This window comes from Streptomyces inhibens (genome assembly GCF_003389455.1).
GTDB classification, from domain to species: Bacteria; Actinomycetota; Actinomycetes; order Streptomycetales; family Streptomycetaceae; genus Streptomyces; species Streptomyces inhibens.
The window spans coordinates 1-47,127 of record NZ_QUAC01000481.1 but is presented as its reverse complement, the minus strand read 5'-3'; the positions used below and the strand labels follow the sequence as shown (position 1 = coordinate 47,127).

The following is a 47,127-nucleotide window of genomic DNA, read 5'->3' as shown; positions in this document are numbered from 1 at the left end:
CGGGGTGAGGTCGAAGCGCGGCCGGTCGGCGCGGTCGGCCGGGCCGGGGGCGCGCCGGTTGGCGGGCGTGGCGCGCGCCAGCACCCTCTCCGCGACGCGGGTGCCGGAGCCCTGGCGGGCGCTGAGCCAGCCCTCGGCAACGAGTTCGGCGTAGGCGTCGGCGACGGTGTTACGGGCGATGCCGAGGTCGACGGCGAGCGAGCGGGAGGACGGCAGACGGGTGCCGGGGGTCAGCCGCCCGGACCGTACGGCGTCCCGCAGCGCGCGCAGCAGTGCGGCCCGCAGCCCGCCGGGACCGGTGAGGTCCAGATGCAGATCACGCCCGAAAGTTGCCCACGAACTCTCCATGGAAATGGACCATACAGCTGCGCCACTGCCGCCGTAGCGTCGTAGGCATGACGACACAGACGACTCACACCACCCAGAGCACACAGAGCACATCCGCGGCCGCCGGGGCCGCAGCGGGAACGGCGCACCGGCACGGCCCCCGGATCCACTGGGCGAAGCTGGCACCCGATGTCTTCAAGGCCATGATCGCGCTGGACGCCGCGGCGAAGAAGGGCCTCGACCCGACGCTGGTCGAGCTGGTCAAGATCCGTGCCTCGCAGATCAACCACTGTGCATTCTGCATCGATATGCACATCAAGGATGCGCGCAAGGCCGGGGAGACCGAGGAGCGCGTCTACCTCCTCAACGCCTGGGAGGAGGCCACCGGCCACTACACCGAGAAGGAACAGGCCGCCCTCGCCCTCACCGAAGCCGTCACCGTCCTGACCGACGGCTTCGTGCCCGACGCCGTCTACGAGCGGGCCGCCGCCCACTTCGACGAGCCGGAACTGGCCCAGCTGATCGCCCTGATCACCACCATCAACGCCTGGAACCGTTTCGGCGTGTCCACCCGTATGAGCCCGGGCCAAGTGTGACCGGCGTGACCGCGGCACCGGCCACCACTCAGCGCTTCCCGTTCTGGAAGCTCTCGCCCGAGATCCACCGGACGCTGCTGGCGCTGACCACGGCCGCCAAGCGGCAGCTCGACCCGGCGCTGGTGGATCTCGTACTGATCCGCGCCTCGGCGGTCAACCACTGCGCCTTCTGCATCGATATGCATGTGACGGATGCGCGCAAGGCCGGAGAGACCGAGGAGCGCATCCACCTCCTCAACGCCTGGGAGGAGGCCACCGGCCACTACACCGAGAAGGAACAGGCCGCCCTCGCCCTCACCGAAGCCATCACCGTCCTGACCGACGGCTTCGTGCCCGACGCCGTCTACGAGCGGGCCGCCGCCCACTTCGACGAGTCCGAGCTGGCCCACCTCATCGCCCTGATCACCACCATCAACGCCTGGAACCGCATCAATGTGACGGTCCGGGTCCCCCCGGGAGGCACCTCATGACCGGCTCGGCCACTCTGCGCGCCCTGCACCACGGACCGCACCTGCCGCTGGTCCTGCCGGGCCCGTGGGACGCGGCCAGCGCCAAGGTGTTCGCGGACGCCGGATTCCCGGCGCTCGCCACGCCCAGCGCGGGGGTCGCGGCGTCCCTCGGATACGAGGACGGCCGGACGCCGGCCGACGAGATGTTCGCGGCCGTCGCGCGGATCGTACGGGCCGTGGACGTGCCGGTCTCGGCGGATGTGGAGGCCGGATACGGGCTGTCCGCAAAGGAGTTGGTGGGCCGGCTCGCGGACGCCGGTGCGGTGGGCTGCAACCTGGAGGACACCGACCCCGCCACCGGCGCGCTCCGGGACCCGCGGGAACAGGCGGACTGGCTGGCGCAGGTGCGGGCCGAGGCGGGCGATGCGCTGGTGATCAATGCCCGGATCGACACCTATCTGCGGGGTGTGCAGGACACGGAGGAGACGGTGCGGCGCGGCCGGCTCTACGCCGAGGCGGGGGCCGACTGCGTCTATCCGATCCTCGCCCCGCCGCCGCTGCTGGGTGAACTGGCCGCCGGTATCGGCATCCCGGTCAATGCCGTGGTGACCCCGGACGGCCCCACACCGCGCGAACTCGGCGCCCTGGGCGCTTCGCGGATCACCTTCGGCCCCGGGCTCCTGCATCAGGCCATGGCGGCCGTGGCGGGGATGGCGGAGCGGCTGCGGGAGGAGCTGTCGGCGGAGGGCTGACCCTGGTCCGGACGGTCCGGACGGCGGGCGGGGCGGGTGAAGCGGGCGAACAGGGGACGCCCGCCCCTCACCGCTCCCGCCCCGCCGCTTACCGCTCCCACCTCACCCCTCACCGCTCGTCGGTCCCGGGCACCTTCGCCGTACTGATCGCGATCCGGTTCCAGGTGTTGATCGTGAAGATCAGCGCCAGCAGCCGGGCCAGCTCCGTCTCGTCGAAGTGCGCGGCGGCCCGGGCGTAGACGTCGTCCGGCACACCGCCGTGCGACACCAGCGTCACGGCCTCCGTGAGCGCCAGCGCCGCCCGCTCCTTCGCGGTGAAGAAGTGCGCCGCCTCCTCCCATACGGCGACCATGTGCAGCCGCTCCTCGCTCTCCCCCGCCTTACGGGCATCCGTGGTGTGCATGTGCAGGCAGTACGCGCACTTGTTGAGCTGCGAGGAACGGATCTGGACCAGCTCGACCAGGGCCGGGTCGAGCCCCTCGCGGGCGGCGGCATCGAAGCCGATGAGGGCCTTGAAGGCCTTGGGGGCGGCCTTGGCGAAGTTCACCCGGGGGCTGCGGACCGCTGCGTCGCTGCTGTGCTCTTGATTCGTCATGCCTCGAATCTATGAGCCCGGGCGACCGGCTGTAGGGTGCATTTCCATGCCGGAATCATGGGTCAATCTCGCGGAGAGTCTGGGCGCCGATCTGCATCTGGAGCTGACCGGACCGGGCAGCCGCCGCGCCGTCCTCATCCGCGCGCTACGGGACGCCGTACGGTCCGGACGTCTCGCCCCCGGCACCCGTCTGCCGCCCTACCGCTCGCTCGCCGCCGACCTCGGCATCGCCCGTAACACCGTCGCCGACGCCTATGCCGAACTCGTCGCCGAGGGCTGGCTCAGCGCCCGCCAGGGCTCCGGCACCCGCGTCGCCCAGCGCGCCGAACCGCCGGCACCCACCCGCGCCCCGGCCCGCCGCGCCCCGAAGCGCCGCCCCACGCACAACCTCCTCCAGGGCCAGCCGGACGCGGCGTCCTTCCCGCGCACCGCCTGGCTGGCCGCCGCCCGCCGTGCGCTGACCGCCGCCCCCAACGACGCCTTCGGCCCCGGCGACCCCCGCGGCCGCCCCGAACTGCGCCGCGCCCTGTCCGACTACCTGGCCCGCACCCGCGGCGTACGCACCGACCCCGAGCGCATCGTCATCTGCTCCGGCTTCGCCCACGCCCTGCGCCTGCTCTTCCCCGCCGTCCTCCCCGGCCCCCTCGCCGTCGAGTCCTACGGCCTCCCCTTCCACCGCCACCTGCTGACCACCGCAGGCATCCGCACCCACCCCCTCGCGATCGATGAACACGGCGCGAACACCGGCGAGTTGTCCGCTCTCGACGGCATACGCGCGGCGCTGCTCACCCCCGCCCACCAGTTCCCCACCGGCGTCCCGCTCCACCCCGACCGCCGCGCCGCCGCCATCAACTGGGCGCGGGCCACCGGGAGTTACCTCCTGGAGGACGACTACGACGGCGAATTCCGCTACGACCGGAAGCCGGTGGGCGCCCTCCAGGGCCTGGACCCCGAACGCGTCCTGCACCTCGGCTCGGTCAGCAAAAGCCTGTCGCCGGCCGTCCGCCTGGGCTGGATGGTGCTCCCCGGCCGCCTCGTGGACGCCGTACTGGAGGCAAAGGGCGAACGCGAGGCCTGGGCGGGCGTCACCGACCAGCTCACCCTCGCCGAGTTCCTCACCTCAGGTGCCTACGACCGCCATATCCGCCGTATGCGCCAGCGCTACCGCCGACGCCGCGACCAGCTCGTCGACGCCGTGACGGCCCAGGCCCCGCACCTCACCGTCACTGGCATCTCCGCCGGCCTGCACGCCGTCCTCCAACTCCCGCACGACGCCACCGAGTCCGACGAACGCACCGCCCTGCGCGCCGCCCACTGGCAGGGCCTCGCCCTCGACGCCCTCTCCGACTACCGCCACCCCGACGCCACCATGCCACCCCGCCACGGCTTGGTCATCGGCTACGCGACCCCACCGGACAGCGCCTTCCCGGCCGCCCTGGAGACACTGTGCCGGGCGTTGCCGCCGGGGGCGTAGAGAGGCACCGGGGGCGTAGAGACGCGGGATGCAACCCCGGTACGCGGCGTTCGCTCACTCATTGTCACTGCCCGCACTTACCCTCGATCGTAGCGCTGCGCATACGCACAGTGATCGACTCGGCGTGGAGGTAGGCAGTGACCGAAGACGCGCTTGACCAGGACGTCGATGCGGAGGACGACTCCACAGCGGTGCTCGTGACCGTCGGCCGCCAGCTCAAACTCTGGCGCGAGGCGGCGGGGTTGAGCCCGGCCGAGTTCGCGGCGGCCATGGGCTACGGGGACAACCTGATCTACAAGATCGAGCGTGGTGCGCGCATTCCGCGTCCCGAGTTCCTCGACAAGGCCGATGAGGTGTTGGACGCGGGCGGAAAGATCGCCGCGATGAAGAAGGACGTGGAGGAGGCGCGGTACCCGAAGAACCTGCGGAATCTTGCCAAGTTGGAGGCCGGCGCCGTCGAGCTGGGCGCGTACAGCACTCATACGATCCACGCCCTGTTGCAGACGGAGGAGTACACCCGGACGATCTTCGGCATGCGACGTCCGCTGCTCTCCGAGGAGATCATCGAGCGGGAGGTCGGCGCCCGGATGGCTCGCCAGGAGATCATCGACCGCACAAAGCTCGGGACCGTCTTCAGCTTCCTGCAGGAAGAGGTGACGCTCCGGCGGCCGATCGGAGGGACCATGGTGCTCCGCCGTCAGCTCGAACACCTTCTGAGCGTAGGGCAGTTGCGGAACGTCGAGATCCAGGTGATGCCGACCGACCGCGACGATCACGCCGGACTCGGCGGCTCCTTCCGGCTGTTCAAGCTCAAGGGCGGTGAAACCCTTGGCTACGCCGAGGTGCAGCAGCTCACGCGCCTGGTCTCCGAGCCCAGGGACGTACAGTCCCTGGAAATGCAATATGGGAGCATGCGAGCGCAGGCTCTCACACCACGGGAGTCACTGTCCTTCATCGAGAAACTGCTGGGAGAGACATGAGCATCGAGCCCGAGCTCGCATGGTTCAAGAGCAGCTACAGCAGCAACGAACCCGGCTCCGACTGCGTCGAGATAGCAGCCACCCCCGAGACGGTCCACGTCCGCGACTCCAAGAAGCCCCACGGCCCCCGGCTCGCCTTCAGGCCGGGGGCATGGACCGACTTCCTCGCGTACGCGCCTGCGCCTACGGTTACTGGTTCGCGAACTTCTGACTGATGCCGTCGAAGACGCGCTGTGCCTCCGGGCCCAGGTGCGGGCCGGCCAGCCAGGTGTGGGCGTTGGAGCTGATCGACGTGTTGGACACCAGCGTCAGCTTGCCGCCGCGGTTGACGAACCAGCCGCCGCCGGAGGTGCCGCCGGTCATCGTGCAGCCGATGCGGTGCATGGCGGGCGTGCCCTGCTCCATGACGAGGCGGCCGGGGCGGGCGGGGCAGTTCATCATGAGGGCGCCGTCGTACGGGGGCGCGGCCGGGTAGCCGAAGGCGTCCAGCGAGCTGAGCTGGTCGGCGGAGGGGGAGTTGAACCAGACCTGAGCGGCGGCGCCCACGGTCTCCTGGAGCGACTTGCCGCCGCCGTTCTCCGGCTTCACATGCAGCACCGCGAAGTCGTAGGCGGAGCCGCCGTTGCCCCGCTCCTCGCTGCCCATGTTGATCCACTCACCGGAGGTGGTGATCCAGTCGGCCCAGAACCGGCCGTACGGCGTGATCTGCTGCGAGGGCGTGCCGCCGACCTGGTTCATCGGCACGCCGTTGTCGTTGTAGGACGGCACGAAGACGATGTTGCGCATCCAGCCGCCCTGCTTGCCGGAGTGCACACAGTGGCCGGCGGTCCACACCAGGTTGGACTTGCCAGGGTGCGCGGGGTCCTCAACGATCGTGCCGGAGCAGACCATCGGGCCCTTGGGGCTGTCGAAGAAGATCTTCCCGACCGGGGCCATGTGCTGGTGGTAGGGGCGGTCGACCTGCTCGGCGGTGATCGGCCGCGGCTCGGGGTCGGTGGCGTCGAACTCGCTGCCCGCGCCGGTGGCCTGCACACCGATCTCGGGGGCGGCCTTGGCCTTCGCCAGCCGGTCCGTCTTCCAGTGGTCCTTGATGATCGGGTTGACGAAGTCCGATGCCTTACGGGCCCACTCGTCCCAGTTCTGCCACCCGCCGTCCTTCCACTGCTTCAGGTCGTCGAGGCTGGTCGGCACGCCCTTCGGAAGCGTGAGTCCCCCGTCCCCCTGCCCCTTCTGGTCGGCGGCGGCCGAACTGCCGGGCGCGGCGGCCTTGTCGTCGCTGGGGCCGCAGGCGGTGACGGTGACCGCGAGCAGCGCGGTCAGTGCCGCGGCCACGGCGGTGGAACGGCGGATGGCTGACATGGAGCGGAGTCCCCCTGATACGTGGCGGCGCGGAGCGGGCGCCGCGCCGTTATTTGTCATGTCCCGCGTGGGGCTGCGCTCTACTATGCCGTCACGCCAGGGCCGCCGGGCGACCAGGGGTCGGCGGCCCCACGAACGACGGGACGGGGCGCGGACGATGGGCGACGCGGCGATCTTGGTGCGTACGGAGCGGCTGGCGCTCCGGCGGTTCACGCCGGACGACGCGGAGCGGCTGGTCGCGCTGCACGGCGACCCGGACGTCATGCACTTCCTCGACACCGGGCGGCCGGTGCCGCGTACCGAGGTGCTGGAACGGACGCTTTGGGAGTTCATCGCGGGGCCCGGCCTGCCGGGAGATCCGGTCGGCGCACTCGGGGTGTGGGCGGCAGAATTGGCCGCCAACGGGGAGTTCATCGGCTGGTTCTCGCTCCGGCCGACCACCCCGGGGCACGTGGCGGAGGCCGAGCTCGGCTACCGGCTGCGGCGGGCGGCCTGGGGCCGGGGGTACGCCACCGAGGGCGCCCGGGCGGTGATCGCGTACGGCTTCGCGGAGTTGGGCGTACGGCGAGTGACGGCGACAACGATGACGGTCAATACCGGATCGCGCCGGGTGATGGAGAAGGCGGGGCTGCGCCACGTCCGGACGTTCTTCGAGGAGTGGCCGGACTACATCGAGGGCGCGGAGCTGGGGGATGTGGAGTACGCGGTGTCGCGGGGCGAGTGGGAGCGCCTTGGCGGTGGCCAGGGAGTGGCCAGGTCCTGTCCGGCCGAGCAGCTGAGGCTTTCGCGACGCCACCATGACGTCACCTCGAAGCGAGAACTCGGTAGCGAACTCGGGCCGTCACAGACGACCATGCAACGCATGAGTGACGAACCCGCGCGATGGACCCAGGCAACCGTCTACCCCGACATGTGGACCGATCCGGACGACGACCCCCGCAACAGCGCAGGTCCCAGTCCGGACGGTGAGCTCGCGACGCTCCAGGACTTCCTGACGAACTACCGCATCACCCTGCGGATGAAGTGCGACGGCCTGGATGCGGACCAGCTGGCCCATCGATCGAGTCCGCCGTCGACGATGTCGCTGCTCGGCCTGGTTCGGCACCTCGCCGAGGTGGAACGGGACTGGCGCAACTGGATCACCGACGGTGACCCGCTGCCAAAGCTGTACGGCAAGCGTGACGCGGACTTCGACGGAGCCGTCGCCGAGCAGGCAGTGGTCGACGCTGCGTACGTGGATCTGGAGCGCGAACAGACCGCGACCGACGCCGCGCTGGCCGAGCACCCGGACCTGAGCAAGCGTGTGGGGAAGGACAAGATCGCAGTCCGGGAGCTGATGGTGCACAGAATCGAGGAGTATGCCCGTCACTGCGGACACGCCGACCTGCTGCGCGAGCGCATCGACGGAAGGGTGGGCCAGTGACGAGGGCCAGGGTTTACACCCGCCCCTACCAGCACGTCACCTCGAAGTGAAAGCCTCAGAAAGCGTTGAAGGTTGAGTACTTCCTAAGACCGGGAGAGGTACCGAAGAGCCCCCGGCCTCAAGGTCCGGGGGCTCGGTGGTGTCACGCGTACTCGCGGGCGCGGAGCTAGCGTTCTCCGGCGGCTGGAACCTGGCCAGCCTTCACCGCACCCAGGAAACTCGTCCACTGGCTTGGTGGGCAGAACAGCGCTCCCCCATCCAGCTCCTTGCTGTCACGCACAACGCGGCCCCCGTCAGCGGTGTGCGCCACCTCCACACAGTCGCCCTGTTGGTTCGAATAGGACGGCTTCCGAAACTCGCTGACGATCTCAGGTTTCACGATCCCTCTTCCATGATCTGGAGGCCAGGATTCTTGCGTCTCACGCCTTGGGGAAGTCGCCCCGCTGAACACCGCCAACGAAGGACGTCCATGCGGCGGTTGAGAACCCGAGCGTCGGGCCGTGCGGCTCCTTGCTGTCCCTCACTGGGACAACGCCGGCGGCCTTCACGTAGGTGGGAGCCCACTCCAGACAGTTGCCTCCCTCTGCGCTGCTGTAACTCGACTTGATCCACTGAGTCGGACCGATCTTCACGACAGTGTCTCCATCTGCTTGGCGATCAGGCGCGCGCTGTCCCGAGCCGAAAGGGCGTCGCTCGTGAGTTCATCGTAAGTACGAAGCGCTGTTCGCACGTGATCAGGATCGTCAACGATGCCAGCTGTTCGGTAGTTCTCCACACAAACGGTAGCCACATGGCTTGGCGAGGTGAGGAGGGTTACGGGCCAGTCAGCGAAGAGGTGCGCGGGCGCGTCCCATGGAAGGATTTGGATGCGGACGGTTGACCGCTCCCCGTCCTTCAGCAGTGCCGCGAGTTGGCGGCGCATAACATCCGGCGGGCACAAACGGCGCCGTAAGACTGACTCGCACAGCACCGCACGGACATCCGGGGGCGCATCCCCGTCGAGTATTGCTCGCCGGGTGAGTCGGTTCGCGATGAACGCCGTCACCTCGTCGTCACTGGCTCGCGGTGCACCACCCGTGAACACGGCACGCGCGTAGTCGGCTGTCTGGAACAAACCCGGGACGATGGTTGGCGACCACTCACGGATCACCACAGCCGAACGCTCCAGTGCCATGCGACGCCGGTACATGGACGGAAACGACTGGGCCACTGCCTCCTCGTACAGGCGCTTGAACGTCCCATCCGTCGCAAACACCTCGTCCAGGAGAGCCGGCAAATCCGGCGGGATTGGCCCTTTGCACGTCTCCACACGGCTGATGCTGCTCTTTGAAGTGCGCACCATCCGCGCCAACTGCGTCTGGTTCAGCGGGCAACTGGGATACAGCTCCCGCGCACTTCGACACTCCTCCGCGAACTGCCTGCGCGGGTCCTGAGTGCCCGCTGCGCCTTTTTCTCCACCCATAACTCCCCCTGACCAGCGGCCTGGTCACGTGCCACGACGGTGACGTCACTAGCGGTCAACGGCCTATGCGTATGCCAGCCTGACCAACACCCAGGTTGGGCGCGGAACCCCTCTCACAGTAGCGATTCTTACCCCACTCTTGTCACCAACCGCACACGACGTTGAGCGGTGAGTGACCTTGACGCTCCGTCACGCGTACCCAGGGGATAGCTATGTCCGCACGCGGTCGACCAGTTGCAGAACCACTGACACACGCCCCGCCGCTTACTGCGGTCCACCTCTTCCCCAGCGCCGACCAGAGCGCCGGCCGGGCGCGTGAGGCGTTGCGTCCTCAGCTTCAGGACTGGGGCCTGGCCGGCGAACTGGCGGACTCCGCCGAGCTGTTGCTTTCGGAGTTGGTCACCAACGCCGTGAAGGCGGAGGCACCGCCCGGCGCTGAGGTCACTGTCCGGTTCGAGCTGTCCGCCGGCCGTCTGCGGCTGGAGGTGCAGGACGCGAGCGACGAACTACCTGTGATGACCCATCCCGAGGAGGACGCAGAATGTGGGCGCGGCTTGGTGCTGCTGGACGCCTTGGCAAGTGGCTGGGGCGTCACCCCGGACGGCATCGGAAAGGCCGTGTGGGCGGAGCTGGCCGTCTCCGACGCTTCGGCGCTGCGCCTGCTGTCATCGGTGCACCGGCCGTGACGGGCCCGGCGCCTGCGCTCTATCGCGCTGTGGCTCAGGCGGGGCGGCCGGATGACTCTCCCATCGACCTCGGCGGCCGGGTGTCACACTCGCCACACAGGGTGCTGGGGTGGCTCCGGACGCGAGCGGAGAGCCTGGCGGCGCACCTACAGGCACCGTACGACGAGACGGAATATGAGTGGCTGGACGACTCCGCCGCATACCAGTGGGCTTTGGATGGCCTTGCAGCCGGCATCCCATACACCCTTGAGGCGCTTGACGAAGAGGGATGCAGGTACACCCTCGTTGCTCGCACCGACCAGACGGCCCGCATGCCTCGCTTCCGTGTGCCCTGTGGACAGGGGACGGCATGACGAGCGACGTAGCGCCAGCGCTCACTTGGCCCGGCTTCTGGTGCGAGCGGTACGCCTATTGGCCCCAGCAGATCTCTTGGGCGACCGTCGCCACTCAATGCGGGGTGCAAGCGGTGCGGCACATCAGTGCAGATGCTCGAAGGACGGCGTTCAACCTCCCCGAAGGTGAAAGGCAGCGCGCGCTGAGGTGTGTGGACAGCGGGGAGCGTCTGGGCTCGATGGCTGCACTCTGCCGAAGCGAGCCGTGCGGCCTTGCTCTCGACTGCACCGGCGGGGCCTGGGTGGAGTGGTCGGTTCAGCCGGTCGTGTTTCTCTCCCTGGTCAGCCGCAACCGCTGCCTGTCGCGCCCCCGCAGAGAGGAACAGCCGAAGGGGTTCGGCGCTCCTCTGGTGCCGCCGGCCGGCACTCCCTGGACGAGGCAGGGGCCGCCGTGCCGCTATCCGGCCGTCCCTGCCGATCTACTCCCCTGAGCCCGCTCCCCCGGCTCAGGGGAATGCGGCGGGCCACCCACCCGCCGGCGGGGTCCTGGTCGAGCGGTTGAAAGCCGTCCAGGGCCAGGACCCCGCATCACCCACATTCACAGAAAGGAGTCGAACGTGGAACCCAACGATCGGTACGTTTACCGCCTGGCTGAACCGATGGCGCTGCCCGCGGAGTGGGATACCCCGCAATTCAAAACGGCCTACACCCGTCGTCTGGCGGAGCGCATAGCCCGACAACGGACGCTGGCCGGCTGGACGAGGGCGCGCCTCCAGGATGCCCGGAACTGGGCAACTGCCAGGGCGTGGACCGTCGAAGAGGCGTGGTATCGCCACATCACGCACCGGGAGTTGTACCGGGAATTCGACAGGCTCTCGCGCCACTTCCACCGCTCCGCGCAGAAGAACCAAATGCCCGCTGATGACCTGGTCCTAGCCCTCCAGCACCTTCACCAAGAGGTGGAACGGGCGGCAGGGAACGGCCAATGGGATCCCAATTGCACACCGGGCGCCAGTACGCCGCACCCCGCGGCATAGGCCCGGGATACGCGGTCGGGGGTCTGCTGGCTCCTCCGTCGGCACTGCGTGACCTAGTCAGCCCTATGGCGGCCGTCCGGGTTAGGGCCGCGTCCTTTTCGAATTGAGAGAGAAAGAACTTGTCACCGACTTACCGCGTCGGCGCGATTGTCACGAGTAGCAACAAGCCTGCCCAAGGTGCGAATACGTGGGTGAAGGCGAAGAACAAGGAAGAGGCGGAGGGGATGGGTAAGCGCAAGATCCAGAAAGCCAACCCAAACGGACGCGTCACCGTCGCAAAGGTTGAGGAAACGGGGAGCTGATCGCATGCACACCAACGCAGAATTCATCGATCCGCCCGGCCGCCGAATTGGCGCCCTGGCGCTCATCCGCAATGCCGCCGGCGCGGTGCTCCTGGTGGAGAAGCGCTACCGGAAGGAGGCTGGGAGCGAGCGACCGTGGGGCCTCGTCGGCGGCTGTGCGCGTCGGGACGAGGATCTGCTCGACGCCTTCCGGCGGGAGGTCCATGAGGAGACCGGGCAGGACGTTGAGCCGGGGGACGTTCTGACCATTCACCGCATGCCCGCAAATGGCGAGTCCGAGGAGGGGTACAACTTCGTCTGTGACGGAGGAGTCATGGATGAGAACGCAGAACTCCAGCTTCCTGTACGTGAGTTGAGCGCGTACCGGTTCGTACCGGTGAGTGAAGTCGCCGACTACGCCGAGCCGTACACGGTCGCACGGATTCGCGCGGCGTTGGAGGCCCTGGAGGGGGGGCGGGATGCGCTACCTCGTGGGGCATCCGGCATAGGTCCGAAGTTCTCCCCGCTTCGGCAATGCGCCAAGGCGGGTCCGGCATCACCGACTCAAGAGGGGTAGCAATGACGATCGTTGCAGAAGAGCCGGCAAGCACTACGCAGGACAAGCTGCGCGTGGTGGCTTTGGAGATCACAGGGGCCTGTCAGCTCCAGTGCACGCAGTGTTTCGCGCAGTCCGGGCCGGATGGTACGCATGGCGCCATGACAGCGGTGGACTGGCGGCGCGTGATGGGCGACGCAGCGAAGCTGGGCGCGCGGGAGGTTCAGTTCATCGGTGGTGAGCCCACCGTCCATCCCGCGTGGGTGGAGCTGGTGGAGTACGCGCTGAGCCTGGGCCTGGTGGTGGAGGTCTACAGCAACCTCTTTCACATCAAAGCCGCGTGGTGGGACGTGCTCAGCCGGCCGGGAGTCCGGTTGGCCACCAGCTACTACAGCGACAGTGCAGAGGAACACGAGACGATCACCACGCGGCAGGGGAGCTACGCCCGGACGCGCGCGAACATCGCGGAGGCAGTGCAAAGGGGCATCCCCGTACGCGCGGGCATCGTGCGGGTACTTCCTGGCCAGCGGGTACAGGAGGCCCGCGTCGAACTGGAGGCCCTGGGCGTTACGTCGATCCGCACGGACCGTACCCGGCACATTGGCCGCGCTGTCCCGGCGGCAGCCGCCCCGAAGCCGGAGGAGCTGTGTGGGCGGTGCGGGCAGGGGCAAGCGGCCGTCTTGCCGTCGGGCGACGTAGCGCCCTGTGTGATGTCTCGGTGGATGACCACGGGCAATGCCCGTACTCAACCACTGGCCAAGATCCTGGATGGGGACCGGTGGGAGCGGGCACTCCACGAGGTCCCCGCTCGGGCCGGTGCGGACCCCTGCGACCCGCAGTGCAATCCGGCGTCCGACGGCTCCGATTGCGCGCCGGCGGAGCAAACAGCCTGTGACCCCGCATACGAGTAAGTGAGGCAGCAGTGGTGATGGACTGGAAACCGTACGCCGAGCGTCTGGCGGCCAGCGTGACTCCGGCGGTATCGCGGTGGCGTGAGCCGGTCGCCTCCACTCCGCGGCATGTCTTTGTGCCTCGGTGGTGGGACCTGGACCAGCGTGCGCTACGGGAGGGCTCCGCCGATGAAGCGGCGTGGCTGCACGCGGCCTACTCGGACACGTCACTGGTGACCCGGATCGGCGCTCTTCACGCCGATTCCGCCAGTCCCGCAGACCGGCCCACCGGTGTTCCCACCTCGTCCAGCACGCTGCCGAGTCTCGTGGTGCGCATGCTGCGTCATGGGCACCTGTATGACGGGGCGGACCTCTTCGTGGTGGGTGCCGGCTCCGGCTATACCACCGCCGTGGCCGCGCAGCGGCTCGGGGACAAGCACGTGGTGGCTGGGGACGTGGATCCATATCTCACGGAAGTAGCCATGGACCGGCTGGACAGCATCGGGCTGACGCCACAGGTGGTCACTTGCGACGCCACCACCGAAATCCCGGGAGAGTTCGACCGCATCGTCTCCATGGTGGCGTTGCCCAACCTGGCTGCCGTCCTGGCCGCGCTGCGTCCCGGTGGTCGGCTGGTGACCACTCTTGCCCGTGTTCCGATCATCGTCACCGCTGACAAGGGCGATGACGGAACCGCCCGCGGAGTGGTCGAGTGGGACCGAGCCGGCTTCATGAGCACCCGCTCGGGTGCCGAGTTGCCACCCGACTTGCGCGAGTCGTTCACGGCCGTGCGAGACCGCGAAGGCGAGGCCGTATCGCAGGGTCGCTATCCCGTGCTGAATGTCTCTGCGGCATGGGATGTGCGAGCCATGCTGGAGTTGTCCGTCCCCGGTGTTGAGGCCCACTACGAGGAGCAGGGGGTGCAGCGGACGGCCTGGCTTGTCCATGCGGACGGATCGTGGGCCAGGGCATCAGCCACACGGCTGGAGCCTCCCACGGTCCACCAGGGCGGCCCCCGCCGGCTGTGGCAGGTCCTGGAGCGCATCCGCAATCGGCTCAACGCTGAGGGCGGCCTTCCCCTCTACGGCAGCCACGTGCACATCACGCCGGATGGCGTATGCCATTTCTCGCGCGGAAAGTGGTCAGCCTCCTTCGGCTGACCTTCGTCTACCGGCCCCGGCCGTCCGCTCACCCGGGACTGCCCTTGCCGAGCGTCCTATCGCCGGGCCGCCACCCTGGGGTCGCGGTAGACGGCATTGTCCGGTGCTCCCGATGCCCCGTAACGGAACTCCGCGATCTGGTCCGCGGTGGGATACCACTGCTTGTCGCAGCGCTGGCACCACCAACGCCAGTTGTCCCAGTCGGTGTTGGTGTTCGTGGTGTCCTTCCACAGCCGGTCGTCGCACTCGGGAGTGGGGCATGTCGGCGGCAGGGGCATGACGGGCCGGACCTTTCGTCGGTGGCGCGTCATAGCCTGCGGTGTCCGCCCCCGCGCGCTGCCCCTGTTCGTCGCCCGCCACCCGAACGAGCGAGGGCGATGCACCAGCCGGAGGCCGACGCCCAGGCGCGGCAGCGGGCAGTCGCACGTACCTGTTGTGCGACTGCCCGCGGCTGCTCTCGCGTGGGCTACTTCTTGGGCAGCCAGCTCTTCCAGACGTCCGGGTGCTTGTCCGCCCACTTCTTGGCCGCCTCATCGGCCGACAGGCCGCCCGAGGCAATGGATTCGGAGACCTCGTTCTGGTCGTCCTTGGTCCACTTGAAGTTCTTCAGGAACGCCGCGGCGCTGCTGCCGCTCTTGGCGAAGTCCGTGTTGAAGTACTTCTGCAGGGGGGTGGTGGGATAGGCGCAGTCGATGGACTGCGGATCCTTGGTGCCCTTTTCCGCGCAGGCGTCGGTGTACTTGGGGAGTGCGACCTCCACCATCGGCACCTGGTTGAAGAGCCACTGGGGCTCGTACCAATACGTCAGGAAGGGCTTTTTCGCCTTGGCGAACTGCTGGATCTGGGTGATCTGGGCCGCCTCGGAGCCGGCGAAGACGACCTCGTAGTCCAGGCCGAGATTCTTCACCAGCGCCTTGTCGTTGGTGACATAGGACGGCGAACCGTCCATCAGCTGGCCCTTGTTGCCGCTTTCCGAGGTGCGCAGCTGCTTGGCGAACTTGTTGAGGTTCTTCCAGTTGGTGACCTCGGGGTGCTTGTCGGCCCAGTACTTGGGGACGTACCAGCCGATGTGGCCGGTGACGCCGTTGCCGCCACCCGCGGTGATCGTCTTCTTGTCCTTGACGTAGCGCTGTTCCTGGTCGGGGTGGCCCCAGTCCTCCAGGATCGCGTCGACCCGGCCCTGGCTGAGGGCGTCCCAGGCAGGGATCTCGTCCACCTGGACGGTGTCGACGTGGTAGCCCAGCTTGTGTTCGAGCAGGTACTTGGCGACCGCGACATTGGACTGGGCGCCGACCCAGGTCTGTACGGAAAGGGTGACGGACTTGGAGCCCTTGGCCGCCGCGAACGGCGAGGACTGCTTGGTCATGTCCGCCTTGCCGCAGGCGGAGAGCGAAAGGGAGAGCAGCACCGTGCCGGTGAGCACGGTCGTCCCGAGGATTTTTGTGCGCGTACGGGACATGGTCAGGCTCCCTTCCCCGTCGTACGGCGTTCGGTGGGCTGGGTGACCCGGTCGAGCATCAGGCCCAGGCACACGATCGCCACACCCGCGACCAGGCCGAGGGCCAGGTCTCCGGTGGCGAGGCCGGTGACGACGTCGTAGCCGAGGGCACCGCCGCCGACCAGACCGCCGATGATGACGACGGCGAGGACGAGGACCACGCCCTGGTTGACGGCCAGTAGCAGAGCGGGCCGGGCGAGCGGAAGCTGCACCTGGCGCAGGATCTGCCAGCGGGTGGCGCCCAGCGAGCGGGCCGATTCCACGGCCGCGGGCTCCACCTGGCGCAGGCCCTGGGTGGTGATGCGGATGACGGCCGGCAGCGCGTAGACGACCGCCGCGGCGGCGGCCGGGGCGCGGCCCACGGCGAACAGCGCGACCACCGGGATGAGGTAGACGAACTGCGGCATGGTCTGCATGACGTCCAGGACCGGCCGCAGGATCGCTTCGAAGCGCTTGCTGCCGGCGGCGAGGATGCCGACGCCGAAGCCGATCACCAGGGTCACCGCGAGGGCGGCGAGGACCTGGGAGAGGGTGTTCATGGACGGCTTCCAGACGCCCAGCACACCGATGGCGGCCATCGCGAGGACGGCGGTCAGGGCGGTGCGCCAGGTGCCGATGAGCCAGGCCAGCGCGGCGACGATGAGCAGCGTGCCGTACCAGGGCAGCGCGGTCAGGCCGTCGCGCAGCGGGTTGAGCACCCAGTCGGTGAAGTGCGCGGCCCAGTCGGCGGTGCCGCCCACGACGGGGACGCCGGAGTAGAGGTGGTCGACCATCCACTCCTTGAAGTCGTTGACGGGGCGGGCGATGTCCAGGGACCAGGCGCCCGGCCAGACCAGGGAGCCCGACAGGCGGCCGACGAGGGCCAGTACGGCCGTGACGGCGGCCACCCCGGCCCAGACCGGCCAGCCGCGCTGCCACTTCGGGCCGGTGGCGGGGGTGTCGGCGCCGAGCCGTTCGCCGGCCGCCGCGGTGGTGCGGTCCATGACGATGGCCAGCAGCACGATCGGGACGGCGGCGGCGAGTGCGGCGCCGACGTCCACCGAGGCGAGCGCCTGGTAGACGCGGTCACCGAGGCCGGCCGCGCCGATCATCGAGGCGATCACGACCATGGACAGCGCCATCATGATCGTCTGGTTGACGCCGAGCAGCAGCTCCTTGCGGGCCAGCGGGAGCCGGGCGGTCAGCAGCCGCTGCCGGCCGGTGGCGCCGAGCGAGGCGACCGCTTCCAGCACACCGGGGTCCGCGCCGCGCAGGCCGAGCGCGGTCAGCCGCGCCATCGGCGGAGCCGCGTAGATCACGGTGGCCAGCAGCGCGGCCGGTACGCCGATGCCGAAGACCAGCACGACGGGCAGGAGATAGGCGAAGGCGGGCAGGACCTGCATGGTGTCCAGGACCGGGCGCAGCAGCCGGAACAGCCGGTCCGAGAGACCGGCGGCCAGGCCGAGCAGGGCGCCGACGAGGACCGAGGCGGCCACCGCCACGACCATCAGGGCGAGCGTCTGCATGGTCGGGACCCACATGCCCAGCAGACCGCTGACCACGAAGGAGATCAGTGCGGTCGCGGCGATGCGGACACCGGCGACGCGCCAGGCGATCAGCGTGACGCCGGCCGTCACGCCGGTCCAGCCGAGCGCGAGCAGCAGCAGATAGACGCCGCGTACGGAGATCACCACGGCGTTGCTGAGGTGACCGAGGAAGTAGACGAACAACGGGTGGCTGTCGCGGTTGTCGATGATCCAGTCGCTGGTCCTGCCGAGCGGGCCGGAGACATCGACGGTCAGCGACGACGGCCAGGCGGCGCCGTACTTGGCCTGCAGCAGCGGGACGATGACCGCCGCGGCGACGGCGAGCAGCAGGAGCTTGGCCAGGCCGCGGCGGTGCAGCAGCAGTTGCACCGGGGCGGGCTTGGCGGTGTCGAGGTACCTCTGGGAGATCGGGGGCGTACCGAAAACACTCATGCGCGCCCCCGCTTCACGGTGCCGGTGGGCACATTCATCGCGGCGCAGCGCTGGGCCTCGCGCCAGTGGCGCAGCCAGGCGGCGCGCAGCCGGGCCCGCGGCGTGGCCGCGGGCGCTCTGGCGCCGACGGCGCGTACGGCGCCGCTTCGGGTGGTGGCGGCGTACATCAGGCAGCCACCTCACCGTGCTGCGGCTGGTCGATCCGGGCAACCACCTTGAGCAGACAGGCGTGGTCGACGATGCCCAGGCAGCGGCCGTCGTCGACGACGCGGGCCGCGCCGCCGGAGCGGGCGACCGCCTCGATGGCGTCGGAGATGAGGGTGTCGGGGCCCAGCGCGGGGCCCTGCTCGGCCTCGCCGTCCTCGGCCGGGCGCATCGCGCGGCGTACGGTCAGCACCTGCTCGCGCGGTACGTCGCGGACGAAGTCGCGGACATAGTCGTCGGCCGGCGAGCCGACGATCTCCTCGGGGGTGCCGAGCTGGACGATCTGGCCGTCGCGCATCAGGGCGATCCGGTCGCCGACCCGCAGCGCCTCGGCGAGGTCGTGGGTGATGAAGACCATGGTCCGCCCCTCCTCGCGGTGCAGGCGGACGACCTCTTCCTGCATATCGCGCCGGATGAGCGGGTCGAGCGCGCTGAACGGCTCGTCGAAGAGCAGGACTTCGGGGTCGACGGCGAGTGCACGGGCCAGCCCGACGCGCTGCTGCTGACCGCCGGAGAGCTGCCCGGGGCGGCGCTTCTCCAGCCCGGCCAGGCCCACCTTGTCCACCATCTCGGTGGCCTTCTCGCGGCGCTCGCTCTTGCCGACGCCCTGGATCTCCAGGCCGTAGGCGACATTGTCGACGACGGTGCGGTGCGGCAGCAGGCCGAAGTGCTGGAAGACCATGGCGGCGCGGCGGCGGCGCAGATCGCGCAGCGCGCCGCGGTCCATGGCGCGCACATCCTCGCCGTCCATCTCCAGATCGCCGCTGGTCGGCTCGATCAGCCGGGTCAGACACCGTACGAGGGTGGACTTGCCGGAGCCGGACAGGCCCATGACGACGAAGACCTCGCCCTTGTGGACGTCGAAGGAGACATCGCGGACGGCGGCGGTGCAGCCGGTCTGCTCGCGCAGTTCCTGGGCGCTGAGCTCGGTGACCGAGGAGTCGTCGGGGATCTTGTCGGCCTTGGGGCCGAAGACCTTCCAGAGGTGGCGGACGGAGAAGACGACCTCGCGGCTGTCCTCCGCGGTGTCCACGGCTTTGCGGGCGTTGGGTATCTCGGATGCGCCGGCGGCGGTCGTAGCCATCACGCATCACCTCCTTGGGTCGGGACTTCACGGAGCAGTTCGGCGCACTTCTCCCCCACCATGAGCACGCCCAGCATCGGGTTGACGGCCGGCATCGTCGGGAAGACGGAGGCGTCGGCGATACGGATGCCGGACAGGCCGCGGATCTTCAACTCGGGGTCGACAACGGCCAGTTGGTCATCGGCGGCACCCATCTTGCAGGTGCCGGCCGGGTGGTAGACGGTGTGCGCGGCCTTGCGTACCAGCTCGCTGATCTCCGCGTCGTCGGTGACCTCGGGCCCGGGGAAGACCTCCCGCTTGAGCCACTTGGCGAACGGCTCGGCCTGCGCGACCTTGCGGGCCAGCTTGATGCCGTCGACGAGGGTGTCGCCGTCGTAGTCGACCCCGTTCTCGTCGCACTCGAAGTACCGGAAGTCGAGAGCGGGCTTGACCTCGGGGTCCGCGGAGGTGAGGTAAAGGCGGCCGCGGGAGCGGGACTTGGGGATGTTCGGGGTCATCGACACACCGTGTTCGGGGCGCTCGTAGCCCAGCCGCTCGGGGTTGTCGGTGAACGGGATCTGGTAGAAGTGGAACATCAGGTCGGGGCCCTTGTGCTCCGGGTCCCGCTTGACGAACAGGCCCGCGTCGGAGTCCATCGCGGAGTTGTCCGGGATCGGACCGTCGGTCTCCCAGACGATCACCGACTCGGGGTGGTCGATCAGGTTCTCGCCGACGCCCGGCAGGTCGAGCACGCAGGGCAGTCCCAGCGCCTCCAGGTCCTTCTTCGGACCGATGCCGGAGTGCATCAGCAGCCGCGGGGTGTCCACCGCGCCGGCGCACACCAGCACCTCGCGGGCGGCCTCGACGTAGATCTCCTCGCCGTCCTTCGTACGGACGTGTACGCCCGTCGCCCGGGTGCCGTCCAGCTCCAGCTTGTGCGCCCAGGTCTCCAGCATCAGCGTGAGGTTCGGGCGGTCGCCGGCCTCCATGTGCGGGTGGAGGTAGGCGACGGAGGCGGAGGAGCGCTTGTTGTTCTCCGGGTGGTAGGAGAGGTCGAAGAAGCCGACGCCCTCCTCGAAGGGCCGGTCGTTGAAGCCGACGACCTCGGGGACCCCCAGGGCGGTCTTGGTGGCCTCGATCCAGTCGGTGGCGATCTGGTTCTGGTCCTTCTTGGCCACCCGCACGATGTTGTTGCGCAGCTTGCCGAAGTACGGGTCCATCTCCTTGGCGCCCCAGCCGGCCGCGCCCGCCGCCTCCCACTCGTCCCAGTCGGACGGCAGCGGCTTGAAGGAGATCAGGGTGTTGTGCGAGGAGCAGCCGCCGAGCACCTTGGCGCGGCTGTGCAGGATGTGCGAGTTGCCGCGCGGCTGCTCGGTGGTCGTGTACTCGTAGTCCAGCTCGCCGCCGAGCAGGCCGAGCCAGCGGCGCAGCGTCAGTACCTCGTCACGGTCGAGGTCGGAGGGGCCGCCCTCGATGACGGCGACGGTGACGTCCGGGTCCTCGGTGAGACGGGAGGCGATGACGGAACCGGCGGTGCCGCCGCCGACAACGACATAGTCGTACACAGGCATGGGGTGCTCCTTACTGCAAAGCGCGTGGTGCGGGTGGTGTGAAGCGGGGTCGGGTGTCAGCCCGCGAACCAGCGCACCGGCTCCGGCCGGAGGTTTTCGTAAATGTGCTTGCTTTCGCGGTATTCGTCCAGACCTGTGGGACCCAATTCACGTCCGATGCCGGATTTGCCGAAGCCGCCCCACTCCGCCTGCGGGAGGTACGGGTGGTAGTCGTTGATCCAGACCGTGCCGTGCCGCAGCCGGGCGGCGACCCGGCGGGCGCGCGCGGTGTCGGCGGAGAACACGGCGCCGGCCAGGCCGTACTCGGTGTCGTTGGCGAGCGCGACGGCCTCGTCCTCTGTGGCGAAGGTCTCCACCGTCAGAATCGGGCCGAAGGTCTCTTCCCTGACGACCTTCATCTCGCGGTGGCAGCCGTCCAGCACGGTCGGCGGGTAGAAGTAACCGGTGGCCGGCCGCACATCGGAGGGCTTGGGGCGGGCGCCGCCGCACCGCAGCTGGGCACCCTCGGCCAGCGCGGAGGCGACATACGCCTCGACCTTGTCGAGCTGCTGCTGCGAGACCAGCGGACCGCACTCCACGCCGTCCTCGGTGCCCCGGCCGAGCTTGATCTTCTCGGCGCGGCGGGCGAGTTCGGAGACGAAGCGGTCGCGCACCGACTCCTCGATGATCAGCCGGGCGCCGGCCGAGCAGACCTGCCCGCTGTGGATGAACGCGGCGTTGAGGGCCTGGTCGACGGCGGTGTCGAACCCTTCCTCGGTGGCGCAGGCGTCGGCGAAGACGACGTTGGGGTTCTTGCCGCCCAGCTCCAGCGCGATCTTCTTGGCGCCGGAGACCGCCGCCGCGCCCGCCTTCGTACCGCTGACGAGGCCGCCCGTGAAGGAGAACAGATCCACATCCGGGTGCTCGGCCAGCCGCTGGCCCACCGGCACGCCCGCGCCGGTGACGATGTTGGCGACACCGGCCGGCAGCCCGGCCTCGACCAGCAGCTTGATCAGGTGCACGGTCGACAGTGGGGTGACCTCGCTGGGCTTGATCACAAAAGTGTTGCCGGCCGCGAGGGCCGGTGCGATCTTCCAACTGGCTTGCAGCAACGGGTAGTTCCACGGCGTGATGAGCGCACAGACACCGACCGGCTCATGCACGACCACGCTGTGCACATCCGGCGAACCGGCGTCGACGACCCGGCCGCCGCTCTCGTTCATCACCACATCGGCGAAGTACCGGAAGGCGTTGGTGACGTCGTCGACGTCGACCCGGCCCTCCTCCAGCGTCTTGCCGGTGTCCCGGCTCTCGATGAGCGCGATCTCCTCGCGGTCGCGCTGGAGCAGGTCGGCGACCCGGCGCAGCAGCGCGGAGCGCTCGGCGACGGCCGTACGGGGCCAGGCGCCGGCGCCGCCGTCGAAGGCCCGCTTGGCCGCGGCGACGGCCGCGTCGGTGTCCTCGGTGCCGCCCTCGGACACCACCTGGAGCGTCGTCGCGTCGGCGGGGTCGAGGACCTCCCGCGTGGCGCCGGATGCGGCGGGGAGCCACACCCCGTCTACGTGAATGGTCTCGATTGACGACACGTCGTTCTGCCTTCCGGTTACCGAGTTGTTCCCACTGGTGCAACCACTGGCGTCACCAGCAACAGGGAGCCCTCCCCGGAAGCGCCGTACCTATGCCCAAACATTCATGGAAAGTGACCCGACTCACTCAATGTGCGACCGGATGTCCCGGTACGTACCCTGAATAGCTGTATGTCCATCGCTGTACGTCCCCTCCGCACCGGAGGTGCCGAGATGACCAGCAGACGCCGTGCCGCCACCGCCGCCGTAGCCCTGAGCTGCGGCGCGGCCCTGCTTGCCGGGGCCGCCTCTACGGGCGCCGTGGCGGCGGCCGACGACCCCGACGGCGAGGGCGACCTCGCGGGTAAATCGGCCCAGCAGATCGCCGACACCGCGCTCCACGAACTCCTCGCCGCGCAATCCCTGCGACTGCGCACCCGGACCACCGGGGAGCCCACCCAGCTCGATCTCACCCTCGACCGGGCCGGCAACTGTGCCGGCACCATCAGCAAGGGCCCGCTCGGCCGCATCGAGATCATCAAGCGCGGCACCCAGGTCTGGCTGAAGCCGGACGCGACCTTCTGGAAGAGCCAGCTGCCCGGCAGTGAGGGCACCACGGCCGCCGACAAATACAAGGACACCTACCTGCACGGCACCACCAAGGGCGACGCCATCCTCCAGAGCCTGGCCGACGCCTGCGACCTCAAGGCCTTCCAGAAGTCGGCCACGAGCCACGGCAAGTCCTCCTCCGCCACCCCGTCCCCCTCCCGCACCCCGTCACCCACCGCAACCGCCACCCTCACCAAGGGCCGGCCCACCACCCTCGAAGGCACCCCGGTCCTCCCCGTCGTCAAGAAGGCCAACGGCGCCGTCCAGACCGTCTACGTGGCCATCAACGGCAAGCACTACCCCCGCAAACTCACCGCCGAGGTCGACCACGAGACCGGCACCATCCTCCTGAGCAACTACGACACCCCGGTCTCCGCCAAGACACCCGCCCCCGGCGATACGGTCGACATCTCATCGGTGAAGGAGCTGCAGGAGGGGCAGGAAGAGCCGAACGCGTAACCCACACATACGACGCGTGACCGTTCGTACATTCGTATCGTTGAACCGTGCGGCTGCCCGCAGGCGCGAGGCGGCGGGGAGGAGCGGCACGATGACCATCAGCCTTGAGCGAACCGACAGGATTGAGATGGCCGAGCCCAATGAGCCGACCTTGGACGAATTGTTCGAGCGGCTGGAGCAGTCCGTCCCCGAGGGCTACAAGTTCGAGATCGTCGGGGGGGCCGTCCACATGTCGCCGCAGCGAGCCACGCACTGGGAGACGATCTTGGATATCGTCGAACATCTGCGTACGCGGTATCCGAAGAAGCGCGTGTTGTCCGACGTCCGCATCGACTTTCCCGGCCGTCTGAACGGATTCGCCTCCGATGTGGTGGCCATGGCCGAGGATTACGCCAAAACCGAGAAGGGCCGCTGGCGCTACCAGGACATCGATTTCGTCGCCGAAGTCATCTCCGAAGGCACCGCAGCCAACGACTACGGCCCGAAGAAGGCTGTCTACGCCGCCGCCGAGGTACCGGTCTACGTGATCGCCGACCCCTACATCGGCCGTTGCCGCGTCTTCACACGCCCGCAGGACGGCAACTACAAGGACGACGTCACGCTCGTGTACGGCCAGCCGATCGATCTCACCGACACGGTGGTCGGCATCACCATCTCCACCGACGACTTCCCCCGGGACTGACCCCAGGAGCAGACCTTGGCCCAGGTCTTCGCGGTGTCACCCGCACTGCCGAACAGGAGGAGCCGTGGGCGGCGGTCCGGAAGACAATGCAGGCATGGCTGATACAGCGGCGAAGGCAGTGCTGGAGGGTGGCCCCGAGGAGTTCCCCGAGCGGATCGTGCCGATCGATCCTCCCGGGACGACCGAGCTGAAGATCCCGTTCCGCGCCGGCTATGAACACTTCCGGGCCACCGACCGGCAGGAGGACACCCCCGAGGGCCCGCTTCCCGTCTACGAGTGGTGGGAGCGTACGGAGCTGCCCGGGTAGCGGCCGCGCCGCGGCCCGCCCCGTGCGGGCCTCAGCCCGTGGGGGCGAAGGCCCGCAGCGCGATCTGCTGGGTCCGTTCCTGCTTCGGCCAGTCGGCCTCGGTGCCCAGGACGAGTACGGCGAACTGGCGCCCGTCGTCGACGGTGAAGGCACAGTCGACGACCTTGACGCGTTCGCCGACGCGGTCACTGTCATAGGCGTAGACCAGCTGGGTGGCGTCCTTCCCGGGAGCCGGACCGGACAGCGGTTCGAGGCTGATCTTCTGGTATCCGGGGTTGCCGGACAGCCCCTGTGACGCCTTCTCCAGGGCCTGGCGCGGGGTGGTGTCCGGTTCGCTGATCTCGAAGATCTGCACCAGTCCGCGGTCGTCCGGCGCGGTGTAGAACACCCCGGTCTCGCGCTCACTGCGCTGCCAGTCGCTCGGCACGGCGATGGTGAAGCCCTTGACGTCGTGGACGAGGCGATAGCCGTCGGGGAGTTCGGTGGCGGAGGGGGCGGTCGCGGTGCCGTCCGTGGCGTGGGTGGAGTCGCCGGTTCCGCCGGTGGGCGGGGTGGCGTCCGTGGTGGCCGCGGCGGAGGCCCGGGTGCCGGAGGGTGGGCGGGCGGCGGCCGAGGCATCGCCGTGGTGGCCCCACAGCAGATAGCCGCCACCACAGGCCGCCGCGATCACGGCCACGGCCGCACCGGCGACGAGGGCGGTACGGCGACGGGTGCCGGGTACGGGCCCGGGCCCGGGTGCCGGGGTGAGGAGCGGATCCGGTGCGGGGTACGGGCTGGGGTGCGGGCCGGGGTACTGGTCGGGGTACGGGCCGGGGCCGGCCGTGCCCGGAGGCACGCCCGTAGGTATGCCCGTAGGTATGCCCGTAGGTGTGCCCGTAGGTGTGCCCGGTTCCGTGCCCGTGGGTGCGCCCGTGGCGGGTGCGAACGCCGGCCGGGGCGGCATCGGCCCCGTATAGGGAGCGGGCGGCGGCGTACCGTCCTCCCAGCTCTGGGTCTCGTCGTTCCAGCGGCCACTGCTACCACCCGTCATCGTCACCCTCCCACCAGCGCGGCGACCGCCTCACCGACGGCCGCCCCGGATGCCAGCAGACCCACGACGGCACCGGCGTCGGCCAGCGCGGCCCGCAGCCGGGCCAGCCGGCCGGGGCCGGCCGCCCCGGTGTCGGCGATCTCCGTCTCGGTGTCGGCCAGTTCGGTGCGCAGCGCCAGGGTCTGCGGGTTCTCCACCACGACGGCCAGTTCGCCACGCAGTGCGCGGACGGCACGCAGCAGCTCCGCCTGCGCCGGGTCCGCCGCGGGGGTGCCGGTGCCTTCGTAGTTCGTCACCGTGTTGTTGTTGCCGATGGCGAACGCACCCCGCACACTGCCGATGTGGTTGCCGCTGCCGCGTTCGTCAGCTGTTGCCACGATTGTTCCCTTCGCCCGGCGCGGTGCCGCCCTGGTTGTTGGTGATGGTGTTGTTGTCGCCGATGCCGACCGCCCCCTGAGCGGACTCGACGTAGACGCCGCCGTTGGCGACGTGGATGACCCGCTGCTCGAACTCGTCGGTCTGGTAGCCGGCTTCGCGCAGTGCGGTGGTCACGCCCGCCGCCACCCGCTGCTGAATGGTCGTCAGATAGCGGGCGACGTCCATGTCCTGGAAGAGGGATGCGTCATCGGACGAACCGAGCTCGCGCACGGAGGCTCCGGGGCCGTCGGGCAGCGACGCTCCGTACCCTCCGGTGCCCAGGTGCCACACCGGCAGCAGACCGCGCAGCAGCGTGACCACCGCGCGTCCCGCGGAACTCGGTGTGCGGTTCAGCGCCCACACGGCCTTGCCGAACGGGTTGAGGTAGCGGTGCAGATGGGCGAGCCGGTCGGCGTCCTGGAAGTCCTGCCGCAGCGGCCACAGCACATGCGGCGCGACCTCCAGCATCAGCATCCCGCCCTGGGTGTGCACCCGCACGAAGACCGTGGTCACGATGCCCTCGCTCCAGCCGCCGACCCGGATGCGCAGGAAGTGCCGCCGGGTCTCCCCGCCCTCCTCCACCGCGCCGGCCCGGTGCACCTCGAAGGCGTCCGGCGCATACGGCGCCGCCTCGCGGGATCGCAGCCCCTCGGCCGGGAGGAAGACACATTCGTCGATCTCCAGCCCGCGCAGCCGGTCGCGCACCGCGGCCGCCGACTGCGGTGAACCGTGCGGAGACGGCACCCGCAGCGCCGCCACCAGCGGGACGATGCGTCGCAGGATGGCGCTGTTGTCCAGCGGCGCGGCCGTGCGGTCCGCGCGGGGCCGCAGCTCCACGGACAGCGACCAGGTCTTGTACGGGCTACCGGCACCGCAGAACGGATCGGCGGCCCGGTACATCACCAACGGCCCGTGCTGCTCGATGCGTACCCGGCCCCGCAGCCGGTGGAAGCGGATGCCTTCGGCGCGCTCCGCGGGGTCGGACATGACGTCGGGGAAGCGCGCCTTGGACAGTTCACTCGCGAGCACCCTGGCGAACTGCCCACGTTGCAGCGCGACCACCACGGCCACCAGCAGCGGCAGCACGAGGGTGACCCAGGCCTGCACGAGGAGGGAGGTCTCGTAGCTGCCGCCCAGGGACGAGGTGTCCAGGCTGCCGATCTGTGGGCCGCCCTGCCACCCGCTGTCGCCGAAGGAGCCGTTGTCCGGTCCGTCACCTGTCACGTAGCGCAGCAGCGCCGTCGGGAAGACGAATACGTTCGCCGGCCCATTGCCGCCGCCCACCTTGATGACCAGCACCAGGAGGAAAAAGGTCAGCGTCAGCCGGCCGTACCAGCGCAGCACGAAGGAGAGGAACCGCGCGATCCACCGGGGAATCGGCGCCCGGCGGATGGCTCGGGCGAGGGCCATCAGCACGACGGGGAAGAGGTAGAACAACGCGAGGCCCGAGGACAACGGGACGGCCACGATCCACAGCAGCAGGATCGTCGCCGCCCAGGCCAGTTGGAGACGCCGGGCGCGCAGCGCGTGGGCGAGGACCCGGGCCGCGTCGATGCCCAGGGAAGGCGCGGCGAACCGTTCTTCATGGACGTACAGCTCGTCGATGACCGCGTCACGGAACTCGTCGTCCATGTAGGTGCCGGCGCACAGCAGCCGGGTGGCCTCGCTGGCGCCCGGCGGAGTCACGGGGAACGGTGGCGGAGCCGGGGCGGTGCCCGGTCCGGCCGGCGCCAACCCCGAAGGCTCGTCGGGTTCGCCGGGCTGCTCGGGCACGTTTGTCTGCGTCACCGGTCTCCCCCAAGACACAACAAGCCACCGCTGCGGTCCGGTTGCGCGGGCACGAGGCGCCGGCAAACGGCCGCTGCTCGGAAGCCGCAGCATAGGGGAGAACGACACTCCGTGTCAGCGCGATTACACAGGATTCAGGCGAAGCGGTGAAACAGCCGAGCCCGCACGGCCGTTGTGGACCGTGCGGGCTCGGGATGGTTGCGGTGCCGCCCGTGGTGGGCGGCCGCGGCGGTGGCTCAGCCGAGGAGGCCGAGACCGCGGACGGCCTCGCGCTCCTCCTCCAGCTCCTTCACGGACGCGTTGATGCGCTCGCGGGAGAAGTCGTTGATCTCCAGGCCCTGGACGATCTCGTACTTGCCGTCCTTGGTGGTGACGGGGAAGGAGGAGATCAGGCCCTCCGGGACGCCGTAGGAGCCGTCCGAGGGGATACCCATCGAGGTCCAGTCGCCGTCGGCGGTGCCGTTGACCCAGGTGTGGACGTGGTCGATGGCGGCGTTGGCGGCCGAGGCGGCGGAGGACGCGCCACGGGCCTCGATGATCGCCGCACCGCGCTTGGCGACGGTCGGGATGAAGGTGTCGGCCAGCCACTTCTGGTCGCCCACGACCTCGGCGGCGTTCTTGCCGGCGACCTCGGCGTGGAAGATGTCCGGGTACTGAGTGGCGGAGTGGTTGCCCCAGATCGTCAGCTTGCGGATCTCGGAGACCGGGGTGCCGGTCTTCTGCGCGAGCTGCGAGATGGCGCGGTTGTGGTCCAGACGGGTCATCGCGGTGAAGCGCTCACGGGGTACGTCCGGCGCGGCGGCCTGGGCGATCAGCGCGTTGGTGTTGGCGGGGTTGCCGACGACCAGGACCTTGATGTCGTCCGCGGCGTGGTCGTTGATGGCCTTGCCCTGCGGCTTGAAGATGCCGCCGTTGGCCTCCAGCAGGTCGCCGCGCTCCATGCCCTTCGTACGGGGGCGGGCGCCGACGAGCAGGGCGACGTTCGCGCCGTCGAAGGCCACGTTCGGGTCGTCCGAGATGTCGATGCCCTGGAGCAGCGGGAAGGCGCAGTCGTCGAGCTCCATGGCGGTGCCCTCGGCGGCCTTCAGACCCTGCGGGATCTCCAGGAGGCGCAGCTTGACCGGCACGTCCGCGCCGAGCAGATGACCGGAAGCGATGCGGAAGAGGAGTGCGTAACCGATCTGGCCGGCTGCGCCGGTGACGGTGACATTGACGGGAGTGCGGGTCATGGCGATCTCCTGCGCGGTGTTTTTCCGGGGGCAAGCCCCTGGACCACCATGGGTGGCGGTGGGTGTCCCTGCCCAGCTATCGAGGTCTCTTGGTATCGAGAGACCCGGCCGTCAGGCTATCGGACCCCCGCCCACAGCAAGCGACGGGCCGGTGTGGAACACCTCACCGGGTGCTTCGGGGCGTCCGTACGGCGGTCTCCACGCCGTACGGGGTGCGGCGGCCGCCCGCTCAAGGAAGGGGAGCGCGGGCGGCCGCCGAGTTGTGCCACACCCGTGGGGGGATATCGGTCGCATGCCCGGGATCCCGGCGGGCATGCCCCCTGTATTTCGGACGACTTCCCCGGACGGCGATTCCCGGCCAGCGGTGCGCGCCGGGCGGGCGCCGGCTCATCGGCCCGTGCGCTAACGGGCCGCCCCCGCGGCCGGACCGGTGGGCGTACCGGGGCCGGTGGGCGTGCCCGGGCCGGTGGGCGTGCCCGGACCGGCAGCGGTTGCCGGCACCGGCCGGGCGCAGCCCTTCACGCCCGCCATGGTCGTCCCGCAGGCCGCGACCTTCGCAGGGTCCCCCGCCACCTCGACCATCGCGGTGTACGCGGTGCCGTTCCGCTCGACCCGCGCCGTGGCACTGTGCCCGCCCGCGCTGATGGTGGCCTGGTCGCCCGGCGCCGCGCCGCTGATCCGGGCCCAGGCCGTATGGCAGAGGGAGCTGTAGCGGACCTCTATCACCGCACCGCCCGCCAGACCGCGCGACGGGCTGACGGCGCGCGGCCCGCCGCACCCCATCGCCTCCGGGTCCTTCCCCACACAGCCGGCGCCGGCGCAGCGCACCCCGGCGGGCAGCACCGGCTGCTTGCTCGGTGCGGCCGCCGGCGCGGGCGCGGCGGTCTTCTTGCCGGCATCGGTGTCCGGATTCAGCAGCAGTACGGCGGCGACGGCCACCAGCAGCGCGCCGGCCGCGCCGACGGTGAGCATGACCGCCCGGCTCCGGCGGGCGCGCCGGCCCTCGTCACCTGCGGCAGGCGCGGCCGCCGGGGAGGGAGCCACAGCCGTGGCCGGGGGCTGTGCCGCGGTCTGCGCCCAATCGGGAAAGTCCGCCGGCGACGGCAGTTCCCCGCTCCTCTGGTGCGGCACCGGCGGAATCGGCTGCGGCTCCGCGACCCGTACGGACTGCGCGGCCCCGGCGGCCTGCGTGGACGGCGCGTCCTTGGCGGAGTCCGCGGACCGCGCGGCCCTGGCGGCCTTCGCAGGCTTCGCGGACGGCTGCGCCTCCGCCGGCTCCGTGTCGAACTCCCCCAGAGCGGCCCGCGCCTGGGCCACCCGTATCGCCTCCATGGTGACGTCGTGCCGCATCTCCGACCGGCTCCAGGCGCGTTCGGCCAGCTCCCACAGCGTGGTGAGATGGCCGGGGTGCGTCCCGGTGGCCTCGGCGAGCGCGATCACGGCGCGCTGGGGCGGCAGCAGCCGGCCGTTGAAATAGCGCTCCCACGACGTCTTGCTGTAGCCCGTACGGTCCGCGACGGTGGCGACACTCAGTCCGTTGCGGTCCACGAGCCTGCGCAGCTGGCCGGCGAACTCCCGCACCTGCGGATCCAGTTCCTCCGGAAGCGCCTTCCAGCGAGGCATTGCCTCCCCCTATCCCCACTCACCCACGACAGCGGCGGCTCCCCCCGGCCCGCCCTACTTGCTACCCACAGGGATGCCCCTGGCCGGACGACAGTTCCCTTCCAACGGGTGCACAGGAGCACTCGGCCGTGCGTTGCACATCCGCGCGCGCCCCGCGCACCCAGCAGTGTGACATTTCCGCCGGAGCTCCTACGACTTCCGTATGTATCCCGATAAGAACTGGCCAGGATGGCGCACGGGTATGCACACGGCCCGCGCCCCGGCGGCTCGGAGGCCTGGCACGGGCCCCGGCCGTCGCGACCGCCGCCCCCGCGTAGAAGGTCGCGCGGAACAACCGCGACCTCAAGCACTACGGCGGCGCCTTCAACTCCCCGCTGTCGTAGGGCGCTCGGTCACACAGCGGCGGCCCGTCCTCCCCGGGGGAGAGGACGGGCCGCCGTCTTTGCCGTGCCGCCGTCCGGCGTGGTCGTGGCACATTTCACACCGACGCCGTCGGTGACTCAGCGCACGGTGAAGTGGACGATGTCGTCCAGGAACGGGATGTGGATCCACGGCTTGGGCTGCACCATCAGCGCCAGCATCACGATCACAAAGCCCAGCAGCCCGTACGTCGCCATATCGGTGAAGCGGGAGCGCACGGCGAGCATCCCCACCGACGGCAGCGCCCACCGCAGCGCCGCGCCCGCCAGCAGGGAGAGCCCGATCACCAGCGTCCCGATGCGGAACGCGTCGAGCGCCACGAGCAGCAGCCCGGCCGCGACGCCGCCCATGACGGCGAGCAGCGGCCACTGCCGGGCGGGCGCGGGATAGCCGCCCGAGGCGGCCCGCCCGCCGCCTTCCGGGCGGGCGGTGTCGCGGGTCAGTGTCGGGAAGCGGCGCGAGGTGCGCTGCGGCTCGGAGGCCCCGTCCGAATGCGCTTCGGCACCCATGGCTGGCAGTCCCTTCCGGTGTCCGGATCCGTCTGTCAAAGACAAGGGTCTCAGGTTCCCGCGCGCTCAGCCGGCCGCGCGCTCGGCGGCCTCGACGACATTGACCAGCAGCTGGGCGCGGGTCATCGGGCCGACACCGCCCGGGTTGGGGGCGACCCAGCCGGCGACCTCGGCGACGCCGGGGTGCACATCGCCGACGATCTTGCCGGCCTCGTCGCGGCTGACGCCGACGTCCAGGACGGCCGCGCCGGGCTTGACGTCCTCGGGCTTGATGATGTGCGGCACACCGGCCGCGGCGACGATGATGTCGGCCTGCTTGAGATGCGCGGACAGATCGCGGGTGCCGGTGTGGCACTGGGTCACCGTGGCGTTCTCCGACTTACGGGTCAGCACCAGCGGCATCGGGCGGCCGATGGTGATGCCGCGGCCGACGACCACCACATGCGCGCCCTTGATCTCGACCTCGTGCCGCCGCAGCAGCTGGACGATGCCGTACGGGGTGCAGGGCAGCGGGCCCTCGATGCCGAGCACCAGCCGGCCCAGGCTCATCGGGTGCAGCCCGTCGGCGTCCTTGGCCGGATCCATCAGCTCCAGGACGCGGTTGGCGTCGATGCCCTTGGGGAGCGGGAGTTGGACGATGTAGCCGGTGCAGGCCGGGTCCTCGTTCAGCTCCCGTACGACCGCCTCGATCTCCTCCTGGGTGGCGGTTTCCGGCAGTTCGCGCTGGATCGAGGCGATGCCGACCTGGGCGCAGTCGCGGTGCTTGCCGTTGACGTACCAACGGCTGCCCGGGTCGTCGCCGACCAGGAGGGTGCCGAGGCCAGGCTGCACGCCCTTGGCCTTCAGCGCCTCGACGCGGGTGGCGAGCTCGGACTTGATAGCGGCTGCGGTGGCCTTGCCATCCAGAATCTGGGCAGTCATGCCTCCATCCTCCCGGATGAGGGGGGCCACGTTCCAATCAGGGCGCGCGGGGCGTCGCGAAGGCGTCGTTGGCCGGAATTGATCATTGCACTTGGACAACAGCTAGCAACCTTGACTGGACAGAGTGAATGCGCAACTAGAAGGATTAACGCGCAGTGCCGCAGGCATCGTCGGGGGCGGGCCAGTGAAACAACCTGTTTTTCCTCCGAGTCACGCCGCGTCGTCCCCCACTGACCCAACGGAGGAAAACAGCAGATGAGCTTTGGCGACCCGAACAACCCGTACGGCCAGCAGCAGCCGCAGGCGCCGTACGGTCAGCAGCCCCCGGTGCCCCCGCAGGGCGGTCAGCCGGGCTACGGCTACCCCCAGCAGGCCCCGCAGCAGCCGTACGGCTACCCGCAGCAGCAGGCCGTCCCGCCGCAGCAGCCCTACGGCGGCTACCCGCAGCAGGGGGCTCCCTACGGCCAGCCCGGTATGCCGGGGATGCCGATGGGCTACGCGAGCTGGGGCTCGCGCGTGGGCGCTTACCTCATCGACGGCCTGATCGTGGGTGCGGTCCCGGGCGTCCTGTACATCGTCGCCGGGGTCATGGCGGCCAGCTCGGCGTCGTCGGCGAGCGAGAACGCCTCGTCCTGCCCGCCCGGCGACATCCAGTGCATCAGCGACGCCTACAACACGGCCGCGGAGAGCGCCACGCCGGTCGGCTCCATCATCATGATCGTGCTCGCCGCCCTGATCGCCCTGGCCGGCGGCCTCTTCGTCATCGCCAAGGAAGGCAGCACGGGCCAGAGCCCGGGCAAGAAGGCGATGAAGATCAAGCTGGTCAAGGAGACGACCGGTCAGCCGCTCGGCTTCGGTATGGCCTTCGTCCGCAAGATCTGCCACTTCCTCGACTCGCTCGCGTGTGACATCGGTTACCTGTGGCCGCTGTGGGACGACAAGTCGCAGACGTTCGCCGACAAGATCGTCGGCACGGTGGTCGTCAAGACCCAGTAAGTCGCTCACGGGCCTGCCGGCAATGGGCCGGCCCGATGTGCACCACTCCTCGAAGGCCCCCTCGCAACAGCGCGATCGGGGCCTTCGCGGCGCTGTACGAGCAGCGGGTCCCCACCCGCGGATCACGACGGAACCCTGGTGGCCTACCGTCCCCTTACACCACTGATATCCGCTCAAGAAGCTTGAAGGACACCGCTCGTGAGCTATCCCAACCAGAACCCCTACGGTCCGCCGCCGGGCCAGCAGCCCGGTTACGGCTATCCCCAGCAGCCGCAGCAGCCGTCGCCGTACGGCCCGTACCCGGGCGGTGGGATGCCCGTCATGCAGCCGCAGTACCCGACGATGATGCCCGGCGGGGTCAAGGCCGCTCGGGTGATGCTGTTCGTGCTCGCCGGCCTGAACCTCGTCGGCCTGGTCCTCGCCGTGATGGGGCTGGGCGGCGTCACCAGGGCCGCGCACGAAACGTCGTCGTACGCCGGTGACGACGACATCCTCGCGATGAACATCGGCAAGGGCCTGCTGATCGCGGTGATCGTGCTCATCGTGATCTTCACCGCGGCCGCGATCACGCTGGCCGTGCAGTTCGCCAACGGCGGCGGCGGCGTCCGTGTCGGCACCATCATCTTCGGCGTCGCTACCATCATGATGAGCCTGTTCAGCTTCCCCGTGGGCCTGGTCCACACGGTCCTGGGCATCCTGGTGCTGGTCTTCGTCGCCAAGGACGACGGCAACGCCTGGTTCAGCCGACCGCGTTACTGACACCGCGAGCGTCCCCCACCACGAAGGCCCGCACCGAACACACCCGGTGCGGGCCTCGCGCTCTCCTCAAGCGGTGGCCGCTCAGTGGAAGAAGTGCCGGGTCCCGGTGAAGTACATCGTCACGCCGGCCTTCTTGGCGGCCTCGACGACCAGCTCGTCGCGGACCGAACCGCCCGGCTGGACCACGGCCTTGACGCCGGCCTCGGCCAGCACCTCGAAGCCGTCGGGGAACGGGAAGAAGGCGTCGGAGGCGGCGTACGAGCCGCGCGCCCGCTCCTCGCCGGCCCGCTGCACGGCCAGCTTCGCCGAGTCCACACGGTTGACCTGGCCCATGCCGACACCGACCGTGGCACCGTCCTTGGCGAGCAGGATCGCATTGGACTTCACCGCGCGGCAGGCCCGCCAGGCGAAGGCCAGCTCGGCCAGCTCGTCGGCGGGCAGCGCCGCGCCGCTGGCCAGCGTCCAGTTCGCCGGGTCGTCGCCCTCGGCCTGCAGCCGGTCGGTGACCTGAAGGAGGGCGCCGCCGTCAACGGGCTTGACCTCCACCGGGTTCGACGGCGCGTCGGGGCAGCTCAGCACGCGGATGTTCTTCTTGCGGGCGAGGATCTCGACCGCGCCGTCCTCGTAGCCGGGGGCCACGATGACCTCGGTGAAGATCTCGGCGACCTGCTCGGCCATCGCCACGGAGACCGGGCAGTTGACAGCGATCACGCCGCCGAACGCGGACAGCGAGTCGCAGGCGTGCGCCTTGCGGTGCGCCTCGGCGACATCCGCGCCGACCGCGATACCGCAGGGGTTGGCGTGCTTGATGATCGCGACGCAGGGCTCGGTGTGGTCGTACGCGGCCCGGCGCGCGGCGTCGGTGTCCGTGTAGTTGTTGTACGACATCTCCTTGCCGTGCAACTGCTCGGCCTCGGCGAGGCCGCCCTCGCCGTTGACGTACAGCGCGGCGCCCTGGTGCGGGTTCTCGCCGTAGCGCAGGACGTTCTTGCGCTCGTAGGTGGCGCCGAGGAACTCGGGGAGACCCGACTCGTCGGCGGCTGCGTAGTCCTCGGCGAACCAGGAGGCCACGGCGACGTCGTATGCGGCGGTGTGCCGGAACGCCGCCGCGGCGAACCGCTTGCGCAGCCCCAGCGTGAAGCCGCCCTCCTTGACCGCCTGGAGGACCGCGGCGTACGCGCCCGGGTCCGTGACGACCGCGACGGAAGGGTGGTTCTTGGCGGCGGCGCGGACCATCGACGGACCGCCGATGTCGATCTGCTCGACGCACTCGTCGGGAGTGGCACCCGAGGCGACGGTCTCCTTGAACGGGTACAGGTTCACGACGACGAGGTCGAACGGCTCCACGCCGAGGTCGGCCAGCTGCTGCCGGTGGTCGGCCAGCCGCAGGTCGGCGAGGATGCCGGCGTGCACCTTGGGGTGCAGGGTCTTGACCCGGCCGTCGAGGCACTCCGGGAAGCCGGTGAGCTCCTCGACCTTGGTGACCGGCACCCCGGCGGCGGCGATCTTCGCGGCCGTCGATCCGGTCGAGACGAGCTGGACGCCCGCCGCGTGCAGGCCCTGCGCCAGCTCTTCCAGCCCGGACTTGTCATAGACGCTGACCAGTGCGCGGCGGATGGGCCGCTGGGTGCCTTCGGTGGCGGTCACGAGATACGTACCTTTCGTCCCTCAATGCGGTAGCCGTGCCGGGCCAGACGCCCCACGACCTCGACGAGCAGCGATCGCTCGACTTCCTTGATGCGCTCATGCAGCGCGGATTCATCGTCCTCGTCCCGGACCTCGACCACGCCCTGGGCGATGATCGGGCCGGTGTCGACACCGTCGTCGACGAAGTGGACGGTGCATCCGGTGACCTTCGCGCCGTACGCGAGCGCATCGCGCACGCCATGGGCACCGGGAAAGCTCGGCAGCAGCGCCGGGTGGGTATTGACGGTGCGGCCGCCGAAGCGGGCGAGGAACTCCTTGCCCAGGATCTTCATGAAGCCGGCCGAGACCACCAGATCGGGCTCGTACGCGGCGGTCGCCTCGGTGAGCGCCGCATCCCAGTCCGCGCGGCTGTCGTAGTCCTTGACCCGGTGGACGAAGGTCGCGATCCCCGCGGACTCGGCGCGCTCCAGGCCCGCGATCGCGCCACGGTCGGCGCCGACGGCCACGATCTCGGCGCCGTACGCCTCCGGGCCCTGCTCGGCGATCGCGTCGAGCAGCGCCTGGAGGTTCGTACCGGAACCGGAGACGAGCACGACAAGGCGCGCCGGGCGGCCGACGGGGGTCTCCCCTGTGGGGGGCAGGTCGGGCTGGACGGGGGGTGGGGAGGAAGCCACGGCGGGGCTCTTTTCCGATCTCGCGTGCTTTGTGTGGTCGTACAAGGCCGCGGGTACCGCAAATCCGGGGAACCCTACGAAGGCGCCGACCGTCAGCAACGATACCGGCACACCGAGCGGCCCCCGCGGGACGGGGGCGGGCACGGAAGGTAGCGTCAGGCGTAAGACTGCATGCAGTTCGTGGTAAACGGGCGCCGGTCACGATGGCCCGCGTTCGGACGAGACAAGGGGAAGACGCACTCCAGATGACGGACCGACGCCGCCGCGCGGCCCTCCTGCTCCTGCTGCCCGCCACCGCCCCCGGGATGGTGCTGCTGCCGCGTGAGCGCAAGCCGTCGTCCTCGGAGTCCGATGCACCGGGTTCCGCGGGTTCCGCGGGCTCCGACCGCGACAATCCCTTCGCACCGCCGCCGGCCGACGCCCCCGACCAGGAGTGGCGCCCGCGCCACCCCGCCCCGTACGGCCAGGGCCAGGGCCACAACGGCGACGAGGAGCAGCCGCCGCAGGACGAGCCGACGCCCAGCTGGGGCAGCCAGTGGAGCCCCCGGCAGCCGGGCCGGCAGAGCGGCGGCTTCGGCTCCCGGCCGGGCGGCCGCAACAACGGGCAGCAGGGCGGCGGCCCGGGCGGCGCCGGCGGGCCAGGCAATCTGCGCTGGGACCCCACCGACCCGTCGCAGCGCCGGGCGCGCTATGCGCTGCTCGCCGGCATGTGGGCGTTCTTCTTCGTGCTCTTCAGCCTGCCGGAGATCTCGCTGCTGCTGGGCGTGCTGGCGATCTACTGGGGCATCAGCTCACTGCGCGCCAAGCCGAACCCGGCGAAGGCGGCCGCCGCGGCGACCACCGCCGCCATGGAGGGCCGCCCGGCCCCCACCGAAGGTGCCCCCGCCCCAGGGCACCCGGGCGCCCCGTCCGCGCCGGGCAGCACCCGGCCGCAGGTCACGGCGGCGATCGGGGGGCTGGTGACCGCCACGCTCGCGCTGATGATGGTGGCCGCGACGTTCACCGTGCAGATCGTCTACCGCGACTACTTCACCTGCGTGAACGACGCGCTGACCCAGTCGGCCGGCAAGTCCTGCGAAAACCTGCTGCCGAAGGAGCTGCGGCCGCTGCTGAGCACGCAGCAGTAGCCGGGCTCAGTTGTCGGGAGCGGGGGCGGCGGCTGGGGCGGGGGCGCTCCCCGGCCCGGTGGCCGCCAGGTTGTCGGCATCGGGGGCATCGGGGGCATCGGGGGCAGGGGCGGTGACAGGGGCAGGGGCGGTGGCAGCGGCGGCTTGAGCGCCGGTGTCCTTCTCGTCGCTCCCGGCCGTCCCCGCACGCCGCCTCGCGCGGAGCCGCCAGGCCCGTAGCCCGAGCGCTCCGGGGATGCCGATCAGGGCCGTCCAACCCGCCGCCGTGAGGCCCGTACGCCACCATTCCGGGCCGAAGGCGGCGAGCGTACCGGTGCCCAGCGCGCCTCCGGCGAGGGCCGCGAGCGCCGCCATGACGGCACCGCACACGGCAGCCCCCATGCCTGCCACACAGGTCGTCGCCCACCAGGACCAGGGCCCGCCCGGGGGGCCGGGTGCCGCCGCGGAACGGGCGGCAGAGCGGGCGAGCAGCGCCCCCGCGACCATGGGCACCACGGCCACCGCCCAGGTCAGCGGGTTCCCCGGGCCCGCGTCCGGCAGCCCGCCGAGCAGCGGCAGATGCGGCAGCACCGGGTGGCCCGTGGCCCCCAGCGGTCCGACCGTGCTGCCCGCGCCGAGCGTGAAACCCGGCCCCAGGCCGTAGGCCGCGCCCCAGACGGCCGCGTTCGGCAGCAGTACGAGGCAGAGCAGCAGCACCGTGGCGCGGCTCGCCCAGTCCGGCGCGAGCTGGAGGAGGTCCTGGCGTACCCGGCCGGCGTGCAGCCCGAGCGCGAGGAGGGTGAGCAGCGCACCGGAGACGAGCAGGGCGCCCAGGGCGGCGCCGGCGGCCCGGCGGGCGGCGGTGAAGCGGGGGCCGCCGAGAACGGTCCGCAGGCCGCCCGGCACCGCGGCCCGGGCCCGCAGGACCCAGGCGGGCAGCAGATCGGCGCCGGCGTGTCCGTGGATGCGCCAGGCCGTGCCGGCGAGAGTGGCGACCGCAGTGGCCGGTACGTACAGCAGCACGCTGGCCGGCTCGGCGGTCAGCCGCCCGGTCGACGTGTAGAGCAGCGCACCGGCCGCGACCAGCAGATAGCCGGTGAGCAGCGCGCCGAGCAGGGTGCGCGGGGTGACCGTCCGGGCGGTGCCGGCGAAGGCACCGGCAGCGGGCTCCGGGAGGGCGGCGGGCGCGGTCGCCAGGGTGTGGCGGGCGGCCCGGTGCAGCAGCCAGACCGGAAGTACGGCGAGCAGCAGCGGTGTCACGGCGACCGGGGCCGGGGTGCCGGAGTGGGTGGCGGTGCGCACCAGGTCGCCGCCGTGCGCCAGCAGCCACAGATCGGCGGCGAGATGCAGGGCCCGGGACGGGCCGCTGTCGGGGTAGGGGGAGGCGACCCACAGCAGCAGCACGGCGACCGTCAGCGCGCCGAGGCCGAGTCCGGCGGCCGTCACGCCGCCGAGGAAGGCCGCGCCGATCGCGGAGGAGCGCTGCGCGGCGGTTCGGCCGTGCGAGGACAGGGTCGGGCCGCGATCGGTCAACTGGCTCACACGGCCATGCTGCCAACAACACCCTTTTCATCCCTGCACTGGGCAAATGCCCGACGTGTCGCGTGTGCTGCGTGTGTCGAGCTGCATCTGGTGATGCGGGTTTTCCACACTCTCCGTATGACCCAGCGTGAGCAGGCCGCCGCCGCCTTCGACGATCTCCACACCCGGCATGCCGCCGCCCTGATCCGGCAGGCGTATCTGCTCACCGGGCGGCCACGGCTCGCGCGCCGCGCCGTGGAGAGCGGGTTCCGGCTGGCGTGGCAGCGGTGGCCGGAGGTCGCGGTGGATCCGGATCCGGCGGGGTGGGTGCGGGCGGCCGTGTACGAGTACGCGCTGACGCCGTGGCACCGGCTGTGCCCCTGGCTGCGGCCCGCCCGGAAGCCGAAGAAGACCGGCGGGCCCGCCGAGCCGGCCGGCCGTGCGCTGCTGGAGGCGGTGCTGAGCCTGCCCGCTCCGTACCGGCGGACGCTGCTGCTGCACGACGGGGTCGGGCTCGGGCTGTACGAGACCGCGGCGGAGATCGAGTCGAGCACGCCGGCCGCGGCGGGGCGGCTGACGCATGCGCGCGAGCGGGTCGCCGAGCGGCTGCCGGAGCTGGGGCTCGCTGCGCAGCCGCCGGTGCGGCAGGGCGAGATCCTGCATGCCCGGCTCGGGGAGCTGGCGGCCGCGCAGCGGGCGGAGCCATCGCCGGCGCAGCGCGTACGGACCGGCAGCGAGCACAGCGCCCGGCGGACCACCGGGGCGGCGTTCGGGGTGACCGGGCTGTTCACGCTGGTGGCACTGGTCATGGTGGTCACCACACCGGACCACTACACCCGGCCGCCGCAGCGGCCGCTGGCGACCGCGCCGCACTCCCCCGTGTCACCGGCCGGGCACGGCGCCGGAGCGACAGGCGCAGGCACGCATGAAGGCACACGCGCAGGCACCCACGCAGGCGCGCGCAAAGGCGCGAAGAGACACGGCGACGCGGCCGGGCACGGCACGCCCCGGGAGGCCCGGCTCACCCCCGACGTCCGTTAGCCCCGCCGTTGGACCCGTTAGACCCGGCAGATCCGCCGGACGAGCCACCGAAACGGACGCGGGCCCGCACCCCACCAGGGGTACGGGCCCGCGTCCGTATGCCATCTGCACTGCGCCGCGGGACGGGTCCGGCGGCGCGGGGAGGCGCAATCAGCCGACGAGGATCTCGCGGGCCAGGCGCGCGGTCTCCGACGGGGTCTTGCCGACCTTGACGCCGGCGGCCTCAAGGGCCTCCTGCTTCGCCTGGGCGGTGCCGGAGGAGCCGGAGACGATGGCGCCGGCGTGGCCCATGGTCTTGCCCTCGGGCGCGGTGAAGCCCGCGACGTAGCCGACGACCGGCTTGGAGACGTTGGCCTTGATGAAGTCGGCCGCACGCTCCTCGGCGTCGCCGCCGATCTCGCCGATCATCACGATCAGGTCGGTCTCGGGGTCGGCCTCGAACGCCGCGAGGGCGTCGATGTGCGTGGTGCCGATGACCGGGTCGCCACCGATACCGACGGCGGACGAGAAGCCGATGTCACGCAGCTCGTACATCATCTGGTAGGTCAGCGTGCCGGACTTCGACACCAGACCGATGCGGCCGGGCTTGGTGATGTCGCCCGGGATGATGCCGGCGTTGGACTGGCCGGGGGTGATCAGGCCGGGGCAGTTCGGGCCGATGATCCGGGTCTTGTTGCCCTTGGAACCGGCGTACGCCCAGAAGGCGGCGGAGTCGTGCACCGCGATGCCCTCGGTGATCACGACCGCGAGGCCGATCTCGGCGTCGATCGCCTCGACGACGGCGCTCTTGGCGAACTTCGGCGGCACGAAGATCACGGAGACATCCGCGCCGGTCTTCTCGATCGCCTCGGCGACGGAGCCGAAGACGGGCACCTCGGTGCCGTCGAAGTCGACCTTCTCGCCGGCCTTGCGCGGGTTCACGCCGCCGACGATGTTGGTGCCGTCACCGAGCATCAGCTTGGTGTGCTTCATGCCAGTGGCACCGGTCATGCCCTGGACGATGACCTTGCTTTCCTTGGTGAGGAAGATAGCCATGGTTGTAGTGTCCTCGTCCTTTACTTAGCAGCCAGCTCGGCGGCCTTGTCGGCCGCGCCGTCCATGGTGTCCACGCGCTGCACGAGCGGGTGGTTGGCCTTCGACAGGATCTCGCGACCGAGCTCCGCGTTGTTGCCGTCGAGGCGCACGACCAGGGGCTTGTTGACATCCTCGCCCTTGGACTTGAGCAGCTCCAGGGCCTGCACGATGCCGTTGGCGACCTCGTCACAGGCGGTGATGCCACCGAAGACGTTGACGAACACGGACTTGACGTCCGGGTCGCCGAGGATGATCTCCAGGCCGTTCGCCATGACCTCGGCGGAGGCGCCGCCACCGATGTCGAGGAAGTTGGCGGGCTTGACGTTGTTGTGGTTCTCGCCGGCGTAGGCGACGACGTCCAGGGTGCTCATGACGAGACCCGCGCCGTTGCCGATGATGCCGACCTCGCCGTCGAGCTTGACGTAGTTGAGGCCCTTGGCCTTGGCCGCAGCCTCGAGCGGGTTGGCTGCGTCCTTGTCCTCAAGAGCCTCGTGCTCCGGCTGGCGGAACTCGGCGTTCTCGTCGAGGGACACCTTGCCGTCGAGGGCGATGACAGCGCCGCTCGCGACCTTGGCCAGCGGGTTGACCTCGACGAGGAGCGCGTCCTCGGCGACGAAGGTCTTCCACAGGGTGACCATGACCTCGGCGACCTGCTCGGCGACGTCGGCCGGGAACTTCGCCTGGGCGACGATCTCGCGGGCCTTCTCGATCGTGACGCCCTCGTTGGCGTCGACCGGGACCTTCGCGAGCTCCTCGGGCCGGGTGGCCGCGACCTCCTCGATGTCCATGCCGCCGGCGACGGAGGCCATGGCCAGGAAGGTCCGGTTGGTGCGGTCGAGGAGGTACGAGACGTAGTACTCCTCGGCGATCTCCGGAGCGGTCTCGGCGATCATCACCTTGTGGACCGTGTGGCCCTTGATGTCCATGCCCAGGATCTGACCGGCCTTCTCGACCGCGTCGTCCTCGCTGGTGGCCAGCTTGACGCCGCCGGCCTTGCCGCGGCCACCGACCTTCACCTGTGCCTTGACGACCGACTTGCCGCCCAGTCGCTGGGTTGCCTCGCGCGCCGCCTCAGGCGTGTCGATGACTTCACCGGCCAGCACCGGTACACCGTGCTTGGCGAAGAGGTCCCTCGCCTGGTACTCGAACAGGTCCACGCGCGTCCGTCCCTTGTCTTCTCAGAATCGCCGTAGTGATCGCGGTTCGTTGTCTGCGATGGGCGTGCCGCGAAGGGCAACGTGACGGCGCTGTCACAGGGGAGGCGTACACGGAGACCGGATACGCGGCATGTCCGTCCCGCAGGTTATCGCCGCAGGACCTGAGGCTCTAAATCGCAGATCACACTCCGGCGGTGATTACGGTCACAGATCTTTTGGCCAAGTTACGCCTCTCCCGGATTTCCGCATGTTGACGGCCGGTTTTCGGTGACCTCTCGGGTAGCCCGCCGGCTCCGGTGCCACCCGGCGTGCACCTCCGCTTCATGTGCCGTTCGAGAGCGCCTCCTGGTACGCCCCAGTGCGCCCGGTCTCACGTGATTCCGGTTCCGCCAATGAGGGAATCCGTTTGAGAAGAAGGTGCGCAACACCGTCACAGCACCTCCGCAGCCGGTGTCCGGAAAGGTCTCTTGACCCTCAACTACCCGCAGCGGAAACTGCGTTGAGCACTTAGACATACATACGCATCAGGAGTCACAAGCTTCGCGCTTGGTCCCGTGCAGGTCGGTCGGAAGATCGCTCCGCACCGGGTGCAGACGGGGGAACTTGATGGGTAGCCGGGGGGATGCACGACCGCGGGCAGGGGGCGGCCGTGGGCTCTTCCGCACCCGCCGCTCCTCCCCCTTTCTCGATTTCTTGGTGTCCTCACACTGGTGCCTGAAGGGATTGGAGGGGGAATGCCGACACATACGACCTATCCCGGCGTTTATGTCGAAGAGCTTCCCAGCAGCATCCGCAGCATCACCACCGTCACCACATCCGTGACCGCATTCGTCGGTCACACCCGGCGCGGCCCGCTCAACCAGCCGGTACAGATCACCAGCTTCGCCGACTTCGAGCGCCGCTTCGGCGGTCTGACCTCGCAGAGCCCGGTCGCGTACGCCGTCCACCAGTTCTTCGGCAACGGCGGCACGGTCGCCGTGATCGTCCGGGTCGCCAAGGCCGGCAGCGGCAAGGAAGCCCACGTCACCCTGGAGTCGACCGAGGGCCACAGCCAGTGCCCGGTGCTCAAGGTGCACGCCAAGGAGCCGGGCGTATGGGGCTCCGGCCTCCGGGTCGCCGTCGACTACGACACGCCCACCCGTCGCCCGACCACCACCCCCGCAGGAGACGCTTCGCGCCGCCCCTCTTGTGAGGCGACCTTCAACCTCCAGGTACTGGACGCGCACGGCACCGCCCGCGAGTCCTTCTCCGGCCTGTCCATGGATCCCGGCCACGGCAAATACGCCGAAACGGTGATCAACGCGGGCTCCGCGCTGATCCGCGTCCAGGTCGTCGGCGAGGGCCGCCCGGACCCCTCCGGCACGGTCTCCAAGGCCTTCCACCACGAACTCCCCGATCTGAACGTCGACGTGACGGTGAAGATCGGCGAGGTGGAGCGCGAGTTCACGCTCTACGACCCGGACTGCGACGGCGAGGCGCCGTGCAACGTCACCGAGCTGGCGCTGCTGCTGGAGCACAAGCTGCGCGCACTGCCGGACGCCCCGGGCAAGCACGCCTTCGCGGGCGCCGAGGTCACCCCCTTCGGCCGCCGTATCCAGGTCGTCGCCGGGTCCGTCGACCCCGACGACGTGGTGCGCTTCCTCGGCGAATGCGCCAACGACCTGGGTCTGGAGGCCTCCGTCAACCCGCCGGTCTTCCCGCTGTGCGGCGGCGAGGACGGCGATCCGCCCGGACCGCTCGACATCATCGGCAGCGAGGCCCGCAAGAGCGGTCTGCAGGCACTGCGCGACGTCCACGACGTCAACCTGCTGGCGCTGCCCGAGCTGGCCTCGTACGCATCCGTCGACGACATGATCACGGTGCTCTCGGCGGCCGAGCGGCTGTGCAAGGAGCGGCGGATCTTCCTGCTCGTCGACGCGCCCGCCACCTGGGGCAGCGTGGACGCCGCCCGCGCCGGCATCGCCGCCTTCGCACCGGTCCGCGGCAACCACTCCGGCCTGTACTTCCCGCACCTCCAGCTCACCGACCCGCTCTCCGGCCGACTGCGCTCCTTCCCGCCGTCCGGCGCCGTCGCCGGCGTCATCGCCCGTACGGACAGCGAACGCGGCGTATGGAAGGCACCGGCGGGCACCGAAGCCCGCCTGGCCGGGGTGCACTCGCTGACCGTCAAACTGACGGACCGCGAGAACGGGCTGCTGAACCCGCTGGGCATCAACTGCCTGCGCACCCTCCCGGTGGTCGGCCCGCTGATCTGGGGCGCCCGCACGCTCGACGGCGCGGACGCGCTGGAGAGCGAGTGGAAGTACATCCCCGTACGGCGCCTCGCCCTGCATGTCGAGGAGAGCCTGCTGCGCGGCCTGCAATGGGTGGTCTTCGAGCCCAACAACGAGCAGCTGTGGCAGCAGATCCGCCTCAACGCCTCGGCCTATCTGCACTCCCTCTTCGAGAAGGGCGCGTTCAAGGGCGGCACTCCGCGCCAGGCGTACTTCGTCAAGTGCGACAAGGACACCACGACCGACGAGGACATCGAGCGCGGCATCGTCAACGTCGTGGTCGGCATCGCGCCGGTCAGGCCCGCGGAGTTCGTGATCGTCAAGATCCAGCAGATGGCCGGCCAGTTCGACGTCTAGACACGCGAACGCGAAGGACGTGAACGCAAAGGACGTGAAGGACGCGAAGGACGTGAAGGGCATGAAGGACGTGAAGGAATCCGATGGCTGAGTTTCAGATCAACGCCCATCGCTTCGACCCGTACAAGAACTTCAAGTTCCTGGTCCTGTGGGACGGTCGTACGGTCGCGGGCATCAGCAAGATCAGCCCGCTGAAGCGCACCACCGAGGTCGTCAAGCACCGGCACGGCGGCGACCCCAGCTCACCGCGCAAGTCCCCGGGCCGCTCCGAGTTCGAGGGCATCACCCTGGAGCGCGGGGTCACCCACGACCCGGAGTTCGACCGCTGGGCCAACAAGGTCTGGCAGGTGGGCGCCGGCCTGGGTTCCGAGGTGTCGCTGGCCGACTTCCGCAAGGACCTCGTCATCCAGGTCCTCAACGAGGCCGGGCAGGTGGCCGTCTCGCACAAGATCTACCGCTCCTGGCCGAGCGAGTACCAGGTCCTGGGCGAGATGGACGCCAACGCCAACGCCGTCGCCATCCAGAGCCTGAAGCTGGAGTGCGAGGGCTGGGAACGCGACTACGAGGTCCCGGAGCCGGAGGAGCCGTCGTTCACGCATCCCGCCTAAGACGACTTTGCCCAGACCAAGGCGACCTTACAGATAGTGATGCATTCCCGGGAACTCATCACTCTCCGTAATCGTTGCCGGGGTATGAGGAGGCGTCACGAGGCGTCATGGGGCGTCACGAGGGGCACGCACGGGCGAGAGCACAAGGCGAACGCATGGGCGCGAGCACAGAGCAAACGCACGGGCGCGCGAGCACAGAGCAAACGCACGGGTGCGAGCACAGAGCAAACGCACGGGTGCGAGCACAAGCCGAACGCACGGGCACGACCACGAGAAAACGCATGGGCGCGAGGCGGAGGAACGGCCGGACGACGCAAGGCAGGCGAACGGCCGGACGACGCGAGGCAGAGGAACGGCGGGACGAGGTGAGGAATGGCGGTCACCGGGCCCGCTGAACTGCTGGCCACCTGGGAAGCCGGGCTGGCCCAGCAGGCCGGCGGCCGGGCCCTGTTGCTGCACCGGGCGGCCCGCCCCGAGGCGGGCACCGACGCGCTGCTGTCGGTGCCGCTCGGGGAGCGGGCGGCCGATCTGTTCGCCCTGCGCCGGGCGCTGTTCGGCGACCGGATGCAGGTCAAGATCGACTGCGCCGATCCGGACTGCGGCGAGGCCATGGAGTTCGAGCTCGACGCGGGTGAGATGGGTGCGCGGCCGCGGATGCCGGAGGGCGGACTGCGGGTCGAGGAAGGCGGGTGGGCGGTCCGGTTCCGGCTGCCCGCCCCCGCCGACCTCGCCGCCGTCTCCGCTGCGGCGGTGGACGCGGAGGACGCCCGGCGGCTGCTGGGCGCCCGCTGTGCGCTCTCGGCTCTACGGGGCGGACGGCCGGCGGCCGGCGAGGAGCTGGCCCGGCTGCCGGATCCGGTGCTGAAGCGCTTCGCCGAGGCGGCCGAGCAGGCGGATCCGGCGGCCGAGGTGGTGCTGAACATCGCCTGCCCGGAGTGCGGCGCGGCCACCCCGGCCGAGCTGGACATCGCCGCGTACCTGTGGACCGAACTGGACGCCTGGGCCCGCGATGTGCTCCTGGACGTCCATCTGCTCGCCTCGGCCTACGGCTGGAGCGAGCCCCAGATCCTGGCGCTGAGCCCGCTGCGGCGCCGCTACTACCTGGAGCTGTGCGCAGATGCCTGACCTGGCTGACTACTTCGACCGGCTGCTGGCGCGGCATGCGCCGGTACCTGGGGGCGTCGGGGGTGCCTTTTCGGAAGCGCCCGGCAGCGGCCGTACGGGCGGGGCGACCGGCGGGGCTATGGGCGGGGCTCGGCGCGCGCTCGTACAGCCCCGGCTGCCGGGCCCGTTCGAGCGCGTGGAGGCGTTGCGTGGCGCGGCCGGGGACGGGGACGAGCCGGCTCCGCTGTATCCGCAGGCGCCCCGGACGTCGTTGTTCGACGGGGAACAGGTCCGGTACGAGCGGGAGATCAGGACCACGGAGCGGCAGACCGTCGTACGGACCGAGGCCCTGCGGCCGGACGCTTCCGACCTCGTCGAGCCGGCGATACGCCCCACGGCACCGCTGTTGCGGCCCGCGGCGGCGGTTGATCCCGGGCCGCGGCCTGGCGTGGCTGGGACCGTACGGCCGCAACGGTGGGCGGGGGCGGGGACGTCCGGCGAGGACGGGTCCGCACGCCCGGCGGCGGCCACGCCGGCCCCACCGGGCAGGAACGCCGCTTCCCGCTCGCCGGTCCCGGCGCTGCGGCCGCGTACCGACGCGGTGCCCGCGGCCCGCAAT

48 protein-coding genes and 1 pseudogene are annotated in these 47,127 nt (G+C 70.2%); 24 read left to right on the top strand and 25 right to left on the bottom strand.

Annotation, left to right across the window (positions count from 1 at the left end; genetic code table 11):
- Nucleotides 1-348 (bottom strand): GntR family transcriptional regulator (locus DY245_RS42555; RefSeq protein ID WP_147318440.1); only part of this gene is annotated, 348 nt, incomplete at its 3' end.
- A 47-nt stretch (nucleotides 349-395) separates the two neighbouring features.
- Here DY245_RS42555 and DY245_RS42550 point away from each other — a divergent pair.
- From DY245_RS42550 to DY245_RS42540, 3 genes are read left to right on the top strand one after another with little or no spacing between them, the layout of a single operon-like run.
- Complete coding sequence (locus DY245_RS42550; RefSeq protein ID WP_128512475.1) at nucleotides 396-923, top strand: carboxymuconolactone decarboxylase family protein; 528 nt, start codon at nucleotides 396-398, stop codon at nucleotides 921-923.
- Entirely contained in the window at nucleotides 920-1,393 is a 474-nt protein-coding gene (locus tag DY245_RS42545) for a carboxymuconolactone decarboxylase family protein (protein WP_425329525.1), read from the top strand. Before DY245_RS42550 ends, DY245_RS42545 begins: the two co-directional genes overlap by 4 nt.
- Nucleotides 1,390-2,124, top strand: coding sequence for an isocitrate lyase/PEP mutase family protein (locus DY245_RS42540; RefSeq protein WP_128512473.1), 735 nt, complete (start codon nucleotides 1,390-1,392; stop codon nucleotides 2,122-2,124). Before DY245_RS42545 ends, DY245_RS42540 begins: the two co-directional genes overlap by 4 nt.
- A 109-nt stretch (nucleotides 2,125-2,233) precedes the next feature.
- Here the strand turns inward: DY245_RS42540 and DY245_RS42535 are convergent, their stop codons facing one another.
- Nucleotides 2,234-2,719, bottom strand: a complete 486-nt coding sequence (locus DY245_RS42535; protein ID WP_128512472.1) for a carboxymuconolactone decarboxylase family protein — start codon at nucleotides 2,717-2,719, stop codon at nucleotides 2,234-2,236.
- Between the two features lie 46 nt (nucleotides 2,720-2,765).
- On the opposite strand from DY245_RS42535, the gene pdxR reads away from it, so the two are divergent.
- The 3 genes from pdxR to DY245_RS42520 all read left to right on the top strand — a co-directional run bounded on the left by pdxR (nucleotide 2,766) and on the right by DY245_RS42520 (nucleotide 5,388).
- A complete protein-coding gene (pdxR, locus tag DY245_RS42530) occupies nucleotides 2,766-4,193 on the top strand; it encodes a MocR-like pyridoxine biosynthesis transcription factor PdxR (protein WP_128512471.1) in 1,428 nt (475 codons plus the stop codon).
- Nucleotides 4,194-4,330: 137 nt separating this feature from the next.
- Entirely contained in the window at nucleotides 4,331-5,173 is an 843-nt protein-coding gene (locus tag DY245_RS42525) for a helix-turn-helix domain-containing protein (RefSeq protein ID WP_128512470.1), read from the top strand.
- Nucleotides 5,170-5,388: a DUF397 domain-containing protein gene (locus tag DY245_RS42520; RefSeq protein WP_128512469.1), complete on the top strand. Its 219-nt coding sequence runs from the start codon at nucleotides 5,170-5,172 to the stop codon at nucleotides 5,386-5,388. The genes DY245_RS42525 and DY245_RS42520 overlap by 4 nt, the downstream gene beginning before the upstream one ends.
- Here the strand turns inward: DY245_RS42520 and DY245_RS42515 are convergent.
- On the bottom strand, nucleotides 5,363-6,532 hold the full coding sequence (locus tag DY245_RS42515) for a trypsin-like serine peptidase (protein WP_128512468.1): 1,170 nt from the start codon (nucleotides 6,530-6,532) through the stop codon (nucleotides 5,363-5,365). The genes DY245_RS42520 and DY245_RS42515 overlap by 26 nt on opposite strands.
- On the opposite strand from DY245_RS42515, the pseudogene DY245_RS42510 reads away from it, so the two are divergent.
- Nucleotides 6,522-7,148: pseudogene (locus DY245_RS42510) on the top strand (GNAT family N-acetyltransferase); the annotation flags it as partial. The gene DY245_RS42515 and the pseudogene DY245_RS42510 overlap by 11 nt on opposite strands.
- A gap of 237 nt (nucleotides 7,149-7,385) precedes the next feature.
- A complete protein-coding gene (locus tag DY245_RS42505; RefSeq protein WP_128512481.1) occupies nucleotides 7,386-7,955 on the top strand; it encodes a DinB family protein in 570 nt (189 codons plus the stop codon).
- A gap of 166 nt (nucleotides 7,956-8,121) precedes the next feature.
- Here the strand turns inward: DY245_RS42505 and DY245_RS42500 are convergent, their stop codons facing one another.
- The 3 genes from DY245_RS42500 to DY245_RS42490 all read right to left on the bottom strand — a co-directional run bounded on the left by DY245_RS42500 (nucleotide 8,122) and on the right by DY245_RS42490 (nucleotide 9,417).
- Nucleotides 8,122-8,265 (bottom strand): DUF397 domain-containing protein, encoded by a 144-nt coding sequence (locus tag DY245_RS42500; RefSeq protein ID WP_425329526.1) that lies wholly within the window; start codon nucleotides 8,263-8,265, stop codon nucleotides 8,122-8,124.
- A 109-nt stretch (nucleotides 8,266-8,374) separates the two neighbouring features.
- Nucleotides 8,375-8,587 (bottom strand): DUF397 domain-containing protein, encoded by a 213-nt coding sequence (locus tag DY245_RS42495; RefSeq protein ID WP_128512466.1) that lies wholly within the window; start codon nucleotides 8,585-8,587, stop codon nucleotides 8,375-8,377.
- The gene (locus DY245_RS42490) at nucleotides 8,584-9,417 is read right to left on the bottom strand and encodes a DUF5753 domain-containing protein (RefSeq protein WP_128512465.1); all 834 of its coding nucleotides are present in this window, start codon (nucleotides 9,415-9,417) and stop codon (nucleotides 8,584-8,586) included. Before DY245_RS42490 ends, DY245_RS42495 begins: the two co-directional genes overlap by 4 nt.
- Before the next feature lie 212 nt (nucleotides 9,418-9,629).
- Here DY245_RS42490 and DY245_RS42485 point away from each other — a divergent pair, with 212 nt between their 5' ends.
- From DY245_RS42485 to DY245_RS42465, 5 genes are all read left to right on the top strand, one after another.
- Entirely contained in the window at nucleotides 9,630-10,103 is a 474-nt protein-coding gene (locus DY245_RS42485) for an ATP-binding protein (protein ID WP_128512464.1), read from the top strand.
- Nucleotides 10,104-11,052: 949 nt separating this feature from the next.
- Nucleotides 11,053-11,472, top strand: coding sequence for a hypothetical protein (locus tag DY245_RS42480; RefSeq protein ID WP_128512463.1), 420 nt, complete (start codon nucleotides 11,053-11,055; stop codon nucleotides 11,470-11,472).
- Nucleotides 11,473-11,778: 306 nt separating this feature from the next.
- Nucleotides 11,779-12,330, top strand: a complete 552-nt coding sequence (locus DY245_RS42475; RefSeq protein WP_128512462.1) for an NUDIX domain-containing protein — start codon at nucleotides 11,779-11,781, stop codon at nucleotides 12,328-12,330.
- A 2-nt stretch (nucleotides 12,331-12,332) separates the two neighbouring features.
- Nucleotides 12,333-13,220, top strand: coding sequence for a radical SAM/SPASM domain-containing protein (locus DY245_RS42470; protein ID WP_128512461.1), 888 nt, complete (start codon nucleotides 12,333-12,335; stop codon nucleotides 13,218-13,220).
- A gap of 17 nt (nucleotides 13,221-13,237) precedes the next feature.
- Nucleotides 13,238-14,359 carry a methyltransferase domain-containing protein gene (locus DY245_RS42465; RefSeq protein ID WP_128512480.1) on the top strand — a complete coding sequence of 374 codons (1,122 nt, stop codon included), beginning with the start codon at nucleotides 13,238-13,240 and terminating at the stop codon, nucleotides 14,357-14,359.
- A 56-nt stretch (nucleotides 14,360-14,415) separates the two neighbouring features.
- On the opposite strand, the gene DY245_RS42460 is transcribed toward DY245_RS42465, so the two are convergent.
- The 7 genes from DY245_RS42460 to DY245_RS42435 form a co-directional block, all read right to left on the bottom strand.
- Nucleotides 14,416-14,637 (bottom strand): hypothetical protein, encoded by a 222-nt coding sequence (locus tag DY245_RS42460; RefSeq protein ID WP_128512460.1) that lies wholly within the window; start codon nucleotides 14,635-14,637, stop codon nucleotides 14,416-14,418.
- A 188-nt stretch (nucleotides 14,638-14,825) separates the two neighbouring features.
- Entirely contained in the window at nucleotides 14,826-15,818 is a 993-nt protein-coding gene (locus tag DY245_RS42455) for an ABC transporter substrate-binding protein (protein WP_128512459.1), read from the bottom strand.
- A 2-nt stretch (nucleotides 15,819-15,820) separates the two neighbouring features.
- Nucleotides 15,821-17,815, bottom strand: coding sequence for an ABC transporter permease (locus DY245_RS42450; protein ID WP_128512458.1), 1,995 nt, complete (start codon nucleotides 17,813-17,815; stop codon nucleotides 15,821-15,823).
- Nucleotides 17,812-17,982, bottom strand: coding sequence for a hypothetical protein (locus tag DY245_RS45040; RefSeq protein ID WP_181924098.1), 171 nt, complete (start codon nucleotides 17,980-17,982; stop codon nucleotides 17,812-17,814). The genes DY245_RS42450 and DY245_RS45040 overlap by 4 nt, the downstream gene beginning before the upstream one ends.
- On the bottom strand, nucleotides 17,982-19,103 hold the full coding sequence (locus DY245_RS42445; RefSeq protein WP_128512457.1) for a quaternary amine ABC transporter ATP-binding protein: 1,122 nt from the start codon (nucleotides 19,101-19,103) through the stop codon (nucleotides 17,982-17,984). The genes DY245_RS45040 and DY245_RS42445 overlap by 1 nt, the downstream gene beginning before the upstream one ends.
- On the bottom strand, nucleotides 19,103-20,653 hold the full coding sequence (locus DY245_RS42440; RefSeq protein ID WP_128512456.1) for a GMC family oxidoreductase: 1,551 nt from the start codon (nucleotides 20,651-20,653) through the stop codon (nucleotides 19,103-19,105). Before DY245_RS42440 ends, DY245_RS42445 begins: the two co-directional genes overlap by 1 nt.
- Nucleotides 20,654-20,709: 56 nt before the next feature.
- Nucleotides 20,710-22,218: an aldehyde dehydrogenase family protein gene (locus DY245_RS42435; protein ID WP_128512455.1), complete on the bottom strand. Its 1,509-nt coding sequence runs from the start codon at nucleotides 22,216-22,218 to the stop codon at nucleotides 20,710-20,712.
- A 213-nt stretch (nucleotides 22,219-22,431) separates the two neighbouring features.
- Here DY245_RS42435 and DY245_RS42430 point away from each other — a divergent pair, with 213 nt between their 5' ends.
- The 3 genes from DY245_RS42430 (at nucleotide 22,432) to DY245_RS42420 (ending at nucleotide 24,254) form a co-directional block, all read left to right on the top strand.
- Entirely contained in the window at nucleotides 22,432-23,265 is an 834-nt protein-coding gene (locus DY245_RS42430) for a hypothetical protein (protein WP_128512454.1), read from the top strand.
- Between the two features lie 91 nt (nucleotides 23,266-23,356).
- Nucleotides 23,357-23,947: a Uma2 family endonuclease gene (locus tag DY245_RS42425; protein WP_128512453.1), complete on the top strand. Its 591-nt coding sequence runs from the start codon at nucleotides 23,357-23,359 to the stop codon at nucleotides 23,945-23,947.
- A 94-nt stretch (nucleotides 23,948-24,041) separates the two neighbouring features.
- Nucleotides 24,042-24,254: a DUF5988 family protein gene (locus DY245_RS42420; protein ID WP_181924097.1), complete on the top strand. Its 213-nt coding sequence runs from the start codon at nucleotides 24,042-24,044 to the stop codon at nucleotides 24,252-24,254.
- A 31-nt stretch (nucleotides 24,255-24,285) separates the two neighbouring features.
- Here the strand turns inward: DY245_RS42420 and DY245_RS42415 are convergent, their stop codons facing one another.
- The 7 genes from DY245_RS42415 to DY245_RS42385 all read right to left on the bottom strand — a co-directional run bounded on the left by DY245_RS42415 (nucleotide 24,286) and on the right by DY245_RS42385 (nucleotide 32,191).
- The gene (locus tag DY245_RS42415; RefSeq protein WP_128512452.1) at nucleotides 24,286-25,284 is read right to left on the bottom strand and encodes a hypothetical protein; all 999 of its coding nucleotides are present in this window, start codon (nucleotides 25,282-25,284) and stop codon (nucleotides 24,286-24,288) included.
- Nucleotides 25,285-25,286: 2 nt separating this feature from the next.
- A complete protein-coding gene (locus DY245_RS42410) occupies nucleotides 25,287-25,661 on the bottom strand; it encodes a hypothetical protein (RefSeq protein ID WP_128512451.1) in 375 nt (124 codons plus the stop codon).
- Nucleotides 25,648-27,489: a hypothetical protein gene (locus DY245_RS42405; protein ID WP_425329524.1), complete on the bottom strand. Its 1,842-nt coding sequence runs from the start codon at nucleotides 27,487-27,489 to the stop codon at nucleotides 25,648-25,650. The genes DY245_RS42410 and DY245_RS42405 overlap by 14 nt, the downstream gene beginning before the upstream one ends.
- Before the next feature lie 236 nt (nucleotides 27,490-27,725).
- Nucleotides 27,726-28,718: a malate dehydrogenase gene (locus DY245_RS42400; RefSeq protein WP_128512450.1), complete on the bottom strand. Its 993-nt coding sequence runs from the start codon at nucleotides 28,716-28,718 to the stop codon at nucleotides 27,726-27,728.
- Nucleotides 28,719-29,120: 402 nt separating this feature from the next.
- A complete protein-coding gene (locus DY245_RS42395) occupies nucleotides 29,121-30,341 on the bottom strand; it encodes a helix-turn-helix domain-containing protein (RefSeq protein WP_128512449.1) in 1,221 nt (406 codons plus the stop codon).
- A gap of 500 nt (nucleotides 30,342-30,841) precedes the next feature.
- On the bottom strand, nucleotides 30,842-31,270 hold the full coding sequence (locus DY245_RS42390) for a DUF3017 domain-containing protein (RefSeq protein ID WP_128512448.1): 429 nt from the start codon (nucleotides 31,268-31,270) through the stop codon (nucleotides 30,842-30,844).
- A 66-nt stretch (nucleotides 31,271-31,336) separates the two neighbouring features.
- The gene (locus tag DY245_RS42385; protein ID WP_128512447.1) at nucleotides 31,337-32,191 is read right to left on the bottom strand and encodes a bifunctional methylenetetrahydrofolate dehydrogenase/methenyltetrahydrofolate cyclohydrolase; all 855 of its coding nucleotides are present in this window, start codon (nucleotides 32,189-32,191) and stop codon (nucleotides 31,337-31,339) included.
- 255 nt (nucleotides 32,192-32,446) lie between these two features.
- Here DY245_RS42385 and DY245_RS42380 point away from each other — a divergent pair, with 255 nt between their 5' ends.
- Nucleotides 32,447-33,187 carry an RDD family protein gene (locus DY245_RS42380; RefSeq protein WP_128512446.1) on the top strand — a complete coding sequence of 247 codons (741 nt, stop codon included), beginning with the start codon at nucleotides 32,447-32,449 and terminating at the stop codon, nucleotides 33,185-33,187.
- A 198-nt stretch (nucleotides 33,188-33,385) separates the two neighbouring features.
- Nucleotides 33,386-33,946 carry a hypothetical protein gene (locus DY245_RS42375; RefSeq protein ID WP_128512445.1) on the top strand — a complete coding sequence of 187 codons (561 nt, stop codon included), beginning with the start codon at nucleotides 33,386-33,388 and terminating at the stop codon, nucleotides 33,944-33,946.
- An 81-nt stretch (nucleotides 33,947-34,027) separates the two neighbouring features.
- On the opposite strand, the gene purH is transcribed toward DY245_RS42375, so the two are convergent.
- The gene (gene purH, locus DY245_RS42370) at nucleotides 34,028-35,593 is read right to left on the bottom strand and encodes a bifunctional phosphoribosylaminoimidazolecarboxamide formyltransferase/IMP cyclohydrolase (protein ID WP_128512444.1); all 1,566 of its coding nucleotides are present in this window, start codon (nucleotides 35,591-35,593) and stop codon (nucleotides 34,028-34,030) included.
- Nucleotides 35,590-36,267, bottom strand: coding sequence for a phosphoribosylglycinamide formyltransferase (gene purN / locus DY245_RS42365; RefSeq protein ID WP_425329523.1), 678 nt, complete (start codon nucleotides 36,265-36,267; stop codon nucleotides 35,590-35,592). The genes purH and purN overlap by 4 nt, the downstream gene beginning before the upstream one ends.
- A 245-nt stretch (nucleotides 36,268-36,512) precedes the next feature.
- Between purN and DY245_RS42360 the strand changes: the two genes are divergently transcribed.
- The gene (locus tag DY245_RS42360; protein ID WP_244943611.1) at nucleotides 36,513-37,394 is read left to right on the top strand and encodes a hypothetical protein; all 882 of its coding nucleotides are present in this window, start codon (nucleotides 36,513-36,515) and stop codon (nucleotides 37,392-37,394) included.
- Between the two features lie 6 nt (nucleotides 37,395-37,400).
- Here the strand turns inward: DY245_RS42360 and DY245_RS42350 are convergent, their stop codons facing one another.
- Nucleotides 37,401-38,915, bottom strand: coding sequence for a cell division protein PerM (locus DY245_RS42350; protein WP_220378002.1), 1,515 nt, complete (start codon nucleotides 38,913-38,915; stop codon nucleotides 37,401-37,403).
- Between the two features lie 117 nt (nucleotides 38,916-39,032).
- Between DY245_RS42350 and DY245_RS42345 the strand changes: the two genes are divergently transcribed.
- The gene (locus tag DY245_RS42345; protein ID WP_128512442.1) at nucleotides 39,033-39,935 is read left to right on the top strand and encodes a SigE family RNA polymerase sigma factor; all 903 of its coding nucleotides are present in this window, start codon (nucleotides 39,033-39,035) and stop codon (nucleotides 39,933-39,935) included.
- Between the two features lie 150 nt (nucleotides 39,936-40,085).
- Here the strand turns inward: DY245_RS42345 and sucD are convergent, their stop codons facing one another.
- Together sucD and sucC are read right to left on the bottom strand one after the other, a co-directional pair.
- Nucleotides 40,086-40,970: a succinate--CoA ligase subunit alpha gene (gene sucD, locus DY245_RS42340; RefSeq protein WP_128512441.1), complete on the bottom strand. Its 885-nt coding sequence runs from the start codon at nucleotides 40,968-40,970 to the stop codon at nucleotides 40,086-40,088.
- Nucleotides 40,971-40,990: 20 nt separating this feature from the next.
- Nucleotides 40,991-42,166 (bottom strand): ADP-forming succinate--CoA ligase subunit beta, encoded by a 1,176-nt coding sequence (gene sucC, locus DY245_RS42335; RefSeq protein ID WP_128512440.1) that lies wholly within the window; start codon nucleotides 42,164-42,166, stop codon nucleotides 40,991-40,993.
- Between the two features lie 734 nt (nucleotides 42,167-42,900).
- Between sucC and DY245_RS42330 the strand changes: the two genes are divergently transcribed.
- The 4 genes from DY245_RS42330 to DY245_RS42315 all read left to right on the top strand — a co-directional run.
- On the top strand, nucleotides 42,901-44,796 hold the full coding sequence (locus DY245_RS42330; protein ID WP_128512439.1) for a phage tail sheath family protein: 1,896 nt from the start codon (nucleotides 42,901-42,903) through the stop codon (nucleotides 44,794-44,796).
- An 83-nt stretch (nucleotides 44,797-44,879) separates the two neighbouring features.
- A complete protein-coding gene (locus DY245_RS42325) occupies nucleotides 44,880-45,404 on the top strand; it encodes a phage tail protein (RefSeq protein ID WP_128512438.1) in 525 nt (174 codons plus the stop codon).
- Between the two features lie 372 nt (nucleotides 45,405-45,776).
- The gene (locus tag DY245_RS42320) at nucleotides 45,777-46,529 is read left to right on the top strand and encodes a hypothetical protein (RefSeq protein ID WP_128512437.1); all 753 of its coding nucleotides are present in this window, start codon (nucleotides 45,777-45,779) and stop codon (nucleotides 46,527-46,529) included.
- The coding region (locus DY245_RS42315; protein WP_128512436.1) for a hypothetical protein at nucleotides 46,522-47,127 on the top strand (606 nt) is incomplete at its 3' end. The genes DY245_RS42320 and DY245_RS42315, both read left to right, overlap by 8 nt.

What these genes read in the sequence shown, in the direction of transcription:
- DY245_RS42550 (WP_128512475.1), top strand. Translation starts at nt 396, where the DNA reads ATGACGACACAGACGACTCACACCACCCAGAGCACACAGAGCACATCC.
- DY245_RS42330 (WP_128512439.1), top strand. Translation starts at nt 42,901, where the DNA reads ATGCCGACACATACGACCTATCCCGGCGTTTATGTCGAAGAGCTTCCC.
- DY245_RS42420 (WP_181924097.1), top strand. Translation starts at nt 24,042, where the DNA reads ATGGCTGATACAGCGGCGAAGGCAGTGCTGGAGGGTGGCCCCGAGGAG.
- DY245_RS42360 (WP_244943611.1), top strand. Translation starts at nt 36,513, where the DNA reads ATGACGGACCGACGCCGCCGCGCGGCCCTCCTGCTCCTGCTGCCCGCC.
- DY245_RS45040 (WP_181924098.1), bottom strand. Translation starts at nt 17,982, where the DNA reads ATGTACGCCGCCACCACCCGAAGCGGCGCCGTACGCGCCGTCGGCGCC.
- sucD (WP_128512441.1), bottom strand. Translation starts at nt 40,970, where the DNA reads ATGGCTATCTTCCTCACCAAGGAAAGCAAGGTCATCGTCCAGGGCATG.
- DY245_RS42440 (WP_128512456.1), bottom strand. Translation starts at nt 20,653, where the DNA reads ATGCCTGTGTACGACTATGTCGTTGTCGGCGGCGGCACCGCCGGTTCC.
- DY245_RS42415 (WP_128512452.1), bottom strand. Translation starts at nt 25,284, where the DNA reads ATGACGGGTGGTAGCAGTGGCCGCTGGAACGACGAGACCCAGAGCTGG.
- DY245_RS42475 (WP_128512462.1), top strand. Translation starts at nt 11,779, where the DNA reads ATGCACACCAACGCAGAATTCATCGATCCGCCCGGCCGCCGAATTGGC.
- DY245_RS42520 (WP_128512469.1), top strand. Translation starts at nt 5,170, where the DNA reads ATGAGCATCGAGCCCGAGCTCGCATGGTTCAAGAGCAGCTACAGCAGC.
- DY245_RS42325 (WP_128512438.1), top strand. Translation starts at nt 44,880, where the DNA reads ATGGCTGAGTTTCAGATCAACGCCCATCGCTTCGACCCGTACAAGAAC.
- DY245_RS42485 (WP_128512464.1), top strand. Translation starts at nt 9,630, where the DNA reads ATGTCCGCACGCGGTCGACCAGTTGCAGAACCACTGACACACGCCCCG.
- DY245_RS42380 (WP_128512446.1), top strand. Translation starts at nt 32,447, where the DNA reads ATGAGCTTTGGCGACCCGAACAACCCGTACGGCCAGCAGCAGCCGCAG.
- DY245_RS42430 (WP_128512454.1), top strand. Translation starts at nt 22,432, where the DNA reads ATGACCAGCAGACGCCGTGCCGCCACCGCCGCCGTAGCCCTGAGCTGC.
- DY245_RS42535 (WP_128512472.1), bottom strand. Translation starts at nt 2,719, where the DNA reads ATGACGAATCAAGAGCACAGCAGCGACGCAGCGGTCCGCAGCCCCCGG.
- DY245_RS42385 (WP_128512447.1), bottom strand. Translation starts at nt 32,191, where the DNA reads ATGACTGCCCAGATTCTGGATGGCAAGGCCACCGCAGCCGCTATCAAG.
- pdxR (WP_128512471.1), top strand. Translation starts at nt 2,766, where the DNA reads ATGCCGGAATCATGGGTCAATCTCGCGGAGAGTCTGGGCGCCGATCTG.
- DY245_RS42465 (WP_128512480.1), top strand. Translation starts at nt 13,238, where the DNA reads ATGGACTGGAAACCGTACGCCGAGCGTCTGGCGGCCAGCGTGACTCCG.
- DY245_RS42455 (WP_128512459.1), bottom strand. Translation starts at nt 15,818, where the DNA reads ATGTCCCGTACGCGCACAAAAATCCTCGGGACGACCGTGCTCACCGGC.
- DY245_RS42490 (WP_128512465.1), bottom strand. Translation starts at nt 9,417, where the DNA reads ATGGGTGGAGAAAAAGGCGCAGCGGGCACTCAGGACCCGCGCAGGCAG.
- DY245_RS42445 (WP_128512457.1), bottom strand. Translation starts at nt 19,103, where the DNA reads ATGGCTACGACCGCCGCCGGCGCATCCGAGATACCCAACGCCCGCAAA.
- DY245_RS42470 (WP_128512461.1), top strand. Translation starts at nt 12,333, where the DNA reads ATGACGATCGTTGCAGAAGAGCCGGCAAGCACTACGCAGGACAAGCTG.
- DY245_RS42460 (WP_128512460.1), bottom strand. Translation starts at nt 14,637, where the DNA reads ATGCCCCTGCCGCCGACATGCCCCACTCCCGAGTGCGACGACCGGCTG.
- DY245_RS42515 (WP_128512468.1), bottom strand. Translation starts at nt 6,532, where the DNA reads ATGTCAGCCATCCGCCGTTCCACCGCCGTGGCCGCGGCACTGACCGCG.
- DY245_RS42320 (WP_128512437.1), top strand. Translation starts at nt 45,777, where the DNA reads ATGGCGGTCACCGGGCCCGCTGAACTGCTGGCCACCTGGGAAGCCGGG.
- DY245_RS42395 (WP_128512449.1), bottom strand. Translation starts at nt 30,341, where the DNA reads ATGCCTCGCTGGAAGGCGCTTCCGGAGGAACTGGATCCGCAGGTGCGG.
- DY245_RS42505 (WP_128512481.1), top strand. Translation starts at nt 7,386, where the DNA reads ATGCAACGCATGAGTGACGAACCCGCGCGATGGACCCAGGCAACCGTC.
- DY245_RS42390 (WP_128512448.1), bottom strand. Translation starts at nt 31,270, where the DNA reads ATGGGTGCCGAAGCGCATTCGGACGGGGCCTCCGAGCCGCAGCGCACC.
- DY245_RS42345 (WP_128512442.1), top strand. Translation starts at nt 39,033, where the DNA reads ATGACCCAGCGTGAGCAGGCCGCCGCCGCCTTCGACGATCTCCACACC.
- DY245_RS42540 (WP_128512473.1), top strand. Translation starts at nt 1,390, where the DNA reads ATGACCGGCTCGGCCACTCTGCGCGCCCTGCACCACGGACCGCACCTG.
- DY245_RS42450 (WP_128512458.1), bottom strand. Translation starts at nt 17,815, where the DNA reads ATGAGTGTTTTCGGTACGCCCCCGATCTCCCAGAGGTACCTCGACACC.
- DY245_RS42400 (WP_128512450.1), bottom strand. Translation starts at nt 28,718, where the DNA reads ATGACCCGCACTCCCGTCAATGTCACCGTCACCGGCGCAGCCGGCCAG.
- DY245_RS42425 (WP_128512453.1), top strand. Translation starts at nt 23,357, where the DNA reads ATGACCATCAGCCTTGAGCGAACCGACAGGATTGAGATGGCCGAGCCC.